Here is a 57,671-nt window from a genome sequence, read left to right as displayed (position 1 = left end):
TGATCGAAATTACAACAGGGTATGTAAAAACAAGTAACGAAGGCTTATTAATGAATGGGACAGAAATTAATACACGAGAAAATGACTTGTTTGGTAGGGTTGAAGAATGGGCTAAAGTCCGCGGCATCGACAGGAATGATCCATCAAAGCAAATGTTAAAAGTTGTTGAAGAAGTTGGTGAGGTTGCCGCAGCATTAGCGCGAGGAGACCAAGAAGAGTTGATGGATGGGATTGGTGACTCAATCGTTACATTGATCATCCTTGCTCAACAAAGTGGAATGGATGCATTAGATTGCTTAAATGCTGCATACAATGTCATTGCAAAACGTAAAGGCAAAGTGGTTAATGGCGTATTTGTTAAAGAGGAAGACTTACAAGAGGATGATCGCACCCTAGAATTGAGTGTCGTAGACAAAACTGAAAAAGAACAAATTAATGATTTAATTGAAGAAGTCTCTATTGATGAGTTAAAAGAGGAGTTAATCTGCAAGGAAGTTGAAAAGCTAAAATCGATTCGATCAAATCACCTTAAATGTGGAAGAGCTGGATTGAAAGCTTTAAGTGAATGGTTTGATACTCCTGCAGATCCAAGATTGTCTGAGTCCGACTATAGTGAAATCGCATATAGATTTACTAAAGAGGTTAAACAATATGAAAAGAACTAGATTTCTAGTTAAGATTCTCATTAATGAAAAGCTACCAGCAAATGATTTTAGGCAAGAAGTTCTTATGTTAGATACAACTTTTACCAGTACAAAGTATCACTGTGACTGTCCAGGACTTAGAAATCAGATTGAAAAAGAGTTTTGGGAGCCATATTACAAGAGATTTTACACTGGCGGAAGATACCTAATGGGTATGCAGGCTGTTATCATGGGTGTTAAGCAGGATAAGACAAGGATTAGATTAGGAAAGAGGTATGGAAATGGTGGATTTCAATCAACTGATGAAGGAGTATAATGTTGGTAGCGTAGAAAAAGTTGAGGATTCTGGATACTTTAGTAGTTTGGCATTTCAAAAACTTTTAGATCAAGAAGATATCGAAATTGCTGCGAGAAGAGCTGCGTTATTTGATCAAAAGGATTTATTAGCCAGAAGATTCAATGGAATCGGTAATCTTTTACAAAATCCTATTTCTTCAAACCAGGACATGGATAACTTCAACCTGGTCTATAGTGAGTTAGTTGGAGATCTGGAAGAGTGGAAGAATAGAGTAGTTCGACTGGTTGAAGATAGTAAGCGCACGTTAAACCATAAGTATTGACATCAAAGGAGAATGATATAAATGAGTATTGTGTTATCTGAGCGTATCGGCTCTATGACCAAAAAGGTTCTTGAGAAGCACGATGGAACTATTGAAGAAGAACACATTCAAACAAAGCGAGGCTGTGCTGTAATTAACGAAAAGTTTACTGTCAAGTTTTTAAATATTAATCGTAACTTGCTGTATGAGGCATCTGGAGACAGTGTTGTTAAAGCTTACCAAAAACTAGAGAATAAGATAGCTGCTAAGTATCACTTCGAGGAGCGATCTCAGTATCCTTACAAGATTCTAAAGAGTGAGATTGAAAACATTACGGCATGTGAGTTTGAAAATAAAGAAGGCAAAAGGAATCAAACCTTTAATGGTTTTGATTGCCGACTAGAGGGCGAACGTGTTGTTATCCAGGTTCACAATGCAGCCAATCCGATTATTATATTCAAATACCTGCAGAACTCACCTGTAGTTAATATGAATATTCTTAACGTTGATTGCTTTAGAGGTAAGTTCAATGGAGGTAGCTACATCAAGATGATTGAAGCAGTTAAATCATACTTAGGCACCGATCTGTCAGTGAGAATAAATGAAATGGAGGGATACCGATGGAAAAAGTAAAACAGTATTTTAGAAAACTATTCATGAGGAACGGCGGTTGGATCACAATTTGAAAAAGTTAAAAATGGCAACGCGTTTTGTATTTAATGGGATACTACTTATGATTGCATCTATTTTCATGTTCTCTGCGTTTGTGGTAGGTGTAGCAGTTGGATCTATCGGTTTTAGTTTTATTATCTCATTTGAGATTGGAAGAATAATAATCGCTGCTATCTTCTCAATACTTGCAATATACTCAATCGGTCGAGTCTTTGATAATTATAACTCAATGTAAAACTCGTCTTCTTGATTAAACACGTAAAAAGGTTTATAATTACACTATAAGATAGGACGAAGGAGGGGTTAATATGGGTAAAGTAATTCAACTAAAACCATCAGTTAATAGAAAAGCGGATGTTTACGCTAAAGCCTTGAAGAGCAGAAGTGATAGAAACGGTGTAAATTACAGCGCTTTATACTCTGGAAATCCAACCGACAAGGAAGCTGCCAAGGAATCATTGGCTAGACTTCATAGAAAGCAATCTTTAGAATCTTGGAGTGTGGAGGGTTAATACTTGGCCAATAGATATACAGAAGAAGAAAATAATGACATGCGCAACTTTAAGAAAGGCGACGTTTTTATGATCGATTTTCCTCAAGGAAAAGGCGGCTTTGTAATGCAGGGTGTTCATAGGGGAGTCGTCCTTTATGACTGTACATTTCCAAGAAAAACAGTAATAGCTGCGCCAATTACATCTTTGTACAATGGCAGTAATGTAAGAAAGAACACAATTAGCACAGATGTTATTCTTCCAGACACGGAGTCATACTTGGACAAAGAATCGATATTAAAAATGGAGCAACTAAATTGTGTAAACAGAAGCGCGCTTGGAGAAAAGAAAGGTAAACTTTCTCCAGAATATATTGCTGAATTAGAACTGTCTTTAATTGAAGTATTACAATTAGAGGATGCTATAGAGGCAATAATTCAAGATCGATTACAACAAATAGTAGAGCAATCAGAAGAAGACCTGGCATAGTGCTAGATCTTCTTTTTATTTTAATGGATAAAACACACATTTTATTTACCATAAGTATTGACAACTAAATTGTTAAGTAGTATATTAGATATATCAAGAAAAACAAATAAAGGAGATCAAATAATGATTATTGAAAAACAAGGCAACTTGCTATATCAAGATTGCGACATTATGATTCACCAGGCCAACTGTTTCGCTAAGATGGGAGCTGGAATTGCTGCACAACTTAAAGCTAGATACCCAGAGGTACTTGTGGCAGATAGGAAGTTTCATATTCCAATCGGATCACCTAAAAGACTGGGTGAGTTTAGCAAGTGCGAAACAAGAAGCAGCCAGGTCATTTATAATTTATATGGACAATATAACTATGGAAGAGGAAAGCAAACAGATTACTCAGCGTTTATGAATAGTTTAAAGAAGATTTTTAGAGACATTAATAAATCTGGTCTCAACAATAAGAAGATTGGAATGCCTCACTTAATTGGTTGTGGCCTTGCTGGCGGAGATTGGAAGATCGTTAAACGTATAATTGAAGTAGAAGCTTTAAAAGCTAATCTGACCATCCACATTTTTAGCTTGTGATTTAACATGAAATGCGCAGTTATAGCTAAGTCAAAGCATATCATAAAGGAGATTTATACAGCAGAGGATGTCAAAGATGCTGAAAGTTACCTATCAAAAATTGGAGCTGTTCCATCTAAAGTGGACGAAGGTGTTTGGATCAAGATTGTTCGCAGAGAGATAAGCGAAGGATTTTATTCAGAATCACCACTAAGACTTACAATACAGGCCGTAGATGGTGAAATAACTAGCGGTGGTGATCTAAAGTGAAAGGCAATAAAGACATATGCCACATTGAATTTAAGAACGGATGGGGTGTTAATGCTGTAGAGACACCCAATTCAGAATATCAATACTCTATACTTACATTCACTCACGTTAACGGAGAGGTTGAGTATGATATCAGATATCTACAAACAGATGACCTGGACGTATTATTAGGTGTCATCGAGAGAGTTTTTAACTATGAACCATAAGTTTATACAACAGGAGGACTTATATGAGAGAGAAATCAGAGGATAGATCGTCTAAGGATTTTACCTGGGCAGCTGGAGCTGGAGTTTCTGCAAAAGAAGCAGCAGAGTCATTCTCCAGGGTAACAGTATGCATGAATGGTCTACACGAACGTAAGAAGGAGATTGTATTAGTACCAGTATCAGACGTAGGCATTGTTAGTGGAGGTATGTCGGACGAAGATATTGAAAAAATGATGGGTGAAATCAGAGTAGATGACGCCGATGAGGAAGTAGTAAAAGTTAACAGACAGACGTCTTTTGGAGGTTTGTTTAATAAGAATGGGAGAAAGAAATGGTAGATTTAGACATTAGATTCAGAGATACATGGTATACAGAGGAACAATACAAGGCAATGACAGACGTGCGAAGCGAATATATTAACGTTGGAGTTCTATTCAGTCCTTACACTATTAAAGTAAAACTTGGTTGTGAAATTGAACAGGCAGAAGAATTATATCAAGCATTGGAGGAAAACAAACATGCAATTTAAAGAAGCTATCGAAACATTCAAACAGGTGGAAGCAGCAAAAGGAAAGATCGAAAAAGAGAATTTAATTCGCGAGAACAAAGACAATAAACTATTTGGTCAAATGTTGTACTTTTTATACAACGATATGATTACAACTGGTATTGCAATTAAGAAGTTCGACAAGGAATCAGATCTTAAACCTAATATCGACTTAGCAAACATTCGTGAAGCAATGAAATATGTAATGGATAACAATACTGGTAGAGAGCAGGTGGTTGTTAATTTAAAACACTTTATTAGCAGCTTCGGAGAAGAAACTCAAACGTTCCTAAAAGCGTTCTTTACAAAAACATACAAATGCGGTGTTACATCTAGCACGATCAACAAGGCTTTTGATAAAAAATTCATTCCAGTCTTTGGTGTAATGTTAGCTCATCCATATGAAAAACATGCAGCAAAATTAAAAGGTAAGAAGTTCTTTTTAACAAGAAAACTTGATGGTCATCGCATGGTTGCAATTGTAAACATGAATAAGTTCAAAGTCTCTTTTTATACAAGAAAAGGCAAGAAGCTTGAAGGTTTTGATGAGTTAGAGACTAACATCTTAAACTTCGTTAATGTAAACAAGCTTGATACTATGGAGCGATTTAAAAATGGAATTGTGATTGATGGGGAGGCTCTTTTAACTGATCGTAAAGATATGGACGAAACTGAGTGGTTCCAGGCAACTGGTAAAGAACTTAAGAAGAAAGGTTTAAAATCTGGGGTATCCCTCCATGCATTCGAAATTATTCCTGCAGACGAGTTTAAAAACGACGAGTCGGAAGATGTTTATGAAGATCGTAGACATTGGTGTGAAGAACTTACATACCCAGACGATCTATCAGTTCAACTGGTTGAAAAAGTATATGAGGGCGGTGATGTTGAGAAGGTAGAAGAATTACTTAATAGTATTGCTATTCCAGGTGGCTGGGAAGGTCTAATGGTAAATATGGCGAGTGCTAAATATGTAACCAAAAGATCTGCAGGATTGCTTAAAGTTAAAAAGTTTAAGTATGCAGATATCGAAGTAATCGATGTATACGAAGGTGAAAAAGGTAAGAAGAACGAGGGATTGATGGGAGGAGTTGTTTGTAGATTTAAAGACTTCACGGTCGATATCGGCAGTGGATGGACTGACAAACAACGAATTGACTTCTGGTCGCAGCCAGAGTTAATCATTGGAAAAATCATTGAGATTCAATATCAAGGTGAAACTACTAATGATGATGGTGGGAAAGGATTGCGATTCCCGACAGTTCAGCGTATTCGAATGGATAAAACAGTCGATGACGTTTCTTACGAAAGCTAAAAGCAAGGAGTGATATTTTGGCAGAGAATTGGGAGTTAATTGATCAAAAGACAATTATCAAAAATCTCAGAGCTAAGTTACTAGAGGAGAATAAAGGGGCGCAAGTTGTTGGATTCTTTCCAGACAAAAACGACCTCGCTGTAATAAGAGTTGTAGACAAGACAACTTATAAGGCAACGGATTATATTTCAGTTTCTATTGACGGGACAATCAAAGAAACTACAGCGCCTATCAAAGATAAAACAGTTGTTAGTCAATATGCTAACCTGGACTCAAAATACTGGGTTTTATCTGAAAAATATGGTGAATGCAGCAAATTGACTAGCAGCCAGAAAGCTAAAAGGCCTAAGAAAAAGGTCAGTGACCTGTATGGAGGCTAATAGAAATCTATCCAACTTCATTGGCAAGTTGGTTGATTCATTTAATAAAGAGGTAGCAAGGGTTAAGAAGGAAATAAAAGAGTGCAACTCAGACGAAGAAAGAGCAGCACTCACCAGGGAGCTTTTAAACTTAACTGGAGGATAACTATGCCATTCGATAACGAACAAGCTCTTAAAAACGCTCTATGGAACATCGAGCCTGTAGAGATTAGAGAAAATCGAGTAGGTGTTTGCGAACATTGTGGTCAAAGTATTTATGAGAGTTATGAATACCTAGAATCAGATGACAATGAAAAGTTCTGTGAAGATTCATGCTTCTTAGAACATGCATTCGAAAACTATCTACACAAAAGAAACTAAAAATAGAAATGGAGATTTGAAATGAAAGTATTATTTTTAATCGCAAGTATGGCGGTTTATTATTTTGGAATTAGAAAAGTAGCAAGGTTTATTCTTGGAGATAAGAAAAAGCTTGAACTGGTAGAAGATTTAACGAAAAGCGTTTCAAAAAGTGGGTATAAAAACCACAGCAATCTTATGATGGCGGCAGTTGCTATCTCGCTAGTATTTGACTTGGCTTACCTATTGCTTTTATCAGCTACAGTTGGTTTTACAATGCCAGTGGTCGCATTTGTTGTATTTACAGTGATTGCATCATTTGTTCAATATAGAAGAGCAATGCAATCTTCTAAAGAGAAAAGTCCGCTTAAACTATCTCTGAAATTAATTGAATCAGAGTATTCGTTGCCAGCCGTGATGGTTAGCATTACCAAAATGATGTTCGTGGCCATTTTTATTAAATCAATTACGCCATAAGTTTTTACAACAAGAGGAGGTATCTGGAGGATATACAATAATGATCGAATCAGCTATAACAAGCAATATATCAAATTATGACATAAATGGTGAATTAGATGTGTCAATCAAAAACTTCAATATCAATGAGATTAAGGTTAAATGCCCGTTATGTGAACACACTGGGAATGTTTTAACCATTGCCCATATAACTATGGAGCATGATCTTTCTATTGACGAGGCAAGAAAAGTTAGAGATTCAGCGCACACTGTTAAGCCATATTTACAGAGGGAAGAGAAACTACGTGAACAAAGAAAACTTATTAGCGAAGACAGAAAAAGAAGCAGCAAAAGTAAAGTTAAATAATGGTTTTGACGTATCTGATTTCATTGTTAAGTCTGGTGTAGATTTTGTCTATGCAAAAAACAATGGAGAATTTACGCTTTTAAACTTAGACACATTGGGGGTTACTCCAGAAAGTATCATTTGCGGCCTTGTAGAAGGCGAAGATAGTGTTGCTATTATTAGCGGACTTGACATGGAAGTATATAACATGTCTGAGTCAACTTTAAAAAATGCAATGATTAATATGTAGCACCTGGGGAGGTATGAACGATTGAATGAATTAGTAGATAGAAACAAAACATATGAGGAGATCGACTGCACTGCAAAATGTGTAGCGATCCTCTATAGTAAGGAAAGCTTTGTGATTGCCAAATTTGAACGAGTAAAAGGCGAGGCACCTAGAACATTTTCTGTTAAAGGTAACTACCTAGTAGAACTCGGCAAAGAGTTTAATATCAAGGGGATAAATGCTGGAGATAAAAACTATCCAGATTCATTTAATCCTATTGCCTTTAGTCAATTTAAGGACTTGATGACGGCTAGTTCAAAAGAACAAGAAGAGTTTCTTGGCATGATCTTATCGAAAGCTAAGATTAAAGCATTGTATGAAGTATCCGACAATCCTATAAAGATGTTGGAAGAGGCTGATATTGAGAAGTTAATGGAGGCTGAGGGTATCGGACTAGCTACGGCAGAAAAGCTTATTGAATCCTACGAGAATCAAAAAGACTTTTCATCAGCATATATTTCTTTTGCAAAATATAAGCTGAGCATGGATCAAGTTAAAAAGATTTGTAAGTCTCTTGGAGGAATCGAGCAAGCTATCATGATGGTAGAGGCCGATCCTTTTGTATTAACACAAATCCCAGGATACGGATTTAAGAGAGCTGACGCTGTATTCTTGAATAATCCAGAAAACAAGCCTAACGACAAAAGACGTATCAAGGCTTATATAAAATATCTATTTGAAGAGCTTCATAGTGAAGGTCATACGTGGATCACGGCAAAAGACTTTGTTGGCAAGGTGAAGGAGAATATTTTCAATGCAGATGTTAAGTGGGCTGTTGAACATGTAAAAACAAACGTTAATTATGTTGTTTATAGACTGGACAAAGAGCTTAGAATTACATCATCTAAGGCTTTGGCAACTGAATTAGCTGTGTGTGATGAAATAAACAGATTATTAAATTCAGAAAACAAGAATCTGAAAAGGCTGATAGACAGTGCAAAGGTCATTAAACATGTACAAAAGGCTCAAGGTTGGAAATTTAGTGAAGAGCAGCAAAAATCAATTAAGATGATGATAGCTAAAAACGTATTCTTGCTTCAAGGGTATGGCGGGACAGGGAAGGCGCAGGATGTGGACATTATCATTCCGACTCCTGGAGGTATGAGGAGGTTTGGAGACTTGAAGCCTGGCGACTATATTTTTGATAGACATGGAAGGCCAACAATGGTAACTCAGATATTCCCTCAAGGTCTTAAGAAGAATTATAAAATTACTCTATCAGACGGAAGAACGACAACTTCTAATGATGAGCATTTATGGAGTACATATACATCCAAAGGAAATCTTAAGACTAGAACACTTAGAGAAATCATTGATTCTGGACTGTATAACTACTCAAATGGCGAACGAAATTGTAAATTTAAAATTCCTACTAATAAAGCTGTAGAATTTAGGGAGCGCGACCTTAGCGTTGATCCATATGTCCTTGGAGCATTTTTGGGTGACGGTAGTTGTACAAGTAAAGCATTAACTCTGTCTAGTAATGACGAAGACGTAGTGGCAGAGGTTTCAAAACTCATAGGATGTAATGACTATAGAAGAAATAGTACAAAAAATTATAATTGGCATTTCTATTTTGATAAGCCCAAATCCGTACTAAGAGAGGATTCATTTGGGCATATGCAGATTAATACGATATACAGATACCAGACAGAAGAGTTGTTTTCCAAATATCCAGAAATATTAAGAACTTCAATTCACAAATCAATACCCATCGAGTATAAAATGGGTAGTATTGATCAAAGATATGCCTTGATACAAGGTTTGTTTGATACAGACGGGAGTATCTCGAAGGCAGAGGGTAGATATAATGTAAGGTATTCGACTAATAGCAGGCAGCTTGCATATGATGTTCAAGAGGTATTGCTGTCTCTCGGAATACAGTCCAACGTTTCTGAAACCAACCGCGCTAATAAGAAGAATATAGAATATAATCTGAATATACTAACAAGTAACGATAAGAAGGAGCTTCTTTTTAGAAATACGCATAAAAAAAGAACGGCGATCGAGGCATTAAATTTTGTCAAGCGAAAAAGATATGATCGCGTAAGCATTGTTGATATAGAGGAAATGGAAGAAGAGGTTGAAATGATGTGTATCATGGTAGACAATGATGAGCATCTATATCTAACAAATGACTATATAGTTACACATAACACATCCACACTAAATGGCTTCATATCTATAGTAAATGAGGCTGGAATGACGTATAAGCAAGGGGCATTATCTGGTAAGGCTGCAAACAATATGTTTTTAATTACTGGAAAAGAAGCTACAACACTGCATTCTATGCTGGTAGTAGATCCAATTACTGGCGGGTTCGTATACAACAAAGACAACAAAATGCTTGTAGATGTTGTAGTAATTGATGAAATGTCGATGGTTGATATCTTCATGTTTTTAGACGTATTAAAAGCTACACCAGATGGGGCAAAACTTATTATGTTAGGAGATATGGGGCAGCTTGAAAGTATTGGAGTTGGGATTATGGCTGGATTAATTAAGACTGGTAAAATGCCTAGTCAATTATTAACTCAGATTCATAGACAGGCTCAGAAGTCTGCAATTATTACTCATTCTATTGCAATCCGTAATGGAGTTAAACCTACGGAGTTAAAGTTTGATATTGGTTCTAAAGTCTATGGAGAAAACCAGGATCTAGAGTATATTTTTGTTGATCCTAAAGACGAAGATCAAATTTCTAGACATGTGATGCTTAATTTTAGAAAGCTAATTGAAGAGCACGACATTAACGATGTTCAAATCCTGTGTTCTACAAAAGCAACTGGTAAAACATCTACGTGGGATCTCAATAAGTTCGCTCAAAGAGTTTTGATTAACAAAGGTGTCCTGGATGGAGAGTATATCACCATCAAGAGGAAAGGTTACAAGAAACCTAAATCTGACTCAGATATTAAATTAAATAGAGACGGAGCAGACGAGGATAGTTGCTATTTTGTTCATGTTGGAGAGAAAGTAATCAACATGAGAAACAATAAGAAGATGTATGATGTTCATGGAAACCCATGTCCAATATTTAATGGAAATACTGGTACCGTTAAGCAAATTATTCATACAGATAAACAAGACATCTTAGTCATTGATTTTGAAGGTATTGGAATTGTTAACGTCCTGGAGTCGCACTTTGAACATATTGAGCTTGGCTATGCTATTACAGTTCATAAATCTCAAGGTTCTACAATCAAATACGTTATATTCGCGCTGCCATTTCATTATCTATTAAATACAAGAGAATTACTATATACTGGAATGACGCGGGCTAGTGAGTATCTGATTCTAATAACTTCACCAAGAAGTTTCAAGAAAGCTGTCAAACAGACTTTTGTCAAAGAGAAGAGAACTAATTTTAGTGACTTGTTCACGAGACTTAAGGACTTCGATCTAAGCAACTCAAGTAATTCAAAGTTTAAAAAACTATCTGATTAATATTAACCATAAGTATTGACAACTAATAAGGCGGATGGTATTCTATTAATGAACAGAGGATATAAAGAAAGGACGCACGAATGGATTTTAAAAATATGGCAACATTCAAAATTTTAGAGTACATCAACGGATGTATTCGAGTTAAAAATAATATCAATTTGAAACATTTTAATTCTGCTGTTGAGGAAGTTGGTAGCCGATCAAAATTGCTAGCACTTCCTTATAAGTAGGATGATAAAACGGAGATTTTATAAATATAAAAGGAGAGAAAAAGATGAGAGAATTAGAAAGAGTAAACGAAGAAATGAAAGATTTATTAATGGAGCATCCACTGGAGTCAGTTGATTTTATGGACGAAGATTCTGCTAAAATGCTTTACAAGTCGTTAATTTCAGACTTGAGAGAAATGGATAAAAAAATCAAAGATGATCTTTGCTTATAAAAAGGAGAAATATAATGGAGAAAATCTTAGAACCAATCTATGGAGTTAAGTTAGATTTTTTAATCGTAGATCAAACTGGAAAAGTTGTTGATGGTGATTATATAAGATACGACGTTCAAAAATGTATGAGAACAACTCTATACTCAGCTAATGTAGAAGACCTAAAAAGAGTTAGAGATAGAAAATTAAATAGAGATCAGATTTTATTAGATCTACCACCATTATGTTTTAGGGATGTTAACGGTAACGATATTGAATTTGACAGCAATCCTAAAACGATGATGCTATTCGCTCAGATTATATCATCTTTTAACAAAGAGTTTGATAAAAATAAAGAGACTGTATTAGACAAGGTTGCAATCGGATTTAAAGATGGTCTGATCATCGAATTACTTCAAGAAGATGATACGTACGTGGTTAGAAGAAAAGCAAATGGCGATGACCTTTTCAGCTCTATTAAAATTGACGATAAGGATAAGGCATTTGCATTTTTTAAAGACTTAACAAGAATGGAAAGAGCGGAATATTTAAAAGTATGCTTTTAGTATGTAGAGGAACTATTAATTGACTGAGAAATTTAAGATGTCGCTTGATGCTCTTCCTATTTCAATAAACAACTATCTCAAGTATAAGGTTGAAACCAAAGGTGGTCATAGCTATCCTAAACAGTATGAGTCACAAGAGTCTAAAGACTTTAAAAAGTATCTTCGCAATAAGCTTAAGAAGGAGATAAAATCTCAAGGGTGGGATATTAATCTAACTTCTGATAAGACTCAACACTGGTATTTAGAGCTTAGGTTTAGACTGGAGCGCGCTGGAGAAGATACGAATAACTATTACAAAGTATTAATGGACGCTCTCAGCGGATACTTATACGAAGACGACTCTAATATTCACGCAAGGACACATCGAGCATGGATCGATAAAGACAATCCAGGGTTCGATTTTGTCTTGAGAAGGGTTCAATACGTTGGCCTCTTCGACAGTAAAAAACAACGAGAAGAGTTTATTAATTCAAATTGTTCATCCTGCAGGTTCTTTAGAGAAGGGAAATGCAAGGTGTTAAAGGATGCGACAGATGGAAGGGCTAATATCGACTTTAACATTGGAAGCAAAACGTGTGAAAAATACACTAAAAAGAAGGGTAAGTAAAAGTATGAAGACAACAAAAGTTTATGGAATCCTGTCATGGGATTGGTTTAAAGACAAGTGTCCAGGTGAAGTTAAAAAACAGAAAGAAATTCCTATGGTTGCTTTTGTATCAGATAACGGAGCGGTTTACGTCGCACCAGGAGATAATCAAGGAATCGAGCATTTTTCAATCTTTGCCGAAAAAGAGTTTAACACATCAAATTATTCAATCAGAAGCGGAGAAACTGGTTTAGATTTTACATTTGAAGATGAAGTTGATCCAACAAGTGACTATCGCAAGATTAAAAACTATATTGATCTTGTCTTACAGGTGGAACCAAACAAAAACAGACCATAAGTATTTACAACTATAGAAAAATGGAGAAATGAGAGGATGGAATGTCAGTGTTAGTATTAGCGGGTAGCATAGGTGCTGGAAAGAGTACATTAGCAGGAATTATGTCGGAGGAGTTAGGTACAAAGGTGTTTTATGAAAGCGTAGATGATAATGAGGTACTACCTTTATTCTATGATGATCCACAAAAATATGCTTTTCTATTACAAATTTACTTCTTAAACAAGAGGTTTGATAGCATTAAAACAGCTTTGGCACACGACAACAATGTATTAGATAGATCAATTTACGAGGACAGTCTTCTATTTCATCTAAATGCCGATCTCGGACGAGCTAATGATATCGAAGTTAAGGTTTATGATGATCTTTTGGCAAATATGCTTGAAGAAATTGACGGCCTTAAATACAAGAAAAAACCAGACTTGCTGGTGCATATCAAAGTATCGTTTGACACAATGTTAAAACGAATTGAAAAACGTGGCCGCGACTTTGAGCAAATCAAAATGATCCTTCATTATACGACTATTACAAAGAATTAAATCATCGTTATGAGAAATGGTTTGAGGATTTTGACGTATGTCCTAAGATTCAAATCGATGGAGATAAATTTGATTTTGTAGAAGATCCTAAAGCTGCAGAAGACGTAATGAATCAAATCAAAGATAAATTAAAAGAAATTGGAAATTTATAATAATTTAAAGGGATGGTAAAAAATGGACAAAAATAAAATTAAGATTTTCACGCACGTCGATTTAGATGGGGTTGCTTCTCCAGAAGTGTTTAAACGATTAATGAATGAGAAGCATTGTCGAGAGTTCGATTATGAGATTGAGTATTGCGACACTGGTAAATATGGAAATATTGATGACAAAATTTATGAATTTCTAGATAGTCTTACAGAAAACCATGAATTTTATGGAATGTACATCATGGATCTTGCTCCAACTAGCAGATCTCTTGCTTTAAAAATCGTAAAAATGGTAGACGCTTATAACATTGACTTTAAATGTTACGATCACCATAAAACTGCAGAGTTTTTAACTGACGTTGATCCTCGATTTATTATTAAGGTGGAGTATGAGGGTTCAAAGATGTCTGGCACATCACTTGTTTATAAGGATTTCTCTAAAGCAGGACTGTTAGACTATTCAGTCTTCATGCTATCAGAAATGGTAAGATCATATGATACTTGGGATTGGCGAAACAATGAACATGATATGTTTAAAGGTCACGCAGGTCAATGGAATGATTTATTCTGGATGATTGGCCGTGATAGATTCATTGAACGCCTATCAAACAATATGGATCTTAATTTTACTGAATCTGAGAAGCTTTTACTCGTTCTCGACCAGGAGAAAAAAGATCGATACATCGACAGTAAAATGAAAATTGCTCATTTTGATACGATGTTCACTGTAGGAAAACCTATGCACTTCGCAATTGTTGACGGAGAGCAATATCACAGTGAACTAGGAAATCATATGTGTTTATATTTAACACATCCATCAACTGGAGAGCTGATTGACTTTGCCGTAATTAGAAATGGTGTAAAGCTATCATTTAGAAGTGTTAAAGAAGATGTTGACTGTAGCGTAATTGCTCAAAACTTTAATGGTGGAGGACACGCAAGAGCTGCAGGCGGAAAAGGTCAACAATGGCCACTAGGATTTTAAAACAATAAAATAATGAAAAGAGGTTTTTATTAATTGGAAAAGATTAAATTTTACACAAAAGACAACTGCCGTCAATGCAAAATGTCTATCATGGTTTTAAAGGGAATGAATTTCGACATGGATAAAATTGATTTTATCTACGTTGATCAAGATGAGAAAGCTTTGAGAATGGTTAAAGAGGTTATGGGGTTCAAAGGAGTTCCTGTAATTGATGCACCTGGCTTTGAGGCATTCCAAGGTTTTAGCCCAGATAAGCTTAGAAAAATAGCTGCTAGCTTTTAATTATTAACTCCCTTTATAGGGAGTTTTTATTTTACCTAAAAGTATATAGGTTTGTTGACAATACTTATGGTTTTTAATATAATTGAATTAAGATATATAACAGGAAAGAGGGATGGTATGAAAAACATTAAAATTAAAGACATTGCATTAATAGTATTAAGTTTGTCATTAATAGCTGTAGTGGCCTTCTCTGCTATTAAAATCAACAAGGTCGAAGCAGCCAGAAAGAGCATTGATGGTAAGTATACAGAGACAATGAATAAGATTAACCAGGAGAAGGCCAATGCAGAAAAAATTGACATAGATAATATGGCTGGGTACTGGATTGGTGCTAGCAAAAGCGATGATGAGGTAAAGATCTACCACATATCTTCTATACTGGAAGATGATATAATTATTAAATCTAGAAGGATTGAATTTAAACCAGACGGAGAGTCAACTATAGCAGATTCTCTAGACGGATCTGGATTCCACGCAGAGTTTACGATTGTAGGATCTGATGAACTAGAGCCTTCTCTGCACGTTATTAAATATGGAGATCTAGTTAAAGATAGAGTTTCTGTTTCCAAAGAGCAGGGATTTGCTAAACTTACAACTGGAGGGAAAAGAGATTATATGCAGCTATACGCTGGAGGAGACAACTTCTACCACATGGCTAGACTTAATCAGAAGGATTTAGATAGAAATAGAGCGTCCTGGACTAAATTAAATAAAGATAACTTCTATAGCAGCTATGTTGTTGACGAACTTGGATTAGATTATGGAGGAAAGTCTGAGGAGGCTTTCGTTGCAGAGCTACAGAAATATAATGATTAATCTAGATTATAAATCGCTCCTAAAGGCATTCTTTGTTATACAGGGTATATTATTCATAGCTCTAATAATAAGTAAGCTGATTAATATTTAATATTTTAGATAAGGTCTTATACACGATGCCTTATCTTTTTATTACTTAATATTATGATATAATATAACTAACGGAGGTATTTAATATAGATATGCTCATTCATAACCGCCTATATTTAGAGGGGAGGCTTTCTGATGCAAAACACATTCAATCGTGTAACCTCTATAAGGAAGTCTGGTTCAAGCTCTATCACAACTATACTTTATCCACTTATTTTATTATTGTGTTGATTTATTCGATATATGATGTTATTCTATCCTTAAAATACAGTTTATTCAAAAGGAGGTGAGAACTTTGTGATAACACTTTTATCAGATGAAAAAAAGAAAAAAATTGTTGTTGTATTCTTGTTATTGCTAATTTCAAATATTTTTTTACTGTCAAGTATTTCTTATGCGCAAACGTCTTTAATCGGTATTGAACTATTTACTAATCAGGTTAGTACAAATAATTCAAATTCTACTTACCAAGCACCACTCATTTTTGATCCAATTTCAAATAAAAAAAATGTTGATTTTAAGGTCACTGGCCAAGCACTTACTGATGTAAATATACTAAACGGACAAAAGCAAGTGATTTTAGTTATTCCCGAAGAATTAATAGGAGAAGTTTCTCCTAATGGACAAGCAAAAATTGAAGTCGATGTCCTATTAAGTGAAAAAGCACCTGTAATTGGTGGTTTATTGGGGACTATTTCAAAATTATTAAAAGATATCCTAGGAATCTTAGGGTTGGTTCTTCCAATCTCTAAACAAATTTCCGCTTTACTTGATAGGCTGTTTAATTTAGGCAGACTTTCATATACAGCTGATATTTTAAATCATGGTTCATATTTATTAATTGACTATGAAACAGGACTTGTATCAGCCATTATTCATAATTTACAAGGTGTTGTAGTTGAGCTACAAAACATTTTAAAAGGACTATCTGGAAATATTTTAATAGGAGCGTTAATTGGCCCCCTTACAACAGCAATAAATAACTTATCAAATGCACTTGCTAATCCATCTGCGGAATTGCTAGATAGCCTAGCTAATGCTTCTATTTTAAGTAATACAGAAGTTGTATTCCCAACAACCATAAATAAACCTCAACATGATATTTATGGAGATATTAACGGTATATCAAAAAAAGACTTCCATATGCATATTGTACAAACTGAAGTCATTGAATTGGATGTTTTTAAAGATTCAAACAGTCTTAGCTCAATATATTTAAAAGCACTTAAACAAGAAAGTTATTCTGACATGGCCTTACCTACTAATTTAAATTTTGGAAAACATACTATTCAAACACTCAATAACGAGGAATGGATAGCAACTAGTACAGGTGAACAAGAAGACGCCCCTACAACAGGAAAAATTTCATTAACAGATACGACGTCTGGGGAAAAGAACTGGCAAATCAAAGTAAAACAAACATCTAATTGGAAAAATCAACAATCTGCTTTACAAAATTCTATTTTAAAATTATATGGGGGTGAGCTAACATATACAGGATTTGAAGACACAGACATTAATTACCCATTTACAAACACTGCGGATTACTTAGAAATTACAGATCAAAACGAAAAAGTACTACTCGAGTTAAACACTTTAGATAGAAGAGGTTCTCTACAATTTGATATTAAAACATTCAAACTATTTATACCTAAAAATCTAAAGAAAGACGAAGGTGTCTATCAAGCACAATTTATTTGGACTGCATCTAATGGACCTTAGGAGGGGAGTTTATGAAGAAAAATTATCTATTTATCATCTTATTAATCTTCTTATTCCCTCTAAAATTAGAAGCAACTACAACTGAAGGGCAAATTCAATTTTTTGAGGGAAATACAGAAGAAAGCAAGCCACTTGTACCACCGGTAGAGGAAAAAGAAGATACTATCTCATCATTTCCAAAAACAATAATTACTTCTGATGTAAATAAAAACAAACAAAGGTTACTTCAAACAAATGACACTATTAATTATAGCATGTCGTTGATTGGCTTTTTACTATTTTTTTATGCTATATACCAATTAAGGAGGAATTTAAAATGAAAAAAAGAATTTTATTAATAACAGGATTATTAAGTGGATGTATCCTATTTAGTTCTACTACATTGGCAGCTCAAAATGCAAATACTGAAGGTAAGATTGAGTACGGAACAGGGGCCTTAACTATCGATCCTAACCCTGTCGACCCAACAGATCCTACAAAACCTATCGATCCTGAGACTGGGCTACCAGAAGTTGAACAACCTGGTGGAAATATGAACAGTCGTTTACCTAAAAATTTAAACTTCGGATATCATATCAATCAAACGACAGCTAAAGAAAAATGGATTGCTAAAAATGTAGATACGACAGGATTAACCGATTTTGATGAGTTGTCAGCTGCTTACAATTCAGCTAGTCAAACAGTGAGCGCTTTACTTGTTGAAGATAATCGTACTGAAGAAGGTAACTGGGAAGTTAAAGTTAAACAAGAGAAACCATTTGCAATAGCTGCTACTCCTACAAAAAATTTAGGTTCTACATTATTATCTATTACTACTGGTGACTTATGGAACAATATTTCTACAACAGGTATTAGTGTTCCTAATTCTATTGTAAATATTGCACCAACTAACCAAGAAGTAAGTCTTTTAACAGCTTCTGCTGGCAATGGTGCAGGAATGACCAAACTCAAACTAGATAAATTTGAGTTGGAAATCCCTGCAAATACTGTAAAAGAAACAGCTTTATATACTGCCGATATTAACTGGGTTGTTTCTGAAACACCTTAATCAACAATTAAAATATAAAAAGGATTTGGTGTAATCTTATGAACATTAAAAAGTGTTACCCATTGATAGGTTTATTATTACTCTTATTTATCCTTCCAATTAATATAGCTTTAGCAGATAATGTTCTTAACAAATTCGATATTAAGAAGGCTCCATCAGAATATCAAATTAATAAAGATGTATCATATTTTGATTTGTTATTAAAACCCGAGCAAGAAGAACATTTAACAGTTATCTTAGAAAATAATTCTAACGAAAAAATCAAATTAAACCTTTCAATAAATAAAGCTATAACTAATCAAAATGGTGTTGTTGAGTATTCTGGAGCTAACAAGGATAATTCAAAAACCGCTCCTTACAACATTGAAGAATTAATCACTCTTAGTGATAAAGAGGTAAATTTAGCCCCCAGCGAAAAAAAGGAAGTAACTTTAACCGTAAAAATGCCTAAAAATGAATTTTCTGGTACTTTAGCTGGCGCCTTATACGTAATAGAAATCCCTCAATCTGAGGCAACAAATACAATTCGTAATATTCTCTCGAGGGAAATTGCTATTTTACTGAGTAATAGTACAAAAGAGATTACACCAAATATTATTTTTAATGATGCTAAAGCTATTCATAATAACGAACGTAATGCGATTGAAGTCAATATGGAAAATGTTACAGCCACATATATAAAAGATGTAACACTCACTTATGATATTAAATATAAAGAACAAACCTTTATGAAAGGAGAGCAAAATTCTATAAAAATTGCTCCCAATAGTTTATTTTCATTTGTTATCCCAATAAATGATAAAAAATTTTTAGCAGGGGACTACAACGCACAAATTAAAGTAAAGTCCGGTAATAATGTTTGGGATGAAACTCTTCAATTTTCTGTAGAAAAAGAAGAAGCAAACAAATTAAATAATTCAAATGTTGCTTCTAAAGAAGAAAAAAGTTTACCGTGGTCTACAATTATACTGTCACTAGTTCTGATTACTTTTATTGGTTTAGTTTTTTATTTAATTTGGAAAAATAAACAGCTAAAACAAAAAATAAAGAAAAAGAAAAGAAGAAAAAAAATCTAATAATCTATTAAAAAATCTCTGGTTCATTATAAAAATGAATCAGAGATTTTTTATATAAATTGACAAACCAAGATTATATCGTTAAAATATAGTTACATTTTTAACGATAGAGGTGTTCTTTTATGTCTTATAATGAAATTTACAAGTCAAAATATACAACTATTGATGTCAAAGAAGAATATCATAAAAGATTTAACTCTTATTCATCAATGAAAACTAATTTTATAATTAGCCCCATGAACAAAAAAATTGGATTTAAGATTAAAGGGACTGAATACAATCTTTTCCTCAATAATCTACCTAAGCTAACATACTTGGTAAGCGAATGTCATAAGGAATCAACGAAGCTATCTGTTCTCTTGGAACATCTTTCTAAGAAGCAAATTGATGATTACTTACACTATTTACTCATAGAAGAAATGCAATCAACGAACGAATACGAAGGTGTTAAAAGTACTCGTAAGGAACTAGGTGAAGCTATTCAAGCCATCAAAAAAAACGATGAAAGTCATCGTTTTTATGGTCTTAGTAAACTTTATTCTGAAATTGCTAATGGTGAGAGTAAATTAATCCAAACTCCAGCTGATATTCGTTTAATTTACGATGACTTAGTATCTCCAGAAGTTGATTCTGATAATCAATTAGATGAGTTTTCACTCTTTAGAACTGATTCTGTTCAAGTTGGTGGAACAAGTGGAGCAGTGCATTTTGGTGAAGATCCTGACAAAATTGAACAGCAACTAGCAACGATGCTTAATTTTATTAATATGCCGGATGAAGAATTTCCCAATATACTAAAAATCATTATTTCTCATTACATGTTTGAATACATTCACCCATTCTTTGATGGTAATGGTCGTGTAGGTCGTGTAGGTCGTTTTATCTTATCTAATTACTTAGCAAAAGAATTGGATATTGTTTCTAGTTTACTTATGTCTCGAGCAGTTAAAACAAATCGTCCTAAATACGAAAAAGCTTTTTTAACCATTTCTGAAGAAGACAATTTTGGTGAAGGAACATTCTTTGTTATAGCGTTATTAGAATTACTTTTAGATATTCAAAAAGAAATAGTTTTTGAATTAAAACAAAATAATCAGTTACGCTATCAAGCTAAAGTTAACTATCAAAAAGAACTATTAGATGTTCCTTTTGCCTTTGAAGTCTTTCAAAAATATTTTGACCATTTACTTTACTATCCTGGAGAAGTATTATCACGAAGAGATATTATTGATTCTGTCGATGAAGATATCTCTCCTTATATGATGAGAAAAATAGAAGCAGTTCTTTTAGAGAAAGGCCTCATTGAACAGATAGGGGAAAAGCCAGTAACTTATAGAGCAGTCTCCTCTATAACAAATCTATTTAATTAATAAGATGGCCTGATACAAAATATAAATAAATTATATTTAAAGTAATATCTAAACTAATAATACTATGCTCTTGGAAATTCATTTTTCTAAGAGCTTTTTTATAATACCAATAGACCATATTTAAACAAAAAATTAGGTGACTGACTTTGATACACTTCGCCAGTAATTACTACAAGAGGATTCTGATTCTTTTTAACACAGAACTACTAACTACTCATCTAAATTTTTTAAATCGGTTAAAAACCTTCTCTGAACACTATATTTTCTAAAATATTAGGTTTTTATTTAGTTGGTTTACATAAGATATATTATACGAAGTAGTTTTAAAAAAATAAAAGAGGGGTAAAACACCTATATAATAAGCATTTTAACCCAATATTTAGATTTTGATATCATACTTGGTTTACATAACACGTTTAAATAATTACTATATATAAGCCAGGTCAGACATTTTGACTATATCCTTTGCAGTTTTTATCACGTCCTCGTCATAATCATCACTTTTTGCTATCTGATCAACTAGAATAATAGCAGCAAAGTTTATATGTGTCATTTGGTGAACCATATAGTTCATCATTTTAAATTCTAAGCTCGCATCAATAGAGTATTTTTCCATTAAAAAACCTCGTTCCTTAAGATATTCAGAAAACTCAACAGACAATCCCAGCCGCAAATTAAATTTTCTATGTTCTCATTTTACGAACAAACGTTCCCTTTGTCAAGAGAACAAAGATAAAAAATGATGTAGATACTTATGTTTCAAAAATATAGAAGGTATAAAAAGGAGGGAGTCAAGGTAAATTGGTACCCACCCCCCTTATAGAAGACTTGCTTTTAACTAGATTGAAACACCAGACACCCAGTAACCGCCAGTTGCAACACCATTTTTAGTATCAGATACTGGCATCCATCCATATCCGCCACTTCTTGGTTGTCTAACCCAAACATGTCCATTTTTTTGAACAAGAATCTTGTCATAAACAACTGAACTACCTTTTGGAAGTAGGGCTAGTTGACCAAGATTAATTGGATTTGCATGATCTCCAGAAGATGTTCCTCGTAATTTAATTCCAACTGGAGTTGTAATTACTGCTGTCCCCTTTTTAGAAATCCAACGATCAGTTACAGCTGGTTTTGGTGCTGGAGTTGACGGTTTGGCTGCAATGTTAATGCCAGATTCAACAAGATCCTGCTCTAATACCCAACTCATAATCCCTGCCATTAGGTAAGCTTTCTTACTTTTAGATTGACTTACATTTTTAGTTTGAATAATATTGTAAGCTTTTCCAATTACAAACGGGCTGATTTTTTGACCAGTTTGATAATGAGTAGCCCATTTAGCAATCGTTCCACGTTTTAATCCAGTAGACGGTGCTACAGGTTTAGGAGCAGTTGGTTTTGGTGCTGGTGTAACAGGTTTTCCGCTCAATCTTTGAGTTTCTGCAACGATTAAAGCACGTACCGTGTTCCATCTTCCTTCATTAAGAATCTTAGAAGGACACCATTTACCGTTCCAGTCATAGTGACGCTTAACGTTATCTGGATGAGCTGCAATTCCTTCTTGAACCATAATTGCTGCAGCAATTTTCACTGCATTTGCTTCTGCTTTTACATACTGAGATTGTTGTCCAGCAAGTAAGTTAGTTGTATTACGGTTTCGGTCATAGTTTTTACAGATTTCAATATGAATCGTGTTTCTATTACCGTACCCATTACCACCATCACCAGAAGCCCAAGCATTACGATTAAAAGGAATAACCTGCACTGCTTGAACGTCATCTACAGCGATATGAAACGATGTTTCATTCCAGTTTCCGTTATGATAATCTGCTTCATTTTGAGCTGTAGCGCTATTATCCGTGTTGTGGATTGTGATTTTCTTTGCGTTTAATGCGTAGGGACATTTTGTACCCCATTTACTTGATGCTACTAGTTGTGCTTTGTAAGGAACTCCATTCCAATTTGCCATTCAATATTACCTCTTTCGAATTTTTATTTGAAAGAAGTTCCCTATTTCACCTTATACCCTTAGACTAATTTTAATTCTTCTGGTTTGTAAACCTGTGTAATACGATCGTCCCCAGCCGTATTGAAATAACTAACATAGATTAAACCATCTTGAATTTGATTAACGACTGCCTTATTGCTGCTTTCTTCGATGATAGCTTTGCTACGAGGTGATAGATACTTGTCATCTAAAACCTTTTGTAAGTCGACAGGTGTTACGATGTCATTAATTTCAAACATATTATGCCACCCCCATTTCGTTTTTATTTAAACCAGCTACGTATCCATTTTTCATTGCCGCAACAGAGTCCTCGATCATAGCGTTAAGCTCTACTTCTGAAATTTTAAGACCATTGGCGCGTAAAATCTCAATAGCTTGATCTTTAGCTTCTTCGAACTTGTTGTCGATTCCTTCATTTTTAGCAATCTGCTCAACCGCGTTAACTGCAATGTCAATTGACGCTCTCTTAGAATTAAGTTTTTTGTCAATTCCTTTAGCGTTAAAATATGATCCTACACGTTGCGCTGCATAGGTGATTACACCTACAACTCCTGCTACTACTAAATTTACTACTGCTTCTTGAATTTGAATCATTTTCAAATTCCTCCTTTGTTTTTATTTTACATAGGTGATTCTTATTTTCGGACGACTAGATCCACCGCCCGCACCATAAAAGTACCCATAATAATCTAGAATAGTTGTTGGCGCATAGAGTATTAACCCTTTCGCCTTGTTGTCTCTTAATAAATTGCCAAGCTCATTCGGCATTACTAACCATTTAGCTTCTCCACGACCTTTGTAGTAATCTTTTCTAACTTGGTTTTTTGTATACTGAAACGTATTAGGCCTACTTGCCGAGTTATGATAACCAAGTACGGAATATCCTCCAGCAAAGTACCAGAAATGTTCATTTCTAAGATATACTTCAACTTTTTCTATCCTGGCACCAGCTAACTCTCTTCTGATTGCCGCATGATCAAATCCAATCATGGATTTTTGAATACCCCAATCATATTCCGCCGTATAAGGAGCTCCATATCGACCTTGGTGACAAATTGTATTGCCACCAAGCCAGTTTGGTTTCTGTGTTCCAGAGCCACCATAACTTTGACTCCAGGTACACTCAAATGTTTTAACGTATCTTTGCTCGCTTATCTTACTAAAACCTTTTCCGTTACTTCTCATAACTTCTGCTTTAATCCACCTTTTACCGTCACTTCTAAAAACGTCGGTGGTTTCATGCCATTTCTTACCATCACTTCTATAAATACCTGCCATTAGTCAACCTCCTTACTTAATCCAGATATCTCCAGCCTTACCGACTGGTGGCTGACCACTTTGTAAATATAGTTTTCTTCCTTGAATAGAAATAGATTGATCGAGATAGAGTCTTTCATCGGTGTCGCTAAAATACGCAAGTCGCTTACCTTTACTCCAATTGTAAACACCAAGATACCTACTTCCACCGTTTCTATAGAATCCCATACCTTTACCAACTTCGTCATTATCTAATGCTAACTTAAAGCCAACTTCGTTGTTCTTGGCATTCATTAGAATATGATTCATTGCTGTCATCTGTCCATTTGTTTCAAACGCCACAGTATTAAGGCCGCCTGTTTTAATTGTGATTCGACCATTGTCATCTGCTGAGATATTAGCCTTTTCTCCAAGCTTAAAATCCTTGGCAATTAAAGACTTCTTAATAGTGATATTTTCCTCAAACGTATTAGAACTATCGAGTATCGGTATTTTTTTATAGCTTACACCACCGATTTTATCGGCATCTAAACCGCTATCTTTTCCATGATTGACCTCAGTCCAAACTTTTTTTCCATTGTATTTAAAGTCTCCATTACCAAGTAAATCAAGTCCAAGCTTCTTATTACCTAAACTAAAAAGATCTGTTGCTGAAACATGTGCTACTCGAACCTCTTCATTTCTAGCATTTTTGGCATTTACATCAACGTTATTATCAATACTTATGGTTCCTTTGATATTACCACCAGATCGCTTTATGTAATGATCATCATGATTGTGCTTTTTAAACTCCGCGTAGTCCTCTTCGTGCTTTTTGAGAGCTTCTTTATTTTTCCTAGAGGCATCATGAACTTCATTTATTGCCGATGCTAAACTATCTTTGTTAGTAGTCTTTAAATCATCGATACTACCAGTTACATTTTTGATTTCTGTCAACGTAGCTTCTAACTCTTTCCCGCCAGATGTCCATCCGACTTCTTTTCCGTCATTCATTACATTGTCAAAAACTCGTCCATCAGATGTGATTAATTTATAGACCACAATTTTTGGATTGTTGATTTCTCCATAAGGAGTGACTGATAAAAGGCTCATTTTATTAACCTCTATTTTCAACCCAGGATCTATACCTTTGATATTAGTAATACCATACAATCCTTTTAGCTTTAAAGTCTTATAATCTACGCCATCTAATGGAATACCCTTCATTAATAGGTCTGATAGATTGCCGACGATTTCATTCTTCTCATCGAGAACTGTTAGCATACCTGCGTTTGTTTGGAAATGATATCTGACGTCTTCTTGTTCAACTTTTCCAGTAACGTCGTATGCTGCATTTTTAATGTTAACCATTTATTACTCTCCTTCTACAGTAAGATTAGCGTCCAGGCGTTTCCCATTTTCAAATGCCCCATCTACACCGCTAACTAACTTTCCAGACTCTTCATTCGAGAAAACTAATGAAGGAGATCTTTGAATAGCTCCAGTTTTGCCAGTTACAACCATTTTTCTACCATCATTATACAAGTCCTGGATGATAACAATGTCATCCTTTTGAATCCATGAGTGCAGATTTTCTGGTAGTAAGCATTCGTGAAGCTGTCCATTAATCTCAACTTTGATATCATAGCCTTTCGGCATTTCAACGACCGCGCCAATAACTGAGTTAGTCGTTGAAACTTTAGAAATTGTTGCATCTACGATATCTTGCATCGCCTGGAGTAACACCTTTTGTGCCTCTGAATTATTCATTTAATTCACTCCTACAATTCTTTGATAAAGTGCAATCCTGCACCTGCTCCTTTTGGCCTACTATCTCCAACATATGTTTCAGAATATAACATCCAACTCTCACCATTAGTTTGAGGGTTTACACCAACGTTATTATCTTTTTTTGAGATATAGACTAGAGGTTTTAACCAGTTCTCTCTCTCATGACTTACTGCATCACCTATTTTATAGGTAGTGGCTTCATTCCAGTCACCTTTGTAGAATGCGTTTAAACCAATCGCTCCAGTATCTCCTTTCGAAGATATTCTAACCCACATATCTGATTTTGTAGGCTTGTTAGAATCATTAGATACATGATCCTTGCTGCATAAAAATAGATCTCCATTATCACCAATTACCATATTTTGGAATTTATAAGACTTTCCTGTAGTCCAAACTCCGACAAATAGAAACTGCTTGATATAAGAGTCCCAGATTTTTTGCTTGTCCTCAATGAACCCTTGAACATTATCATAAAAGAACTGTTCAACTGCCACCAAAGAGTCGGCAAACTTGTTCCACACTTCTGGAGTAATCATATATTCCTCTAATTCTGCAGAAAGTGTAGCTAACTCGTTTTGCTCGTCATTCGTCAACTTAGGTTGAATCTTAAGCTGAGTCAATCTTTGAGCTGACTTTAATTTGTCATAAGGTAGATCGAAAAGCTCTGTAAACTCATCGACACCCTCTGGAAACTTGCTTCTACTTACCATGTTAACTCTCCTTACTTAACTCTCTAATTAATTATATCACCGAATGTTCCTGTTGTAAATACTTATGTCTTAATTATCTTTTTTTATTTTAAATCCGATGGAATCTGTTGTGGCATTAGAATTATTAAACACTGTTTCTGCAGTTAGCGGAACTCCATATAGATTCATAAAATGTACACCCCCAACAGACATAGTATCTTTATCCGACTCATCATCTAGTAGATTCCAAACCTTATCCATTGTTCTTATCTCATTCATAACCAATGATTTAACTTTGTCGTTATCGTCAGCAATCGGTAGAAGCTTATACAAGAAGTTTATTCCTGGATTCTTAATGCCTCTAAGATTAGTAATGATTCCACTCCACATTTTACTATCACACAAATTATAAATTGCGATAGCTATTAGATACGCTGCCACATAATCTTCGCTTGATCCCTCAAACAATCCATTCAATTGTTTTTCAGCTAATTCGATTAGTTGACTTTTTTTCTTGGACTTTTCGACCTTTGGATATGCTAATTTATATCGATCTTTTCCACCATGTAAAAACTCTGCAAACCCTTCTTTAAACCATATAGGTATATCTAACATCGTATCATGGCCAAGGTAATCGTTCGTAACGGCATGAAACATTTCATGTCCTAAAACTCTGTCTGCATAATCAGCCTCACTTCTTCCGTTTGCTCCACTTTCGCTTTCAAAGTCAAGCTTGCTAAAGTCTGCTAAATCTATTTGAAGTGTTTGATTTTTAGTTGTTCCGTAAGAAGTAACACTGGCTTGCTCTCCTCCAAGCTCCATATCCACAAACCTAACTACAATAGTAGCATTCCCACTTCCGCTAATATTAAACACATCTTTAATTCTCTCTTCCGCAAGAGATAACCAGCCATAATTATTAATACCTACCATAAAGGCATTGACAAGAGGTTTGAACGCTTCTCCGTACTCTACGCCAGTATAATATAGTTTATGAGCTGAGATACTCATTTTTCCATCTACTTTTAGATCTAGTGAAAAGCTGTCTATTAAATACCTTGATTTAACACCAGTTATAGGGTTTGGAACCTCTATAATATCGTTAACATCTAATAGATATATAGGAACGGCAGATATTTCACATTTCTCCTGGAAGTTAGATACTTTCCATATTTCAAATTTTGCTCTAGAGTAACACTGATCATCTGTGACATACTTAGACTCTGTGATAACCTTAGTTCTTGTTCCTATAGCATCAACATTAAACGGATTCTTCGCATCAGTTATCCTCACTTCTCCATTGGCTGTAATGCCAGTTTTATCGCTCATTTCACCGACAACAAGAACTCTGTTCCTTATGTCTTTTAATACGTAATCCTCTTTGAACTCTATCATCAAGTCTTTTCCATCTATCGCATCATTCGAAAATGACCATTTTGGATGCTCAAACTCAGTTTCCTTTTGTACAGATATTTTGTAAAACTCAAATTCTCCTTTTGTATTATAGCCACATGTATAGTCCATATACATATCTCTTAGCTTGCTAATTATCTCGATCTTTTCTTCCCCTATACCAAATTCCATAGTATAAGGAACCGTTTCAGATGGCAGGCTTTCCTGGATATACCCAAATTTTGTTTCGCCAAGATCCTCCATTACTTTTCTAATGGTTTCTGATATAGGCGTTCCTGGAGAGATTTTAATCATGTTCTCAAGCTCGTCGCTCTCGAATCTTCCCATTTTATCCTCAAGTCCAATTGTTATACTCGATGTAGCAGCATCTACAGACACTCCAGCTTTATCAGCATAAAACGTACCAAGCAAGAAGTTAACTGTATGATCAATCATACTTAGATCTTTTATACCTACATATACTCTAAAAATCCTTCCAAACCATACTAGGCTGCTTGCAGAAGGAAAGAAGTCTGGATCAAATTGAACCTCTAAACTTCCAGTTCTCCTAATTAATGAAGAGCTCTCTACTCTTATGTTTCCACTTTCACACCTTCCAGATACCGTCTCCAATACAGTGTCGGTGGCCTCATCTAAAACCTGGATTGTAACATCCAGGTTTCTGATAGGCTGAGAGTGCACGCTATATGCATTAAAAGGAAGGTCTTCATACCTAAGACTGTCAACAGCGTTAGGTATTGTATGATCCTTATATTGTTTTGTTAATAGTACAGGTTCGTCGTGACTCATGCTCATGTATTATCCTCCATTGTTCCAAATTATTTCCCCATCTTCATCGAATGTATACTTAGACTTACCAGCTGATCCAATTAATCCACCTTTGGACATTGTTTCATATTCCAGTTCTCCGATTTCTACATAGTTAAAAGAAATATCAGAAAGATCTTCTAGATTTCCCTCTCTTGGTGTTTCGGTAACAGAATGCACAGCAGCAACTGTCATATCACCATTGCTATTTCTGATAACCTTAGCTCCACCTTTTTGAAGGAAATTAACTATACTCTCTCTCAACTCTCTTTCACTTCTACCGTTTATCTTTGTTCCTCTTGAGTTAATCTGCTCATCAGTTAATGGTAAGAAGCTCATACTGCTAGTTCTATAGTTTTGGTTTCCAGATACAACAATAGGGTATCTTCCATTTAAAGTTTGCATTTCTGAATAATTCTTAACATGTGTCACAGTGTCTTTCTTGAGATCGTACTCAACTTTGAAGTTATTTTGAAGATCTGATATAAACACCCCATCATACTCTACGCGTACAGACTTGTTAGTCTGAGTCAAATCTCCAAGTATTTTGTCAGCTACTGGCAAGATCGCGTACTCGTAGTTTGCTTGATTCTCGGCCAATCTATCCACGAATGAGTAGACGTTAAAGTCTTCATCATAATCCCACATACCAACGAGAAGCCACTCGTTCGTCTTGTTTATATCCCTTCTATATAACTGTATCTTAGTTACGACATGTCCATCTGCTCCAAGTGATCCAGCCTCCAAACTTCCTTTGAATTTAGCATCCATGATAGTTTTTAGCTGCCAATGCTTAGGTTTTAGCATTTCTTGACCTATCTTAGTGTCAACACTGATAAATAACTCGTCCCATAGACCAGCTCCCATCGTGACTTCGTCAAGCTCAGCTGTAGAAATTGCCGTATCAAATACATTTCCATGAAGTCCTACCCCGAAATAATTGTAATCTATAATCATATTTCATCCACCTCATAAGGTACTATTGTCATCTGAACTCTGTACTCAATTACCTTTATATAAAGGTAGAATTTTCCAAGCTTAAGATTTTTGATAGTATTTGATTTTGTTCGAGACTTAATTCCTCCAAGCTCCTTCTCACAAGTAATATAGTCATCATGCTTTATGAATTTTATATGAGGATGACCATTGTCTTCTTTTGCGAAGTCTAACATTACTCCATTAGGGATATTTTCGCACCAAACCTTTGCCACCCAGTCACTGGCCTTTGCCATTCCTAACCTTGTATACATCAAAGGTTTTTCTTTTGGAATTATAATCCATTCATCTTTCCAGTAACTGTAAGCCACGTCATTCGCTATATCCATTCCAGGAACAGATGGCTTAACCTGCGTTCCAAGAAGTTGTTTCAAGTAAGACTGAACTAAAACCTGTCCATTTTCTGGCTGCGCCTCAGCTACGACAATACCCTCAAGTGCTGGTGTTATAAACTGTGGTATAAACTCATGATCTTCATAATGGTTGATTCCATTTTTGGTTCTAAGTCTGATACCTACGTAGTACAGCCTACCTTTTACTAGGTTGGTCATTCTTTCTTGTAAAACATTTGGTGTGGTAGTATCTGGAATCCTAACTGGATACTTCGTTATAGCCTGTTTGTTTTGATCTAGTAATGTAAATTGAAATGTTTCGATGCGTTCGCCTTGCTCCTGGCGATATATGACCTGCATCATAATATCATCATTAAAAATATAGTTCTCATTGTCTAAACTATCAAACTTCAATGATGGAGTGGCTAAACATAAAAACGAAACCTCTGGAGACCATTCCGTAAACTCACCATCTACTTCTACTCTAATACTAGCCCAATACGTTTTCCCGTTCTCCAAAGATCCCTTTGGAACGATGTGACTTTTGTCAAACTTAGTCGATATGCGACTATATATTGGATCAGAGCCATCCTTAGCTTCCCTAATCTTTACTTCGTTTTTTAATACCCGACTAGATCCAAGATACAAATACGTAAATTGATAATCGTTTTTAGCATCAAAATTAGCTATTGGATTTAGATATGGTTGCATTGATTATTCTCCTTTCAATTAAATACCCAGAAGAGACTAACTCTTCTGGAGTATAATTATTCCTTGCCATGAATCTTCTGCTTAGTTGCAGCTGGTAATGTTTCAAGAACTTCTCTAAACCCATCAGTATCTTTAACATTAGGAAATTCCAGTATCTGACGTTCGATTAAATAGCTTCCATTTCCTTCGCTGACTACAGCCGACTGTAAAGCTGATTTAAGAGATTCTGATATGATATTGCCAAGTTCATCTGCAATATTTCTGAATCCTTCCTCAAATCTAAGGCCAACCTTGTCAACAAGTGCTTCATATTCTTTACTTATTTCACCGTCACCCATTCCAGAAATAATGTCCTTATTACTGTTTAGGTACTCTCCGTAAATTCTAAGAATTTCATCGAAGTCTCCAGTGTCAATTCCAGGGATATCATCTAATACAAAGCCGTATGCTTTTTTCAAGTCATTTAAGGCATTCATTAAATCATCCTCAGAGCTAAATTCTCCATCCCTTGCTTGATCCAAGATATCAGAAAGATCTTTGAAGTAGTCTTTTCTTTGATCGTTTTTAAAGTCAATCAAATCTAATTCTGCTTTTTCTAAGTCCTCTTTTACCTTGTCGATTTCTGTCTGATTAGCAACATATTGCCAGTCCCACGTACCATCGTCATTTCTAACAAGTGTCTGAACGTCTCGCTCATTATTAAGGTTATCCAGCTTTTCTTGAAGCTCTAATACAGTCAATTGTTTATCTAGATACTCTAGATCTTTCTTAGAAACAGCTTCCTGTCTGTCTAGCGCCTCAAGCTTTTTATCATAGAGATCACTCTCTAAATCAATTGCTCTTCTTCTAACCTTGTCGAGCTCTAACTCTTTTTCAATCCCTGTAACCCATTTATCTTTGAAGTTTTCCCATTGTTTTAATGTTTTTCCATCAAACATGCCTTTTGCAATGTCGTCCTGTAGAACATCTAAACGATTTTCCATCAAGTCCTTATTAGCTTCTAAAATATCAACTGTTAGGTCTTTCAAGCTTCCTCTAACATCATCAATTCTATCTTGAAGAATCTTCCATTCATAGCTGCCTTCTCCAACCTTCTTTTGCTCCTCAAGCAATTTAGCTAGACTAGATCTGGCAGAGCCGTACTCATTTATTTTAGATTCGTAAATTGCCTCTAGAAGACCAGTTTTACCGCTGTTGTCTTTACTTATGGCTTCTTGTATAGATAACAGGTATTCAATCTCTTCCGTGTAATCTGAGGCCTTTTCAGCAAGCTTGTCCATTAAATCGAACTCTAATTCATATCTGCTTTTTACTGCTTCCTTGATTGAGTTTTGGGCTTCTGTTATCGCATCCTGGTAATCGGCTAATGATCCCTCAAGTGACTCTCTTTGAGAGGTTGTCAATCCTGTATCATTTAACATTTCATTGGCTTGCTCTGCAGCTTCCTTGTTAACTTGAATTATCTTACGATACATATCCTCTTGAAGTTTTAGTTGCTCTACGATGAAGCCATGAGTAATTGAGTCCTTCTCCGCCTGTGTTTTGGCGTTCTTAATAGCTTCATCGTATCTTTTAGACATTTGACTATATGCCTTCGTATAATCATTGTTTACCTTCTCTAATGATTTAGTCCATGCGGTATAACTTCCGTCTTTCTCTACGCTTGTTTTTCCTAAGACATCAGAAGGTTTTATGGAATTTACCTTTGATACTTTGCCATTAGAGAAGTCTGACTGCATTTTCAACAATTGATCATATTTATTCTTCTCAATTGTAAGTACTTGATTAGATACCTTTGCAGTTCTATCGATGTTCTTTTTAGAATATCCATCGAGGGCTTCATTCAATCTAGCTTCCAGTGCGAGTCTTTCTTCAAACTGCTTCTCAAGTTTTGTCTTTCTACTTAAGTCAAGCTTGTCAAAACTTGCTGTTCCAAGGTCACCAAATGATGTGTCGCTCATCAAGCCTTCTTTGAGGTTTTCGATGTTTGATTTTACTTTACCTAAATTTCTCTCCATGATGCTTGAGAATTTATCTAGGTCGCTGTTTAATCTATCCATCTGTATATCTTTTATTCTAGAGTTATATTCTATAATAGCATCTGCATTATTTAATATCTCTGTCTTAAGATCCTCTAGCTTGCCTTTGACATTTTCCGCATTTTCATCGTGCTTAACATACATTTTAGATAAAGAATTAAACTCATCAGTAAGAAGAGATATACTATTCTTACTCATATTTAATCCTTCTTCGTTCATTGTAAGTTTAAGCTCGAAATCAGCGTCATCAATTAGAGATATCTTTTTGTTTGATATATCCGTATTGTTCTTAATCGCCGTTAGTAATGCATCAGTTTTCTTAAATCTACCGTCTAGAGCTTTTGCCTCTTTAGATTTCTCAGCTGACTTAATGTCATCGTTTATCTTAGTCTTGTCGTGTTGAAGGCTAAGTATCTTACTATTTAGGTCGTTGATTTGATTATAAAGATCTTTGTACTTATTAAGGTTTTCATTAGCCAATGTAACAGCATCTTCGCCCTTTATACTCTTCGCATGACCTAGGTTTGTCACCTTGTTGCCGCTAGTTTTGAATCCTTGCTTTCTCAAGTCTGAAAGAATTGCATTCATTTCATCCTGTTTGGCTCTCTTCATATCTTCGTTATGTCTAATTTGTTGCTGTGTCAACGAAATTTGTTGCTTATAAAGGGAGATAAGTTTAGTTTCATTATCTTTTGCGGCATCTATTGAATGTTTTAGTTTCTCCATAGAATTTTCGATTGGAAGTCCGTTAAATAGCTCTTTGCTCCAATATCTCCAAACGTCTTGACTAATCTTGTCGTTTGCATATCTAGGATTACCTTTAGATCCAGATCCTTTGGACATTGACTTGTTAGCACCTTCGACAGCTTGACCTACAGCCTGTGCACCAGTAGAGAATGATGATGCAATGCTTTGACCTATGGAGGCAGCAATTGATTTACTTCCTTTGCCTTTTACTGTAACGCCAGAAGCAGCTAGTGCTTTTAACGATGTTAACGAAGCATCTTCGACACCCTTAAATGTTATATTAACAACCTTTCCGTCCAGTGTTGATACTTGCGTTTGAACATTTGATGCGACTGTGTAAAACTTACTTCCATCCGCCATGATAAGCACATTTGGATCTGACTCATCAACTGTGACGGCTTTTTTTTCTATGTTAGCAAGCGTGCTTTCTGCTGTTTGCCCGTCTGCTGTAACCACAACTTCAACTTCGCCAGCTGAGCTCTCCATAACTCCGACAACACCCTGTAATTCACTTGCGGCTTGATCTCCGTCAACTCCAACTGGAATTTTTATTGGTGGCGGAGGTGTGGCAGCAATATTCAATTTGCTTGCAAAGTCTAAGGCAAATTTAGCCTCTGGTTCGACTGGAATTTTAACAGACGTATCCATTAGGGCTGCCGTAATTTGTGTTGACAAACCACTTGTTGTTCGACTGTCAATCTCCGCATTCACTTTTGCTGTAGCCTCAGTGTTCTCTGCGGCCGATATGATGTCGTTCTTAATACCAGATGTATCTCCGACAACCTTCGGATTAAGTTCCATCCCTGTAATTTCCTGTATAATAGATAATGCATCAGTTTCATCTACTTCCAGTTTCATCATTAGGCTCATGATCTCGTTAGCGCTCAGTTTATCCATATTTTGAACCAATTCGTCAATTGTTAATATTCCATCTGACGCACCGTCAACCTCTATGTCTATTTTCTTGAATAAATCTGCGTCGTCTATAGCTGCTAGCTTTTGACTAAAGTCTAAGGCCTTTTCTATATCAACTTCGCCAGTTCCTTCAACAACCAACTCAAACTGTTTGGCAACGGACTCTGGAAGGTTATAGAAGTTATCAAGTTCTTCTATGTTTACAAAGCCGTCTTCCTTAACTAGGTTGAATTTTATCGCCAGCTCCTTATCAGCTGTAGATAGACCATCTATGTCGGCTTGCATATCTGCAAGAACCTTCCCCCAGTTATTTCCAGTCTCTTCGGCGAATCTCTGAGTTACACCAAGTATAGACTTTCCTTCGTCACCCCATGTGGCTAGCTCTGCAACATATGCGGCTTTTGCACCTCGCATACTGTTTACTAAATTATTTATCTCTTCATCGGTATATCCGAGACTTTCTTTTGCGTATTTTCTTACGCTATTCTCGACGGCTCCACCAGTCTTGTCTAGTTCGGCGTTCAATCCCTCTAGTGACTTCTTGACATTTTCTGTATTCTCACCCCATGCCGCAGTGTCATTTGAAATTGACAAGAATTTACCTCCAGGATCTAGTGTTTTAATCAATTCGTGCTGTTCTTTTGATAGAACTCCACCATTTTCAATTACTTTATTTACACCTTCTAAAGCAGTTTTTCTAGTATCAATACTTCTAAGTTCTGTTGCCATTAGTCTAACAGACTCTTTGTTTAAAGCAGGAGGAAGCACATTATCTTTTGCGCTTGCGACTAAATCGCTCCTCTGACCAAGTAGGTCGTTCATCCTTTTAGTATTCTCTTCGGCAACCTTTGCTGCTTCTGGAGACATCCACTTCTGCTGCTCTGGCGTAAATAGATTTTGCTGCATCATCTGAGTTACATTCTTGGCCATTTCGCCATAAGTCATAGTACCTTCATTTACAGCTTGACTCCAGCCCTGGATAATCTTCTTCTGTTCTTCGGCAGCCCCAATTGGTAGCTCATGTTTTTCGTCAAGTTCAGAAAGTATATCATTACCAGTATACTTCGTACTCTTCTTAACAGCTTTATTTAATTCTTTACCTTTTTCAGCATTAATTCTCTTAGCTGATCGCTCAACTTCCGCCATTTTTTCAAGAATCTCGTCAATATTATTACTATCAACTTTGATATCAAGTCCGTACTCACCAGCAAGATCTTCGATTTGTTTCTTGTATCCTTCAAACTCACCTTCTGTGAAGCTGATTCTTTGAACTGGCTTATCTCTTCCTTCTTGCTCTGCAAGCTTAGTTTCCTCTTCCAGTTTTTTACGCTTGTCTTTAATGGTCTTATCTAGATTAGTTTTAGTATCTTCAACCTTTTTGTATGTTCTAGCAGAATCAAGTCCATCCTTAACGACCTCGTTAAGCTTTTCTTGCTCTTTTCTATACTCGGAAACTTTTCGTTTTGTCTTGGCCATGCTGCCGCCCATATCATTTATGGCACGTCCAATACCTCCAAATACATCAACGCCAGCCATTTGAAGTGCAGTCATTCCAATTAATGCAATATTTAGGAAAGGTATAAATTTACCGAACAGTCCGATTACTGATCCAAGACCAGTCGCCATACCGCCGAACATTTTTCCTCCGCCTTTGCTGAACGCTCCTAATAGCTTGCCGCCTTTTCCTCCACCTATAATTCCAGAAATTACGCTTAGGTTTCCAACGACTCCGCCCATAGTGTCTCCAATTGCTCCAAATCCCTTGTTAACCATCTTCAATCCAAGATAGGCTCCACCAAGTTTTAAAGCATTTTTAACAAATCCCATAAACTGGTCATTAGATGCTAATTCATTGGCTTTTGCCAAGCCGTCAGTAAGGATTCCTAAAACCCCATTAACGCCCTCTCTACCACCAGCTATTGTATGCAAGAACTTCTGCCATTCTGCTGTTAGTTGAGCCGTTTTGTACTGAATAGAATCTTGTTGACTCTCGAACTCTTTGAAGGCAGATCCACCCTCTTTATTTGCCAGATTGATTTGATCTTGAGCCTCGGCAGTTGCTTTCTGTGCTGCATCCCAGTTCTTAACAATACCTTGTAGGATCGCTGCGTGGTTTTTACCTGCCGCATACGTTGTGGCTGTTGTTCTATCATCGCCATCAAGCTCTCCCCATTTAGAAGACAAGTCGCTTAAGATGTCATATGTTGATCTTAATTCGTTATTCTCATCTTTTAATGCAATACCCTTGCTAGCAAACCAGGCACTTCTTTCTTTGTCGGCCTTTGTCATACCAGAAGACATTTTACCGAAGTTGATATCGATTGCTCTTAGGGCAGTACCGATTTTTTCTCCTCCAGCTCTTGTTGACTCTTGACCTGCCGTAATCATACCAGTAAGTTGTGCAAATGAAGTTCCAGCGGTCGATGCTGTTGCTGCCGCTCTTGAGTATGCAGCTCCAAGATGTTCCATTTCTATGGCGTTATTATTAGAAACTTCGTTCATTGCATTGATAACATCTGTGGCTTCCAGGGCACTATCCTTATAAGCATTAAGTGGAACGGCCATATAATTAACCATGTCTTCTTCATCAATATTACCTACAAATGAACCCATTACCGAAACTTTGGCAAGCTCGTTAGACTCTGAAAGTGTCTTACCAGTCGTTAACCATCTTGCTACCGATCCAGCATATTCATCAGCTGACTTACCGACAGCTGCGGCTTGATCATACAACCCAGCATTAAAGTCATTTAACACTTTTGTAGGAACATCAGCAACCTTTTGAATATTAACTACCTGCTCGTCAACTTTCGCTAAGCTGTCATAGACAGTCATAAATGCTCTTTTGGCCGTTTGAGCCACTCGAATTGGATCAATGTTTACAACAGAGTTAAATTTCTTCTTACCCTGCTTACTATCTTGTCCACTAAGTTGACTTCTTGTAGCCGACTGTTCAGCTTCTTCATAAGAGGCTTTTCTTGTTGCTTGTACCTCTTCCAGTTTAGCCTTGTTGAACTTTTTCTGAGCAGTAATAGATTTCTCTATTGCAGCCTGTTTAGCTTCTTCGCCTTTGATAACCTCATTTATATAGCTAGACTCTTTAGTTCCAGCTTTACCTAAATCCTTTTTAAGACTAGACACTTTTTTAATACTTGCTTCAAGTGACTTAAATGCATTTTGTTCTTTTCGAATAGAGGCTTCTTCTGACGCTCTAGCTTGAGTTATTTTCTTGGTAGCATCATACTTTTTCTCTAGAGACTTAAGTTCCGCGTCTCCAGATTTTGTGATGTTACCCTTTTTATTATGCGATTTTAGCTCTTGATCGTATATCTTTTTGCGAACAGCCAACTCAGATTCAAGCATTCTGAGGTTGTCATTTTCTTTTACCGTTGCTCCACCAACTGTTTTCTTTGCACGAATATCGTCGGCTTTTTGTTCAAGTTTTTGAATTTCTTTTAAATCCCTCTTCATATCTTGAAGTGCAGCCTTTTGAGCGTTCACTCTTGCTTTATCTGCACTCTTGGCATTCATTAGAGATTTATTGAAGTCCAGTGTCGACTTATTATCAGCACGAAGAGAGTCATAAGCAGCTCTTTGTTCTTTGGTAAGATTTTTCATAATACCAGTTTGCATTTTTAGAGCATTGCTCTTTTCCCGAACTTTTGCAATCTGTTTATCATAAGCAGCGCTCTCATCTGAACCAGCGCTCTGCTGTTTCTTTGCAAGTCCGTAAATTTCATTTTCAAGCTTAACAACTTCACTTAATGTCGCCTGTCTCTGCTTATCTATGGCTGCCTGTTGCTCTTTCTGGATTAAAGCCTTTTGAATAGCTATATTAGATTGAGCTGATGCCTCAGCTTTTGCAACTTCCATATTTTTAGTAATGTCTTCGCCGAATGTATTCTTATAATCCTGTTTTAATCCATTAATGGCGCGCTTGTTAAGTTCGATGATTTTATTATTTGCTGCGACTACCTCTTTAGAAGCAGTTAGGTTATCTCTTTCAAGCCTTCCAACCTCTTTAGTGTAATCAATTACAGCTTTGATACCAGCAATCTTATCTGTATATGTGTCGGTTTTTACAACTTCTCCATCTACAGAACTCTTAACTTCCTTTTTAAATGCATTTACTTGAGTAGTTACCTTTTCAAGATTATGTAATGCATCATCTGCCGTCTTGATTTGTTCTTTAATTGTCTGCTGAGTCACTTTACTCATTGAGCCAGAATCTTTCATTAAAGCTTTGATATAATCTCCGTTTTTCTGCTGCGATTCATGAAGCTTTTGAGATTTCCCAGAAACAAGTTCTTGAAAACTTTTATCTAAAGTCTTACTTGGATTGAATTTCATTTCTAAGCCTTTTTCAAACTCTTTTCTGAAATCCTTGTACATAGTCGTAAACTCTTGAAGTTTCTTTTGACCATTCTTTAAGTCTACTTTAATATCTACTCCAAACTCTCGTCCTTTAAAGTAGTTATTTATCTGTGAACCCATTTTGGCAAGACTGTTTTTATCAGCTTGAACATTGATTTTTAGGTCAATGTCATTCTTCATGCCACTCCATTTTTTCTTAAGATCGGCCTCCAATTTTGATTTTGAAGGCAGGTCAATTTTTACATCAATTCCAACGGTTTTTGCCATTTAGTGAATCACACCACCTTTTAATTAGTGTGTTTCGCTATTTTTCTTACTCCCTTTTCTCTCTAATTCGATTATCGAATCGAGTGTTTCGGACTGGTCTTTCTTCTCTGTATAGAATCTAGATGTCGTGTCCAGCGACTCATGGTTAGCTAATGTCTTCGCCAAGTTAATATCGAATTTAGCAACTTGGTTAATACGGCTTTTTCTAATACAGTGTGGGCGGAAATCTCCTAGCCCGACAATATGACCAATCTTAACTACTCTGTTATAAATCGATTGCGTAGACATTCCTTTCCATTCGCCACCTAATTGTACAAAGAATAGCTCGTCACAATCGACTCCCTTAGCTTCTCTGTACTCAACGAATTGTTCTAGTAATGCCCTGGTTTCATCCGTAAATGGAACACTTACAATCTTCCCACGCTTCTCACGAACTCCAACAAATCTATTGCCTTCAAGGTCTAGATTACTAATCTTTAACCCTTTTAATGCACCGATTCGACAAGCTGAGTCGTAAGCAACATGCCACATGATCTGATCTTGCTTATCATAGTCCGTCGCACCTTCTTCATCTACAAGTGACAGCTCTTGGCTAATCTCTTCTATTTCTTCAAGTGACAGGAAATACTCTGCAATGATCTTTTCATCATTGGCACCCTTCATTCGATCAAGTTTATTTTCGAATGGATGGCTTTTAATTTTTCTACGTTTCGCAGCCCACATATAAAATGAAGATACTGCGGCGATTTTATTATTAATTGTCTTTTTGTTGTTTCCAAGTTCCTCCTGGAGAAATACAATATAATCCTCCATTACATCAATCATGTTTTCATCTAGGAACTCTTCATCTAAAATATCAAAGTTATCCCAACGCTCCATAATAAAGCAAAGGAAGATGTTGAAATTACTCTCGTATACTTTATATGTAGTTTTAGCAACGTCTCTATTTTTAACAATGCTAGTTTTTAAATATCTTTGATACTCTTTAATGTTGCCTGGATTGATTTGCTCCATCCTTGCCTTTGTAGCATATCGAATCCTTTTTCTTGTAGCCTTGCTTTTGTAGGTTAGTTCTTTTTCTTCACTCAATGTAATCGCTCCTTATATTAAATTACACGAGCTTCCCAACCTCTTGCCCTCAAAGCACCAGCAAGTTTTCCAGCTAGTGATCCATCTAATTCAGATGTAGCACTCTCAAAGAATCTTGCAGCTTTTCTCCGTGGTACAATCCTACTTGTAATACCGTCGTTTAACACTTCGGCCAAACCATCAGTCATATTTGCTCCCATTCCTCCACCTCTTGATGGAAAACCCATATGCACGTTAAATCCTTTACCTAACGAGCTGGCTATCCCCATCTTTGACGAGTTTATGGTTATTTTAAAGCTCACCGATGATCCACTCTTATGGACGTCAGTAACCTCTACCGCATTTAAGAACTGATATGTACGATTGTAATACTGAGATCCGCCACCGCTATATACACTTCTCATTATGTGTTTTCTTAAAACCTGTTCACAGTAAGCCTTAACTTCACCCTCAACCGCCGATGCAATATCACCAGCTAATTGAGCATGAAGTTCGCCGACCGACATTACATTCATTAGTCGTTATTCACGTTGATATCAAACGTTTTGTTCATTCGTTTGATAACGTCCTCTGGAGTTTCATCACCAGGACTTAATGGTGCTGTCATTGGTACGCTTGAAGTGATTTTCTTTTCTGTCGTTGTCCCCTCCGACTTTTTAGCGGCATTTGATGCTTCTTCAATTTCTAAAAATCCCTGTGTCTCTTCAAAGATTTTTGCCATTTCTTTTTCGTGACGTCGAGCTGATAATTCATCTAACTCCTTTTCTGCTTCTTTCGTTCGCTTCTCGATTCCATCAATTCCGTCGAGAGCTGAAACAGTTGTCATAATTTTTTGTGCTGCATGTTGATTGAAACGGAATGTCTCAAATTCGAAATCCTGTTCTACCATTTGTTGACGAACTGATAAAATCGTTATTTTATAAACTTCCAGAATAATCTGAGTAATTACAGATGTCGCCTGGATTAAAGCAATTGATGGATTATCTGTGATGTCCTCAATCTCCTCATCAGTCAAGTCTTCAAATCCTTCTAAATCTGTTAAAAGTGGATAGATTTCTCGAATCATTTGTGACTCACCAACCTTGATTTTAACCTCACCACTAGAATCTGTTTCGATCATATCCTCCTGCATACGTAAAAGTGTATTCACATCTTCTTTGCTCGGCTCATAAACAATGACCGACATATTTCCAGATGAGCACACCTCACGAACTCGTCTTTCCTCCCCTTCGCCATTGCGAAGTGTTTTAAATTGTACCATTCTTCTCTCACTCCTATGTTGTAATTAGTTATGGCTTTTAGAAAAAGAAGAAAGACGCAATATCTCTCTTCTTTATCGCCCATAACATAATACTATACCAAAAATATTATGTTGTCAATACTTATGCTAATTTATTTTGTATCCGAATCTTTTTCATTAGGATTCTTGCCATTATCTAACTGGCTCTTGGCACTGTCTAGGTATTTTGTGATAAATTTTGGTGCTCCTGGTGCCCCAAGCTCTTCTGCATTCTCAACAATACTCATTAATTCCATAACAATTAAGTATGATACAACGAATGTTTTTGCAACTGGGGTGCCGAATGTTAGAAGGCCGTCTATTGCATTACCTACTATAATATATAGCCATCCTCCGAACTTAGACTTAGCACCTTTTTTTAACTCACTTGAAGACAGCTTTCTTCCTCTCTTACCCTTTGTTAACCCAGTTGCAACATCTATCAATTGTAACAAAATTAACAGGCTCATAGCATCAGTCCAACTTCCTATTAATAGACTTGATATACTTATACCAAAAACAATTAAATGGTCAAAAAATGTCAATGTAGACATCTTTTGGATAGTTCCAATTATTAATTTACTAACCATTCCGTACATTTCTATCTCCCTTAGAAGATCCCTTTTACTAAAATACTTTTCGCTATATACTAAAAGACTAAATCATAAATGTAATTCCTGTAATTAAACCTATAGCGAAAGTTATTGCATATACTAAAACTCGCTTGCTTGCTTTTTTGTTGCCTCTTCGACAACAAAAGATACGTCTTCTCTAATCTTTTCTGGTACGCTATCTATAGATCTTGTCCCCCTCATTACGTGGTCTGCGTACATCATTATAAGATTTGGAAATCTTTCCATGTTTCCTTTTCTATCCATTTATTTCACCTCCTCGTATAGTATTATTAGAATCATTTTTTGATTCTATGTATATTCAAATCACTTTGTGTTTTAGAATTGTATTAAGCAGATAGAGGTCATCCGTCACCTCCTTGAAGCCCTGTCTTCCTTCGAAAGATTGATGCCTCTACTCTTGAGACTAGTACATGTATGAGCTAGATAGAACAACGTTTCTGAATATCTAACGAGGCTATGTCGTCCAAGAGTCATAGAGGGTAGCTTACTATCTGACAAATCCTAATGAAAGGAATTGATTTTTATGTTCTTTGTTGGTATTGACATTGGTAAAAGAAATCATGAAGTTGCTTTAGTTGATGAAAAAGGATCCCCTATTGGTAAAACATTAAGAATTACAAATACTAAAAAAGGGAGTCTGGAACTTCTTAATTTCTTTAATAAACACGATGTTAATGTTGATAATGCAATGATTGGAATGGAAGCCACAGGTCATTATTGGTTAGCTATTTATTCTTTTTTAAATGACTTAGATTTTTCAGTAACTGCTTTTAATCCTATTCAATCAGATGTTCTTCGAGATTTTTATATCAGAAAAACTAAAACTGATGCCATTGATGCTGTACTGATTGCTCAAGTAATTAGAATGGATTTGCCTGAGAAAACGTCTTTACCTACGGAAGACATCTTTCGTTTAAAACAACTGGAGCGTTTCCGATATAGTTTGGTAGATAGTTCATCTGACTTAAAGAGAAAAATTATTACTTGCTTAGATCAAGTTTTTCCAGAATATGAAAAGATTTTTTCTGATATTTTTGGTTCGTCTTCCACTGAAATCCTTCTAAATTCGCCATTACCTGAAGATATTCTTCAACTAGATACTGAGTTGTTAATTGAAACAATTCATCTAGCGAGTAAAAAGAGGTTTGGCATAGAGCGTTCTGAAAAGAAAGTAATGAAACTTAAAGAACTTGCTTCTAATTCCTTTGGAATTTCAATTGCTGCAGACGTCTTTAAACTTGAGATTCAGATAATGCTGGAACAGATTAGATTAATTGAACGGCAAATTATCCAAATTGAATCTGAAATCCATGAAATTATTGCAACACAGGACAATTACTTAACTACAATTACTGGAATTGGTGACATTACAGCTGCAGTGATTATGGGCGAAATTGGAGATATCAATCGTTTCAAAAAACCTAGTCAATTACTTGCTTTTGCCGGTTTAGACGCCTCAGTTCATCAATCTGGTGATTTCACAGGAACTAAAAACAAACTGTCTAAACGTGGGTCTCCCTATCTTAGGCGAGCCATTTGGCAAGCTGCTTTTATTGCAGCGTTTCATGACCCTGCTTTATCCATCTATTACCAAAAATTAAAACAACGTGGTAAATCACATGGTACTGCAGTTGGTGCTGTTTCAAGAAAAATGGTTAACATCATTTTTGCTGTTTGGACTCAAAACAAGCCTTATGAAGTTCATTTACCTAAAAATATAGATGTAAATTAATTTTTTTCTATTATTTTTAGGTTTATTTAAGTTGCTTAAAAATAAATATCAAAATCAAAAAGTATTTAATAACTTTCACTTGACTATTTAATAGCTAGCTTTGTTTTATGATAATATCAAATCAATTGCTTCCATTACTAGCTCTTGAGATTGCTTGACTTGATTCTCCAAATCTTTATTTTCTATTGACGCCACTCTCAATCTTTCTTTTAAGTTTTCTATTTCATCTAAAACATTTACGCTTTCTTCTTTTTTGATATATTTTTCAACGTTTATCTCTTTACCAAGCAAGAAGTCTGCTATAAAAACCTCATAAGAGTCTTTGTCGTCAATTTCTGAAAGATGACTTGATATTTCAATTATTTTATCAAATTCAATATGGCTATCATCTATAATATTTTTTAAAAATGCTATTCTGTTTACTAGGACAAACTCGCTTAACGCTCCATTTTTTTGAGATTCGTACATTTCTTCAAGAAATATTCTAGTAAAGTCATCCCCTTTAATTTCGATCAGTCCATTCATATAAACACTCCCTTTTCTAATAACTATCAGAATTTTCTACAAGATACATCATATCTATGGTTAAATAAGATCCAACATTCGCATTAGTCCACTGGCCAGAAGAACCATGCCTCGAAGTGCTAATAGTTCCATCAGATCCGACAGCTACCCAATGGCTGTTGCCTCCAGACGCCTGGTTTTTGCTTCTGGCAATTATATTTCCATCTGGGCGAGCCCATTTCGGTATTGTCCCCATTTTTATAGTGTTATTCCCATTTATTACGGATGTATTTGAAAAGGCTCCAGTTAACATTACAACACTCCCCATTCTAATCACCAAAGGAGTGTTGCTAGATCCACTTCCAGTGCCGTATTTCGTGAATCCAGACGCTGGCTCTATCTCTTCCTGTTTGTAAAATCCTCCAAGATGTCTCCATTTCCCCCAGACACCTTCGTAGAAATTTCTAACATAAGTTCTTGGAAACTCATCATGATAAATAGAAAGTGTTTGCCTTACCCCAGCATGTTTTTCTACTAGCAGTGAGAATGACCAATTTTCTGGAGTATTTTTTATAGTTTTAGCCTCCGCATTTGATGGATTATAGTAAAAACCTACATTGTTATAGTTATCCAAATCTGAATTTGATGGAATGTATACTGACTCGAATCCATTTGACAGATTTAATTTTCCATCAATATAAACATCGCCAGACACATCTAGTATCCCGTTCTCTCTATACTTTCCGATCCCTATCCCATTATCTCGATCAATATGCATTAGTTGTTTATCAGTTCCGACAATGACAATTCCAGACGCGCTATTTAACTTATCGGATATCTCCATTGTAATCTCATATGATTTATCTACTGCATATCCACCAAATGTATATGTATTTGTATCATGTGTTATATCTCCTACGCTGCCAGTCGCCCCACCAGTTCTTGTTAGCGAGTAAGAAATGGTATTTGATCCAACTTCAGAGTATGTACATGACTTAGTAACTACTATATTTGTACCTTTTCTCTCTGCGTTGAAGCTGTTAATCTTAGGTGGCTCATATGCATGAATTGTAATTTCCTTACTAGATTCAGCTGTTCTCCCCCTTGAGTCTGTTACAGTTAGCTTGGCTGTTTTTGCACCAACTTGTCCAGTCATTCCAGCTAAGTTCACTACTGTATTCCCACTGTTAATACTAGAAAAACCAGTTATATCGATTGTAGATTTAACAATAGACGCTCCATATTGAGAGGAGGCGCTACTAGTGCATTCTATCTGAGAGTTACCCTGTAGAAAATTGTTAGCAGCTAATCCAAGTGTTGAAATTTTTGTATTCTTCTCAACTGTAGAGAATAGAGAGATTGTTGGAGTAACAGATGCTGGAATATTTACTTTTACAGAGTATTGTTTAACACCTATCTTTGAGTTTCCGTTATATGTATCTAGCCACAGCGTTACGTTTATAGATGTTGCTGTGGTGCAATGCTTCATCAAGTCTAGCGGTATAGTCCATGTTGGAGTCGTGCTATTCGTTTTGGCTACTGCATTACCACTAGTACCGTTGATATTATAATTAATTAAGTGGGTGAACGATCCACTTGCTCTAGAAATATTGAATTTAACAGTCTCACCAAAATTAAGAGAGGTTGGTGAGACAGACATACTAGAACTTCTGGGGATAGTATTTAGAGTAATACTTCCATTTACATTGTAACTCCCAAGGTTGATACCAGTTGAGCCAGACCCACCAATATTCAAGCTTTTTGTTCCGTCCGCATTATGGGGGACTGTAACAGTTCTGCTCCATATTACTTGTCTACTTGTATTTCTCATATCAATAGCTCTACTAGATGTTGCGTTATTACCATTTATAGTAATAGCGACATTATGTCCTCCTAAGTTGTATGGATACCAGTAGCTATTTGATTTTATAAAAACTAAAGAGACTGTTACGGCAGATGTATTATTGGAAATATTTTGCGTTGCCTTCCACTCTAATACTGGTTTCACATTAGTAGCTGCCGTTCCACTAAATGTTCCATTTATAACTCCACTTAAAGCCAAATTATATCTCTCCTTTTATTTTATCTAAATTCTAATTAATCTATTCAGAGAATGTTAAAACTGTACTTCCGTTACCTTTGTTTTCGAATATGTGAGATCCAACCTGGAACGAGTCTGTCATAATACCTTTTTTGATATACAACTGTTGTTTTGAGAAGTAAGCAACTTCTACACCACCATCAAAGAATGATATTTTACCTCTACCAATTCTTACCTCCATTGAGTCAGCGCTTGATCCTATACTCATAAAAGCGTCATTAGGTTTCTCTCCACGTTTAAATGTCATGAAATGAAGCATGTCTTCAATCTCTTTATTATTGCTTCCGACCTGCTGAACAATATCACCAAGGGTAACTCCAAATTCATTCGTCGTTTGTTCAAACTTACCGAACCTTGTTACTAGGCCATTTTCTCCGTCCATAACATCATGTAGTTTATCTAATTCCGACCTGGCTTCATCGAACTCTTCGCTGGTGGCCATGTCACTCATGTATTCCTGGTATTCAGATGAGCTAGAAACCATACCGTAAATTTCATCTGGTGTTAGCTTAAATTCGACATCTTTTCTTAAAACGTCTATTTCATTTAACACGTCCTCTGGTGCTGGATGCCAGTCAGAAACAACTGTCCCCTCTGCAATCATTGGCTTGAAATAAACAAAGTCAATCTCATCCCCTGCCTTGTCAGTCATAAAGTTTAACTGCAGATGAGCTCCACCAGTACCTGTCCCATAGATAACAACTCTTTTTATTTCCTTTGGTTTAACCCAAACATTGTTTCCCATGTTATTTGAAAGGATGAGGTTGTTTTTTTCATGATTGTTCTTGATGTATATGGAATGTACATAGGAAACACCATTCTTTGTAACTTTTTCAGGATCACCCTTGTTTGTGTTAAAAGTTGCAAAAATTTGTTTAGTTGATCCCTTACCTTTAAAGCCATGGGCTTTTTTAGTTTTCCACTCATCAACAGTAACATTCTCAGTTTTATCCCATCCACCATTGAACCCATATAAACCAATATGTCTGCCCGTTGAGTCTAGTATTAAGTTTGTAGCACCAATTTCAATACCATCGACTTTCTTCTCGACACTTGAAAGTTTGCTTGTAACTTCTTTGGCCGTTTGTTCAATTTGAGTTTTATTTGCTTGATTATCTTTTTTTACCTGTTCAACTTCTTGCTTAAAACCGTTAGCAGTCTGTTCTAATGATGATATCTTTTTATTCGATTCAGATAGAGAATTTTGCGTTGCCATGTCATCAATGGCTGGCGTCCAGTCTGTCGATTTTGTACCTATTTCTAGCTTTATGTTCTTTACAACAGGCATATTTCCAGTATCATATGTACCGTAGAATGCAAGTAGAGCTTTCGTTTCATCTTTTTTGCTAATTAATGGCTTTAACGATTCAAACTTATATCGCTTGTAACTTTCAGTTACTGAAACTGTTTTATTTACAAAGCTATATTTGGTTCCACTTCCATTTTGCATGTATACTTGAATTACATTCGTCTTTGATGTATTTTTCGATTTAAGATCCAAAGACAACGAGTACGTTTTGTCTAATCCATATTTTTCAAAAATAGGAGCTAAGTCAAAAGTTGTAAAAAACTCTCTACTATAACCTGTCCATTCCTTATCGCTATCTGAAATTAGGTTGACTGAACCTATCTCCATACCGTCAACTTTGCTTGAAACCTCTGCGACTGTTTGCTTGAAACCTGTTGAGTCTTGCTCCAATTTACTGATTTTTGTAGATGTGTCTTTAAAATCGTCATTGGTTGCCATATCCTCTGGTGCAGGAGACCAATCGGTAGGAACATTACCTTTCTCAAATTTAAACTTTCCATTTTTTAAGTATCTTGATCCAATTCTTATATACTTCGCATTTTCTGGAGTTTTTATTACAATCGAATCATATGTCTCACTATCTTTAGGAGTATTTCCATAGTATTTAGAATTTCTAGCACCTATTGGTTTTTTATCCTTGTCATAGAAAGTCCATGCGCTCCAGTTTTGAAGTAGTTTGCCATCTATCTTCGTCCATATCTGATAGATATAACTGGTCGATTCGTCAACTTGTATAAAGTCAGATAGAAGATTTTGCTCATCACCTGTTCCTGGAATGTTATTTGTATTCAAAAACTGCTCAGTAGCTGTTGATCTTATAAAAAGGTTTCTTCCCCCGACAACAACATTATCGAATAAAGGAGTCCAATCATAGTCCTTTGGATTGTTGCTTTGTTTTTCATTGTCACTAACATATGTACCAATAAAACGCATATCTTCAACAAACTTTGTTGTAAAGTCCAATCCTCCATCACTAGAATTAGACCACGCTCTATGTAGATAAGAGTCACGACCATCGCTAATATTTGCAATGGTCATTTCTCCTCTAGATATTACTCTAGTCATATTAGTCTACAACTTCCTCAATGTAGTCAATATAGCTATCCATACCATATCTACCCCATAGGTATTCTATTGGATTTTCGCTTGTTTCGTATGTGATGGTTTTAAGTTCGTTTTCAATCATGATTCTCGCTTTATATTCTTTCATTACGCCTCTACCTCCACCTTAAAGTTTGCTTTTGAGTTAACGTCAGCATTACCTACCGTTAGACTCTTGCCTAACTTGTGGGCTGTGCCAGCTCCTCCAAATGTTGGAATCATTTTTCCATCTTCCCATTTAGTCCATTTGTAAGTGTATTTTTTACCATCTGAGTCTATCTCTTCTCCGTTTTGAAACAGCCTTGCAGTTAAGATTGTTGATCCAGAACCATTCTTTAAAATGTTTCCATTAGTCGACTCTACCGTTGTCATAATAGGATCGTCCATGTCTTTTAAAGTTATATATTGCTTAACTTTTTGTCCGCTTGTGCCTCCCGCAGAGTCGGTTAAAACTACCAGATATGTTTGAGAGTTGATGACCGCATCTGGGAATACTGTGAGAACTCCTTGTGACGTCGTTGAAACATCGAATCCAGTATTGACAGTCTCTCCAGATGTTCCAGTTATTGCTGTGATTTTTCTCCAACCAACACCAGCGTCGGCATCTTGGGATATTACTACTTTTGAGTCTGCTGCAAACCATTTAAACTTCTTGTTCCCAGATGAGATAGATCCATCTTTGTATAAATCACAGTTAACTTTTAAACTTGATGGTGTATTATTTCTAAAGAAATCTCCATTCGGTGCGTAAACGTTTGGAATGATAGAAGCTTTGGCCAACTGAACTAGAGTCAAGTCAATAGTTGCTTGGAAGCTAATCGGCAATGATGTATTAGGATCAGTCCAAATACCCTCTACTTTCCAAATAATTGCATTATTTGCTGTCGGAACATTTGTTTTAGTTGTTAATACGCTATTGTTTGTCGATCCTTTGAACTCAATGTCTTCTTCTGTCGTCGATGTAATCTCCGTAGATTTATCGCCAACAATTTTAGTCCACTTAACTCCAGACACATCTTCTCCAAGTAGTGACCCCGTGCCACCTGCCCTCGTTAGGTTTAAAGTTAATTTTTGTGGCGTTGTAGCATAGTTTGGTGAATATGTTAGTGTTGTATTGTTATATGTTTGTCTCGTCGTCTGCGAAGAGCTGATCCATGCATTTAGCGCTGGTGCATCGTATAAATCTACGATCGTTATCTGTCCTGTTGATATTACTTGTGCCATATTATTATTGCTCCTTAGTTTTTAGTATTTTTTCCGATAGTTCCATGTCTATTGAGCAGCTAAATGTTGCCCTCTTATAAACATCTTCGTTCGTTATCTCTATGCTTTTTCTTCCGCCAGCATACTTGTCGTTCCAAATCTTGTCTGAATCTTTATCTTGTGATGCTCTATTCCATATAAAACATGCCGAGTTTAAATCCTCTGTAATGTCCTTTGACCCCTTATAAACAAAGGCAAATAACTTTGTTCTACCATTTCCATTTCTGAAAATTGAACCCTGTGATGATATAATTTGAATGTTATATGCATCTTCTCCAGGTGTTAACTCTATCTCTTTAATTCGCCTCTCTACAGCTGTCGCTACCTCTGAAATTTCTTTTTTAAACCCCTTAGAGGTATTCTCTAATTCGGATTTTGAGACGGTGTCTCCTTCCACTTTCTCTATCTTCTGAGAAATTTTTCCAGCCTCTAATTTCCACTGAGTATCCATAAGCTTGACGCTACTGTTTGTTTTGTCTAATTCTTCTTTGACGTTTTTTATCTCAACACCATCTGCTTTTTGAGAGATTGCTGTTTCTAGCTTGGCTATTATTACTCCGCTATCTCCAGGTGACGGCATCCAAGACTTATCTGTGATTGATCCAATTTTTACAGATACATTAGTAAATCCAATTCCGCCGTTTCTTTGAAGGGATAGTCTAATTCTAGCTTTTGCCACATCTTTTCTATCTGCCACAAGTATTCCACCAAGTCTTGAATTATGACCATTAACAGATACGCTTATCAACTCGCTTAATTGATAATCTTTGAAGTGCAACCTATTATTCGACTTGTCGTATAACTCAATTCTAACTGGCTTTTTAACGTCGTACTTACTGATGTCATCAATGAACATGTCTAAGCCAAAACTCATCTTCGCATCTTGTTTTACTGGAATATATTCGCTAAATACAGATAACTCCATATCAGCAGTTAAACCGCTTCTACTAGTGTAAATATAGTTTCTACCAGCTTTACCTACTACATTCCACTCTTTTCCTGCAGTCCAGTTAGCTTTGTCATTAAAAAAATTACTATTAGATATTAAGTTAACATTGCCGTTTTCCATGCCGTCAAAAATCTCTGTCATATCTTCTCTGGTGATTTTTGACTCTAGGGATTCGGCTGTCTTAACTAACTCATTGCTTAATCTCTTAGTTTCTCCGTCAACATCCTCTACCTTTTTGATTGTTTCCTTTTGAGAGTCTGACAACGTTTCTATCTCATGAGTGTTTTTCTCTATACCCTTTTTGGTTTCAGATACACTCTCAGTAACACTTTTTACACCATCGGCATTTTCTTTTACTGTATGGCTCAATTTCTTAACTGATTCATAGCTATCATTTAGATGAACATTCCATCCAGTCGCATTTGATCCATCCTCTAGTTTTGATCCAGCTAGGAACATTTTGTGTGATGTCGACAGCCCACTTGACTGGAAACTAATTGTACAAGTTCCATTGTCTGGAGCTACGATAGCTACACTGTATCGTCTCCATGTTTCACTTACATCCTTGTTGTCGTCAACGCTTAGTGTCTCTGTGACTGAAACTTTGTTAGAGCCAGAAATTGTAACTGCAACGTTAGACTTTCCGCCTTTAGTAATCTTAGCCCACACGCTAGCTTGATACGTTCTTCCCTGCACCAAATCGCTTACAGCGGAGATCATTTTTGCAGAGCTGTTAATAGAAGCAACCGTGCAATGCTGATATGTTTCTTGAAGAATTTCCACTCCAGATGAAGAATCTTGATTCCATCCAGTCCAGTCTAAAGTCCCCATGATTAAGTTAGGTCGATATGTATCAATAAGATTGATTTCTTTTCGAACCTCTTCTTTAGTCATCGTCTTCTTTAAACCTTCTGCTGTTTTTTCAACAGAATTTTCCAAAGTAGTTACGCGATCTTGTGCTATATCCCATTCTTTTCTCTTGATTGAATCCTTTACACCGTCTACTGTTTCTTTAAGAGTCTTCTCGTTTTCGGAAACTTGTGTTTCTAATAGGTCAAATTGACTACTTTTTACGGTCTTTTCAAGCTCTCCAGTTACCTCGTTGTACTTTTCAGTAACCTCATTATAGTTAAGTTTAACTTCTGAAAGATCTTTCCTTGCCTCGTCCAGACCTGCTTTTGTATCGGATATTTGCTCCTTAGCTGCAGAAACTTCATTTTTAATAAACTCAGTTGTTTGAGCTATCTCCTGCTTAGTTTCCTCCATTCGCTTCTCTATCTCGGCATTAATTTTTTCATAGTCTACTTGAGGTATCTCTTTTAAAAGGCCTTCTATCTGCTCTTTTTGCTTTTCGTTTAATCCTCCGCTGCCGATTTCTACTTTTAGATCTCCCAATCCGTTTTCGATCTCAACAAGCTTATCATTTAGATCCTTTATAACTTCACTGTTCCCGCCACCAATCGCTAACTCATTTATGGCTGAAACGATATCAGTTTTAACTTTTGTTTTTAACTTCTCTATATCGCCAATGTCCTTAACTGTAGCGTAGTGGTATTCGCCGTTTAATAAGTATTTAACTACTGGTTTCATAAACAGTCCTCCTTATCTTTCGATAAAAAGGACTCTCAAACATTACTTCGAGAGTCCAGGTTGTTCTTCTTAGTCGATCACTTTCATGTCAGCTAAGATGTTTTCGTTGTCTGGGAACAAGTCAAACGTGATAGACAAGCTTGTTGGCTCTGTCGAACTTTGCGTTAACGTAAAGTTAGGTTGTGGTTTAGCATTTTTGAAGTGCATTTGAACCAAGTTGTCAATTCCTGTTTCTTGCTCACGGATTTGAGCGTCTGCAATGATTCCGTAGTTACCAGGGAATTTATCTGCAGCAATTGTTAACTTGCGCACTCCAGGAACCATTTCTTCAAAGTAGATAGCATAATGCTCTCCAGGGAATGCGTTTTTATCAAAGATTACTTTCCCCTCTTCGAAAGTAAATGTCGCTAATCCTTCTCCAACATCATGTAACTTACCTTCTACAGCTAAAGCTTTCTCGATGTCTTCTTCTGTAGCACGAACTGGCTTACCAGTTGAAGTTCCTTCTGCAGCAGTTGTAGCTTTTACTTGAGCAGATGGTGCAGAAACACCAATTGTGTTTACAGCTTTGATTACATAAGTGTATTCAGTTTCTGGATCTAATCCACTATCAGTAAATGATGTAGCCTCCACGTTACCAACTTTTTCGTCGTTACGGAAAATATCATAAGAATCAGCTAACTTAGAAGTAGCCCAAGTGATTTTTGCCGACTTGTCAATTGCAGTAACAACAACGTTGTTGGTAATTGCTGGCACTTTAGAAATATCAGAAGTGCGGTTTTGTAATGGTTGACCAATGTGATCAACGTAGTCAGCGTCAACTGGTACAACTGATACTGAACTTCCTACAATGTTTTTTCCTTCACCTAAATTGAATTGACGAGTTGAATCTAATGTAATTGGTTTACGTTGGATAACTCCAGAAGTTCCGTTCTCAACGTCAGAACCCATTACTAAAGCTAATAATTCTAATGAGAATAATTCTGTCTCAACTGTTAAAACACCTTCACGAGCAGCATCCCAACGAATAGCTTTTGTACCTTTCTTAGTAGCGTATACTGCCTCAGCAGACCACTCACTTGAAGTCGCGTTAGCGTAGTTAATAAACATTGCTGGGCGACCAGTCTTTTTATCAAACAAGATCATGTTTGATGCATCTTTCATACCGTAAATTGCCATTTTTCCTTCACCTCTATAGTGTATTTTTTAAATTATGGTTTCCTTCCAATGTGCTATCTTAGTATCCGTCTCAAAGTTTGGAGAAGCATTTAACATCCATCTGAGTTCATAACCTTCTTTCTCCGAAAGCAAGATACTTAGTTTACAAAAATGAAAGTACGTCATTTTTCTTATCTCATTAATTGGCAGATAACTATTATTACTGATTGATAAAACCAGTATTTTATCTGCCAGTGTTCCTTTGCTTCTTTTCAGTCTCTTTAGCCTACCCTTATACATATTCATCCATACCTTGTGTCTGGTTGGAGTCATATTAAGAGGTGCTATAAAATCACTGTTAGGTTCGTATGATGTAATCATAGAAACTAATTCTGCTATATTCTTAAACTCTTCTTCGTCTATAATCCACTCTGGCGAAGTGCAGATGATTTTTCCATTTGCTAAGAGTTTAAATTTCTCTTTTTTTATTCCAGTCCAATACTCAAGTGATTCAAAAAGTAGCTCTTTACCAGTTACCTTTCCTTCACCAAAATACATTCCTAGAAAGTTATTATCCTGCATTTCCTTGTCAATCAAGATACTTCTAATCGTTGGATATCGCAGTTCTAACTCATCTACCTCTGGGAACTGAGAAAACATTTCCCTTGTACTCGTTACAAATATGCTGCTATATTTAGTAAAATTTGATCCCTTAGCAACCTCTTCTACAGTTGGATTTTTAAATGAAATATAATCGCTGATTGGTATGCTTGTTTGGAATAGCAGGTCATATTTATCAATTTCATAACTCACTTGAAGTCCACCACCTTGAATGACAAAGTGTATCCTCCAAATTTATTATTCTGAGTCCATAACTCCAGGGCTGTGTCTAATCTCAATGTACCCATCCCATATTCTGAACTCTCTTGGAACAAGTCATAAACCCTGGCAGCCAAAAGGTCGTTCCTATATCCGTCTTCTGTATTCATAATTGCCATGTCGCAAAGAATATAAAATGTGATATAACCCATAACGTAGTCATCACTAAATTGCCTAAATGACTCCTGGGGTTCGAAATGTGATATGCCGATTGAAATATAGCTGCCAGTCTTTTCAACAACCTCTGGTACATATCTGTAGCCAATTAATTTTGAGTTAACCAAATCGACTTGCTGATCATCTGTTAAAGTTTTTCTACTCAAAGCATCTTCTGAGTCATAGAAAAGCAGTTTCGAAATTTCGTCATCTTTTCTAAGCGTGTCTAGGATATCCATTTTCCATCTTGTGATATTCATCAACGCTCCAGACCGTTTACCTCTCTTCGGCACGTTCATTTTTTCAATTCGTCCCATTCTTATCTCACCATCCTTTAAAACCGACTAATTATTTTAAGATTCTTACTTACGATTCCGCTATTCTTAGTTTTGACAATTAAATTTGCTATTGTTCCAACTAACCTAGCGTCATCTTTGACTCTTAGAGTCATAGTTGTGCTGTCTTTTTCTTGAATAGTAAAAGGTGATGTGGTACCTCCAAGTGATTCAATAATCCACTCTTCAACTTGATCATCTTTACTAGATTTAAAGACATATGTTCTACCGATCCTTAGTTTTTCGTCGCCAATTATTGCTATCTCTTCTCCAGACGGATCTTCTTTTTCTTGATCATCCTTTTTCTTTCGATAGTAATCAGCAATTCTAAGCTCTGTATTATCGTATGTTTCCGATATCGTATCCTGTTCCAATAAGTAGTTTATTAGACCTTTTCTAGATACGTTATCCATGAACATTACGTTATAGACGTTATCTCCAATGAAAACTCTGTCTTGAACTTTCAATGTCTTAGTTTGCTCATTGTCTTGCATATACATCATCATTTTGGCATTTACTACAGCGATATTATTCCCAGTAAAACTAACACCAAGCGTATATAGCGTCTGGTTTTGAACATAAGCTCCCCAGCCATTTCCGTTATTTACAATTTTTCCATTATCATCAATCCATCTAATCTCTTCGTTAACTTCTTTGATTTTCAGCTGTTGATGAGTTGGAATTGTTTTAAACTCTTCTGTAAACACCAACCATTTAGAGTCTCTCCATACAATGTAACTACCTACATTACACACTGTTGAGTTTGGCAAGATTACATACTTATCATCGGACAAGTCTTTATTGTTGGACTGTGAGTGATCCTGGAATACAGCAAATGTACTATCTCCATCTATTTCGCACTCCTCTTTGTTCAAGGCATTCTTGAAATATGTTTCAAAACCTCTAGACTTTCTAAGGAGTGTTCTATCATAGTGATTATCGCCATAGCCTTTGATTCTACTCTTATACTTTTGAATTGAATTAACCATTAGTTAAGCAGCTCCTTAAACATGTCTTCATTGTTATACGTGTAATCAATCTTGGATCTACTTAACTCTTCGCTGTGTGCTGCATACAGTCCTCTTAGCTCTTTTATATAAGCCACACCTTGAACTGCATGATAATCTCGATCTCCGATCTCTTTGCGCATAAGCTCTTCACTATTAAGCTTCTCTCCAACCCATTCTAATTTCATCGCCTTGGCGAATAGCAGCTTCTCAATCATTGTCAACTCTCTTGAAAATGCCTTGCTTTCTGTAGAAAGGTTTACATCACCAAGAACTGAATATATGTGAAGATATCCATTTAATAGATATTTTTGTAAGACATCCTCCACAACGCTCTCTTCGGATTGCGCCAATCCATAATCATCTATTTGTGATAGAAATAGATCATAAACACCCTCAAATTTGGTTGCTGTCATTTTGTCACCTCCTTCTTACTTAGAAGATGCAACGTCAGCCCAGAATGATGAAACGTCATCAGACTTAATACCAGCCGCCTCCGCAACAATATTCATTTTATTAAAATCATTTAAAATACCTTCTTTATGAAGATAAACAGCTTCTCTAATTAAAAACTTACCGATTTTGCTTTTCTTGCTATTCATAATCTTTTCCAAGTCTTCTGATTCACATTCCACTAGGAATTTCTCAACATTCTCTTGTTCAATTAGCATATCTTTTGATCCAGTAATAGAGGCCAATTCCTTGTAACCATCATCCAATCTAAGCTCTCTAACAACATCTTCGATCGTTAGGTCATCATCTTCTACTCCAGTAATTAATAACTCAAAGTCGCCTAATATAGACTTACTACGTGATGACATTTGTTTCAGTGATGCAAAGTCAATGAAGTCATCGTCTCCGTTTTCTTGTAAATCAATCACAACTGTTCCTGTTTTATTACTGTAATGAAAGCTTCCGTTTCTAACTGTGCTCATTACCGTAATTTCCGTATCTTTATCAATTCTTTTTCTTGTCATTTTAATTCCTCGCCCTCTCTTTTTTCGATAATATCTAGGGAAATTAATCCCTAGATGTAAATACTTATGGCTTATTTAGTGATTTTGTACATTCCATAAACAGATACTTGACCAACTTGGATACCCATTTTTTTCAATGTAACAAACTCATTTTGTAAGTCAGTACGTGCTAATGCATCAGTGTCATTGACAATTGCTTGACCTTCTAAGACAACAGCAACGATTTTTT

60 protein-coding genes and 2 pseudogenes (1 of these 62 running past the window's edge) are annotated in these 57,671 nt (G+C 36.0%); 33 read left to right on the top strand and 29 right to left on the bottom strand.

The window, feature by feature from the left end; all coding sequences use genetic code 11:
- The 32 genes and pseudogenes from CBF29_RS06435 to CBF29_RS06285 form a co-directional block, all read left to right on the top strand.
- A protein-coding gene (locus tag CBF29_RS06435; RefSeq protein ID WP_126808636.1) for a hypothetical protein crosses the window boundary here: on the top strand, positions 1 to 3 show its end. 312 nt of this gene lie to the left of the window's left edge; 3 of the gene's 315 nt are visible here — the last part of the coding sequence; its start codon lies off the left edge, out of view; its stop codon occupies positions 1 to 3.
- Positions 4 to 50: 47 nt separating this feature from the next.
- Positions 51 to 380 (top strand): annotated as a pseudogene (locus CBF29_RS13985) (MazG-like family protein); the annotation flags it as partial.
- A gap of 271 nt (positions 381 to 651) precedes the next feature.
- Entirely contained in the window at positions 652 to 960 is a 309-nt protein-coding gene (locus CBF29_RS06425) for a hypothetical protein (protein WP_126808633.1), read from the top strand.
- Positions 926 to 1,264, top strand: coding sequence for a hypothetical protein (locus CBF29_RS06420; protein WP_126808630.1), 339 nt, complete (start codon positions 926 to 928; stop codon positions 1,262 to 1,264). Before CBF29_RS06425 ends, CBF29_RS06420 begins: the two co-directional genes overlap by 35 nt.
- Before the next feature lie 21 nt (positions 1,265 to 1,285).
- Positions 1,286 to 1,876 carry a hypothetical protein gene (locus CBF29_RS06415; RefSeq protein ID WP_126808627.1) on the top strand — a complete coding sequence of 197 codons (591 nt, stop codon included), beginning with the start codon at positions 1,286 to 1,288 and terminating at the stop codon, positions 1,874 to 1,876.
- A gap of 37 nt (positions 1,877 to 1,913) precedes the next feature.
- Complete coding sequence (locus CBF29_RS06410; protein ID WP_126808624.1) at positions 1,914 to 2,150, top strand: hypothetical protein; 237 nt, start codon at positions 1,914 to 1,916, stop codon at positions 2,148 to 2,150.
- Between the two features lie 73 nt (positions 2,151 to 2,223).
- Positions 2,224 to 2,427, top strand: a complete 204-nt coding sequence (locus tag CBF29_RS06405) for a hypothetical protein (RefSeq protein WP_126808621.1) — start codon at positions 2,224 to 2,226, stop codon at positions 2,425 to 2,427.
- A 3-nt stretch (positions 2,428 to 2,430) separates the two neighbouring features.
- Entirely contained in the window at positions 2,431 to 2,895 is a 465-nt protein-coding gene (locus CBF29_RS06400; protein WP_126808619.1) for a type II toxin-antitoxin system PemK/MazF family toxin, read from the top strand.
- 123 nt (positions 2,896 to 3,018) lie between these two features.
- Entirely contained in the window at positions 3,019 to 3,477 is a 459-nt protein-coding gene (locus CBF29_RS06395) for a macro domain-containing protein (RefSeq protein ID WP_126808616.1), read from the top strand.
- A gap of 6 nt (positions 3,478 to 3,483) precedes the next feature.
- Complete coding sequence (locus CBF29_RS06390; RefSeq protein ID WP_126808613.1) at positions 3,484 to 3,726, top strand: hypothetical protein; 243 nt, start codon at positions 3,484 to 3,486, stop codon at positions 3,724 to 3,726.
- Between the two features lie 229 nt (positions 3,727 to 3,955).
- Positions 3,956 to 4,270: a hypothetical protein gene (locus tag CBF29_RS06385; RefSeq protein WP_126808611.1), complete on the top strand. Its 315-nt coding sequence runs from the start codon at positions 3,956 to 3,958 to the stop codon at positions 4,268 to 4,270.
- Complete coding sequence (locus CBF29_RS06380) at positions 4,264 to 4,461, top strand: hypothetical protein (RefSeq protein WP_126808609.1); 198 nt, start codon at positions 4,264 to 4,266, stop codon at positions 4,459 to 4,461. Before CBF29_RS06385 ends, CBF29_RS06380 begins: the two co-directional genes overlap by 7 nt.
- Entirely contained in the window at positions 4,451 to 5,791 is a 1,341-nt protein-coding gene (locus tag CBF29_RS06375; RefSeq protein ID WP_126808607.1) for an ATP-dependent DNA ligase, read from the top strand. The genes CBF29_RS06380 and CBF29_RS06375 overlap by 11 nt, the downstream gene beginning before the upstream one ends.
- Positions 5,792 to 5,808: 17 nt before the next feature.
- On the top strand, positions 5,809 to 6,171 hold the full coding sequence (locus CBF29_RS06370) for a hypothetical protein (RefSeq protein WP_126808604.1): 363 nt from the start codon (positions 5,809 to 5,811) through the stop codon (positions 6,169 to 6,171).
- On the top strand, positions 6,161 to 6,316 hold the full coding sequence (locus CBF29_RS13735) for a hypothetical protein (RefSeq protein ID WP_170170011.1): 156 nt from the start codon (positions 6,161 to 6,163) through the stop codon (positions 6,314 to 6,316). The genes CBF29_RS06370 and CBF29_RS13735 overlap by 11 nt, the downstream gene beginning before the upstream one ends.
- Before the next feature lie 2 nt (positions 6,317 to 6,318).
- Positions 6,319 to 6,531 carry a hypothetical protein gene (locus CBF29_RS06365; RefSeq protein WP_126808601.1) on the top strand — a complete coding sequence of 71 codons (213 nt, stop codon included), beginning with the start codon at positions 6,319 to 6,321 and terminating at the stop codon, positions 6,529 to 6,531.
- A gap of 21 nt (positions 6,532 to 6,552) precedes the next feature.
- Positions 6,553 to 6,987 (top strand): hypothetical protein, encoded by a 435-nt coding sequence (locus tag CBF29_RS06360; protein WP_126808599.1) that lies wholly within the window; start codon positions 6,553 to 6,555, stop codon positions 6,985 to 6,987.
- Positions 6,988 to 7,271: 284 nt separating this feature from the next.
- Positions 7,272 to 7,562 carry a hypothetical protein gene (locus CBF29_RS06350; RefSeq protein ID WP_126808595.1) on the top strand — a complete coding sequence of 97 codons (291 nt, stop codon included), beginning with the start codon at positions 7,272 to 7,274 and terminating at the stop codon, positions 7,560 to 7,562.
- Between the two features lie 21 nt (positions 7,563 to 7,583).
- On the top strand, positions 7,584 to 11,048 hold the full coding sequence (locus tag CBF29_RS06345; protein WP_126808593.1) for an AAA family ATPase: 3,465 nt from the start codon (positions 7,584 to 7,586) through the stop codon (positions 11,046 to 11,048).
- Between the two features lie 274 nt (positions 11,049 to 11,322).
- Positions 11,323 to 11,490 (top strand): hypothetical protein, encoded by a 168-nt coding sequence (locus CBF29_RS13730; RefSeq protein WP_170170010.1) that lies wholly within the window; start codon positions 11,323 to 11,325, stop codon positions 11,488 to 11,490.
- Between the two features lie 14 nt (positions 11,491 to 11,504).
- Positions 11,505 to 12,035 carry a hypothetical protein gene (locus CBF29_RS06340; RefSeq protein ID WP_126808591.1) on the top strand — a complete coding sequence of 177 codons (531 nt, stop codon included), beginning with the start codon at positions 11,505 to 11,507 and terminating at the stop codon, positions 12,033 to 12,035.
- 19 nt (positions 12,036 to 12,054) lie between these two features.
- Positions 12,055 to 12,642 (top strand): RusA family crossover junction endodeoxyribonuclease, encoded by a 588-nt coding sequence (locus CBF29_RS06335; protein WP_126808590.1) that lies wholly within the window; start codon positions 12,055 to 12,057, stop codon positions 12,640 to 12,642.
- 4 nt (positions 12,643 to 12,646) lie between these two features.
- A complete protein-coding gene (locus CBF29_RS06330) occupies positions 12,647 to 12,979 on the top strand; it encodes a hypothetical protein (protein ID WP_126808589.1) in 333 nt (110 codons plus the stop codon).
- A 41-nt stretch (positions 12,980 to 13,020) separates the two neighbouring features.
- Positions 13,021 to 13,667, top strand: a pseudogene (locus CBF29_RS06325) (deoxynucleoside kinase).
- A gap of 22 nt (positions 13,668 to 13,689) precedes the next feature.
- Positions 13,690 to 14,649 (top strand): DHHA1 domain-containing protein, encoded by a 960-nt coding sequence (locus tag CBF29_RS06320; RefSeq protein ID WP_126808588.1) that lies wholly within the window; start codon positions 13,690 to 13,692, stop codon positions 14,647 to 14,649.
- 33 nt (positions 14,650 to 14,682) lie between these two features.
- Entirely contained in the window at positions 14,683 to 14,931 is a 249-nt protein-coding gene (locus CBF29_RS06315; protein ID WP_126808587.1) for a glutaredoxin domain-containing protein, read from the top strand.
- A 117-nt stretch (positions 14,932 to 15,048) separates the two neighbouring features.
- Positions 15,049 to 15,747 carry a hypothetical protein gene (locus tag CBF29_RS06310; RefSeq protein WP_126808586.1) on the top strand — a complete coding sequence of 233 codons (699 nt, stop codon included), beginning with the start codon at positions 15,049 to 15,051 and terminating at the stop codon, positions 15,745 to 15,747.
- A gap of 387 nt (positions 15,748 to 16,134) precedes the next feature.
- Positions 16,135 to 17,559 carry an adhesive domain-containing protein gene (locus tag CBF29_RS06305; RefSeq protein WP_126808585.1) on the top strand — a complete coding sequence of 475 codons (1,425 nt, stop codon included), beginning with the start codon at positions 16,135 to 16,137 and terminating at the stop codon, positions 17,557 to 17,559.
- An 11-nt stretch (positions 17,560 to 17,570) separates the two neighbouring features.
- Positions 17,571 to 17,879 carry a hypothetical protein gene (locus tag CBF29_RS06300; RefSeq protein WP_126808584.1) on the top strand — a complete coding sequence of 103 codons (309 nt, stop codon included), beginning with the start codon at positions 17,571 to 17,573 and terminating at the stop codon, positions 17,877 to 17,879.
- Positions 17,876 to 18,607 (top strand): WxL domain-containing protein, encoded by a 732-nt coding sequence (locus CBF29_RS06295; RefSeq protein ID WP_126808583.1) that lies wholly within the window; start codon positions 17,876 to 17,878, stop codon positions 18,605 to 18,607. The genes CBF29_RS06300 and CBF29_RS06295 overlap by 4 nt, the downstream gene beginning before the upstream one ends.
- Before the next feature lie 38 nt (positions 18,608 to 18,645).
- Positions 18,646 to 19,683, top strand: coding sequence for a WxLIP family cell surface protein (locus CBF29_RS06290; RefSeq protein WP_126808581.1), 1,038 nt, complete (start codon positions 18,646 to 18,648; stop codon positions 19,681 to 19,683).
- A 122-nt stretch (positions 19,684 to 19,805) separates the two neighbouring features.
- The gene (locus tag CBF29_RS06285) at positions 19,806 to 21,053 is read left to right on the top strand and encodes a Fic family protein (protein ID WP_126808579.1); all 1,248 of its coding nucleotides are present in this window, start codon (positions 19,806 to 19,808) and stop codon (positions 21,051 to 21,053) included.
- A gap of 427 nt (positions 21,054 to 21,480) precedes the next feature.
- Here the strand turns inward: CBF29_RS06285 and CBF29_RS06280 are convergent, their stop codons facing one another.
- The 17 genes from CBF29_RS06280 to CBF29_RS13725 form a co-directional block, all read right to left on the bottom strand.
- Positions 21,481 to 21,669, bottom strand: coding sequence for a hypothetical protein (locus CBF29_RS06280; RefSeq protein WP_126808577.1), 189 nt, complete (start codon positions 21,667 to 21,669; stop codon positions 21,481 to 21,483).
- Positions 21,670 to 21,891: 222 nt separating this feature from the next.
- A complete protein-coding gene (locus CBF29_RS06275; RefSeq protein ID WP_126808575.1) occupies positions 21,892 to 23,022 on the bottom strand; it encodes a peptidoglycan recognition protein family protein in 1,131 nt (376 codons plus the stop codon).
- Positions 23,023 to 23,081: 59 nt separating this feature from the next.
- Positions 23,082 to 23,300 carry a hypothetical protein gene (locus CBF29_RS06270; RefSeq protein ID WP_126808573.1) on the bottom strand — a complete coding sequence of 73 codons (219 nt, stop codon included), beginning with the start codon at positions 23,298 to 23,300 and terminating at the stop codon, positions 23,082 to 23,084.
- Between the two features lies 1 nt (position 23,301).
- Positions 23,302 to 23,655 carry a phage holin, LLH family gene (locus tag CBF29_RS06265; RefSeq protein ID WP_126808570.1) on the bottom strand — a complete coding sequence of 118 codons (354 nt, stop codon included), beginning with the start codon at positions 23,653 to 23,655 and terminating at the stop codon, positions 23,302 to 23,304.
- 21 nt (positions 23,656 to 23,676) lie between these two features.
- The gene (locus CBF29_RS06260; protein WP_126808568.1) at positions 23,677 to 24,339 is read right to left on the bottom strand and encodes a hypothetical protein; all 663 of its coding nucleotides are present in this window, start codon (positions 24,337 to 24,339) and stop codon (positions 23,677 to 23,679) included.
- A gap of 12 nt (positions 24,340 to 24,351) precedes the next feature.
- The gene (locus CBF29_RS06255; RefSeq protein WP_126808566.1) at positions 24,352 to 25,668 is read right to left on the bottom strand and encodes a hypothetical protein; all 1,317 of its coding nucleotides are present in this window, start codon (positions 25,666 to 25,668) and stop codon (positions 24,352 to 24,354) included.
- Positions 25,669 to 25,671: 3 nt separating this feature from the next.
- A complete protein-coding gene (locus CBF29_RS06250; protein WP_126808564.1) occupies positions 25,672 to 26,067 on the bottom strand; it encodes a hypothetical protein in 396 nt (131 codons plus the stop codon).
- 11 nt (positions 26,068 to 26,078) lie between these two features.
- Positions 26,079 to 26,798 carry a hypothetical protein gene (locus CBF29_RS06245; RefSeq protein ID WP_126808561.1) on the bottom strand — a complete coding sequence of 240 codons (720 nt, stop codon included), beginning with the start codon at positions 26,796 to 26,798 and terminating at the stop codon, positions 26,079 to 26,081.
- 69 nt (positions 26,799 to 26,867) lie between these two features.
- Entirely contained in the window at positions 26,868 to 28,985 is a 2,118-nt protein-coding gene (locus CBF29_RS06240) for a DUF5048 domain-containing protein (RefSeq protein ID WP_245987289.1), read from the bottom strand.
- Positions 28,986 to 28,988: 3 nt separating this feature from the next.
- The gene (locus CBF29_RS06235) at positions 28,989 to 29,954 is read right to left on the bottom strand and encodes a hypothetical protein (protein WP_126808559.1); all 966 of its coding nucleotides are present in this window, start codon (positions 29,952 to 29,954) and stop codon (positions 28,989 to 28,991) included.
- Positions 29,951 to 31,036, bottom strand: a complete 1,086-nt coding sequence (locus CBF29_RS06230) for a hypothetical protein (protein ID WP_126808556.1) — start codon at positions 31,034 to 31,036, stop codon at positions 29,951 to 29,953. The genes CBF29_RS06235 and CBF29_RS06230 overlap by 4 nt, the downstream gene beginning before the upstream one ends.
- Before the next feature lie 56 nt (positions 31,037 to 31,092).
- On the bottom strand, positions 31,093 to 39,378 hold the full coding sequence (locus CBF29_RS06225; protein ID WP_126808554.1) for a phage tail tape measure protein: 8,286 nt from the start codon (positions 39,376 to 39,378) through the stop codon (positions 31,093 to 31,095).
- Between the two features lie 24 nt (positions 39,379 to 39,402).
- The gene (locus CBF29_RS06220) at positions 39,403 to 40,467 is read right to left on the bottom strand and encodes a tyrosine-type recombinase/integrase (protein WP_126808552.1); all 1,065 of its coding nucleotides are present in this window, start codon (positions 40,465 to 40,467) and stop codon (positions 39,403 to 39,405) included.
- A 17-nt stretch (positions 40,468 to 40,484) separates the two neighbouring features.
- A complete protein-coding gene (locus CBF29_RS06215) occupies positions 40,485 to 40,871 on the bottom strand; it encodes a hypothetical protein (RefSeq protein ID WP_126808550.1) in 387 nt (128 codons plus the stop codon).
- Between the two features lie 110 nt (positions 40,872 to 40,981).
- On the bottom strand, positions 40,982 to 41,728 hold the full coding sequence (locus tag CBF29_RS06210) for a hypothetical protein (protein WP_126808547.1): 747 nt from the start codon (positions 41,726 to 41,728) through the stop codon (positions 40,982 to 40,984).
- A 131-nt stretch (positions 41,729 to 41,859) separates the two neighbouring features.
- Complete coding sequence (locus tag CBF29_RS06205) at positions 41,860 to 42,345, bottom strand: phage holin family protein (RefSeq protein ID WP_126808545.1); 486 nt, start codon at positions 42,343 to 42,345, stop codon at positions 41,860 to 41,862.
- 114 nt (positions 42,346 to 42,459) lie between these two features.
- Positions 42,460 to 42,624, bottom strand: a complete 165-nt coding sequence (locus tag CBF29_RS13725) for a CD1375 family protein (protein WP_170170009.1) — start codon at positions 42,622 to 42,624, stop codon at positions 42,460 to 42,462.
- A 280-nt stretch (positions 42,625 to 42,904) separates the two neighbouring features.
- On the opposite strand from CBF29_RS13725, the gene CBF29_RS06200 reads away from it, so the two are divergent.
- Positions 42,905 to 44,113, top strand: coding sequence for an IS110 family RNA-guided transposase (locus tag CBF29_RS06200; RefSeq protein ID WP_114290583.1), 1,209 nt, complete (start codon positions 42,905 to 42,907; stop codon positions 44,111 to 44,113).
- A gap of 105 nt (positions 44,114 to 44,218) precedes the next feature.
- Here the strand turns inward: CBF29_RS06200 and CBF29_RS06195 are convergent, their stop codons facing one another.
- The 12 genes from CBF29_RS06195 to CBF29_RS06145 all read right to left on the bottom strand — a co-directional run bounded on the left by CBF29_RS06195 (position 44,219) and on the right by CBF29_RS06145 (position 57,442).
- Positions 44,219 to 44,638 (bottom strand): hypothetical protein, encoded by a 420-nt coding sequence (locus CBF29_RS06195; protein WP_126808542.1) that lies wholly within the window; start codon positions 44,636 to 44,638, stop codon positions 44,219 to 44,221.
- A gap of 16 nt (positions 44,639 to 44,654) precedes the next feature.
- Entirely contained in the window at positions 44,655 to 46,679 is a 2,025-nt protein-coding gene (locus tag CBF29_RS06190) for a DUF859 family phage minor structural protein (protein ID WP_126808540.1), read from the bottom strand.
- Positions 46,680 to 46,719: 40 nt separating this feature from the next.
- A complete protein-coding gene (locus CBF29_RS06185) occupies positions 46,720 to 49,092 on the bottom strand; it encodes a hypothetical protein (protein ID WP_126808538.1) in 2,373 nt (790 codons plus the stop codon).
- A 1-nt stretch (position 49,093) separates the two neighbouring features.
- Positions 49,094 to 49,237: a hypothetical protein gene (locus CBF29_RS13720; protein ID WP_170170008.1), complete on the bottom strand. Its 144-nt coding sequence runs from the start codon at positions 49,235 to 49,237 to the stop codon at positions 49,094 to 49,096.
- The gene (locus tag CBF29_RS06180) at positions 49,237 to 50,352 is read right to left on the bottom strand and encodes a hypothetical protein (protein ID WP_126808536.1); all 1,116 of its coding nucleotides are present in this window, start codon (positions 50,350 to 50,352) and stop codon (positions 49,237 to 49,239) included. Before CBF29_RS06180 ends, CBF29_RS13720 begins: the two co-directional genes overlap by 1 nt.
- Before the next feature lie 4 nt (positions 50,353 to 50,356).
- On the bottom strand, positions 50,357 to 52,930 hold the full coding sequence (locus tag CBF29_RS06175; RefSeq protein WP_126808533.1) for a carbohydrate binding domain-containing protein: 2,574 nt from the start codon (positions 52,928 to 52,930) through the stop codon (positions 50,357 to 50,359).
- Positions 52,931 to 52,999: 69 nt separating this feature from the next.
- The gene (locus CBF29_RS06170; RefSeq protein ID WP_126808531.1) at positions 53,000 to 54,109 is read right to left on the bottom strand and encodes a fibronectin type III domain-containing protein; all 1,110 of its coding nucleotides are present in this window, start codon (positions 54,107 to 54,109) and stop codon (positions 53,000 to 53,002) included.
- Positions 54,110 to 54,136: 27 nt separating this feature from the next.
- The gene (locus tag CBF29_RS06165) at positions 54,137 to 54,901 is read right to left on the bottom strand and encodes a hypothetical protein (RefSeq protein ID WP_126808529.1); all 765 of its coding nucleotides are present in this window, start codon (positions 54,899 to 54,901) and stop codon (positions 54,137 to 54,139) included.
- Positions 54,898 to 55,440 (bottom strand): hypothetical protein, encoded by a 543-nt coding sequence (locus tag CBF29_RS06160; RefSeq protein ID WP_245987287.1) that lies wholly within the window; start codon positions 55,438 to 55,440, stop codon positions 54,898 to 54,900. Before CBF29_RS06160 ends, CBF29_RS06165 begins: the two co-directional genes overlap by 4 nt.
- A gap of 17 nt (positions 55,441 to 55,457) precedes the next feature.
- Complete coding sequence (locus CBF29_RS06155) at positions 55,458 to 56,447, bottom strand: hypothetical protein (protein WP_126808527.1); 990 nt, start codon at positions 56,445 to 56,447, stop codon at positions 55,458 to 55,460.
- A complete protein-coding gene (locus tag CBF29_RS06150) occupies positions 56,447 to 56,881 on the bottom strand; it encodes a hypothetical protein (protein ID WP_126808525.1) in 435 nt (144 codons plus the stop codon). Before CBF29_RS06150 ends, CBF29_RS06155 begins: the two co-directional genes overlap by 1 nt.
- 15 nt (positions 56,882 to 56,896) lie before the next feature.
- A complete protein-coding gene (locus CBF29_RS06145; RefSeq protein WP_126808523.1) occupies positions 56,897 to 57,442 on the bottom strand; it encodes a hypothetical protein in 546 nt (181 codons plus the stop codon).
- Between the last annotated feature and the right edge of the window lie 229 nt (positions 57,443 to 57,671).

Origin of the sequence: Vagococcus elongatus (assembly GCF_003987645.1) — a bacterium.
GTDB classification, from domain to species: domain Bacteria; phylum Bacillota; class Bacilli; order Lactobacillales; family Vagococcaceae; genus Vagococcus_A; species Vagococcus_A elongatus.
Note: the sequence above shows the minus strand (reverse complement) of the source record. Positions and strands in the feature narration are given on the sequence as shown.

Excerpts from the sequence above, each read along its gene's own strand:
- CBF29_RS06175 (WP_126808533.1), bottom strand. The coding sequence starts at position 52,930 with ATGAAACCAGTAGTTAAATACTTATTAAACGGCGAATACCACTACGCT.
- CBF29_RS06195 (WP_126808542.1), bottom strand. The coding sequence starts at position 44,638 with ATGAATGGACTGATCGAAATTAAAGGGGATGACTTTACTAGAATATTT.
- CBF29_RS06320 (WP_126808588.1), top strand. The coding sequence starts at position 13,690 with ATGGACAAAAATAAAATTAAGATTTTCACGCACGTCGATTTAGATGGG.
- CBF29_RS13730 (WP_170170010.1), top strand. The coding sequence starts at position 11,323 with ATGAGAGAATTAGAAAGAGTAAACGAAGAAATGAAAGATTTATTAATG.
- CBF29_RS06375 (WP_126808607.1), top strand. The coding sequence starts at position 4,451 with ATGCAATTTAAAGAAGCTATCGAAACATTCAAACAGGTGGAAGCAGCA.
- CBF29_RS06210 (WP_126808547.1), bottom strand. The coding sequence starts at position 41,728 with ATGGTACAATTTAAAACACTTCGCAATGGCGAAGGGGAGGAAAGACGA.
- CBF29_RS06200 (WP_114290583.1), top strand. The coding sequence starts at position 42,905 with ATGTTCTTTGTTGGTATTGACATTGGTAAAAGAAATCATGAAGTTGCT.
- CBF29_RS13735 (WP_170170011.1), top strand. The coding sequence starts at position 6,161 with ATGGAGGCTAATAGAAATCTATCCAACTTCATTGGCAAGTTGGTTGAT.
- CBF29_RS06180 (WP_126808536.1), bottom strand. The coding sequence starts at position 50,352 with ATGGCACAAGTAATATCAACAGGACAGATAACGATCGTAGATTTATAC.
- CBF29_RS06240 (WP_245987289.1), bottom strand. The coding sequence starts at position 28,985 with ATGAGCATGAGTCACGACGAACCTGTACTATTAACAAAACAATATAAG.
- CBF29_RS06245 (WP_126808561.1), bottom strand. The coding sequence starts at position 26,798 with ATGGTAAGTAGAAGCAAGTTTCCAGAGGGTGTCGATGAGTTTACAGAG.
- CBF29_RS06255 (WP_126808566.1), bottom strand. The coding sequence starts at position 25,668 with ATGGTTAACATTAAAAATGCAGCATACGACGTTACTGGAAAAGTTGAA.
- CBF29_RS06295 (WP_126808583.1), top strand. The coding sequence starts at position 17,876 with ATGAAAAAAAGAATTTTATTAATAACAGGATTATTAAGTGGATGTATC.
- CBF29_RS06185 (WP_126808538.1), bottom strand. The coding sequence starts at position 49,092 with ATGACTAGAGTAATATCTAGAGGAGAAATGACCATTGCAAATATTAGC.
- CBF29_RS06340 (WP_126808591.1), top strand. The coding sequence starts at position 11,505 with ATGGAGAAAATCTTAGAACCAATCTATGGAGTTAAGTTAGATTTTTTA.
- CBF29_RS06390 (WP_126808613.1), top strand. The coding sequence starts at position 3,484 with ATGAAATGCGCAGTTATAGCTAAGTCAAAGCATATCATAAAGGAGATT.
- CBF29_RS06225 (WP_126808554.1), bottom strand. The coding sequence starts at position 39,378 with ATGGCAAAAACCGTTGGAATTGATGTAAAAATTGACCTGCCTTCAAAA.
- CBF29_RS06395 (WP_126808616.1), top strand. The coding sequence starts at position 3,019 with ATGATTATTGAAAAACAAGGCAACTTGCTATATCAAGATTGCGACATT.
- CBF29_RS06250 (WP_126808564.1), bottom strand. The coding sequence starts at position 26,067 with ATGAATAATTCAGAGGCACAAAAGGTGTTACTCCAGGCGATGCAAGAT.
- CBF29_RS06150 (WP_126808525.1), bottom strand. The coding sequence starts at position 56,881 with ATGACAGCAACCAAATTTGAGGGTGTTTATGATCTATTTCTATCACAA.
- CBF29_RS06415 (WP_126808627.1), top strand. The coding sequence starts at position 1,286 with ATGAGTATTGTGTTATCTGAGCGTATCGGCTCTATGACCAAAAAGGTT.
- CBF29_RS06300 (WP_126808584.1), top strand. The coding sequence starts at position 17,571 with ATGAAGAAAAATTATCTATTTATCATCTTATTAATCTTCTTATTCCCT.
- CBF29_RS06170 (WP_126808531.1), bottom strand. The coding sequence starts at position 54,109 with ATGGCAATTTACGGTATGAAAGATGCATCAAACATGATCTTGTTTGAT.
- CBF29_RS06290 (WP_126808581.1), top strand. The coding sequence starts at position 18,646 with ATGAACATTAAAAAGTGTTACCCATTGATAGGTTTATTATTACTCTTA.
- CBF29_RS06230 (WP_126808556.1), bottom strand. The coding sequence starts at position 31,036 with ATGCAACCATATCTAAATCCAATAGCTAATTTTGATGCTAAAAACGAT.
- CBF29_RS06160 (WP_245987287.1), bottom strand. The coding sequence starts at position 55,440 with ATGGGACGAATTGAAAAAATGAACGTGCCGAAGAGAGGTAAACGGTCT.
- CBF29_RS06385 (WP_126808611.1), top strand. The coding sequence starts at position 3,956 with ATGAGAGAGAAATCAGAGGATAGATCGTCTAAGGATTTTACCTGGGCA.
- CBF29_RS06420 (WP_126808630.1), top strand. The coding sequence starts at position 926 with ATGGTGGATTTCAATCAACTGATGAAGGAGTATAATGTTGGTAGCGTA.
- CBF29_RS06330 (WP_126808589.1), top strand. The coding sequence starts at position 12,647 with ATGAAGACAACAAAAGTTTATGGAATCCTGTCATGGGATTGGTTTAAA.
- CBF29_RS06155 (WP_126808527.1), bottom strand. The coding sequence starts at position 56,447 with ATGGTTAATTCAATTCAAAAGTATAAGAGTAGAATCAAAGGCTATGGC.
- CBF29_RS06145 (WP_126808523.1), bottom strand. The coding sequence starts at position 57,442 with ATGACAAGAAAAAGAATTGATAAAGATACGGAAATTACGGTAATGAGC.
- CBF29_RS06405 (WP_126808621.1), top strand. The coding sequence starts at position 2,224 with ATGGGTAAAGTAATTCAACTAAAACCATCAGTTAATAGAAAAGCGGAT.
- CBF29_RS06270 (WP_126808573.1), bottom strand. The coding sequence starts at position 23,300 with ATGTTTGAAATTAATGACATCGTAACACCTGTCGACTTACAAAAGGTT.
- CBF29_RS06285 (WP_126808579.1), top strand. The coding sequence starts at position 19,806 with ATGTCTTATAATGAAATTTACAAGTCAAAATATACAACTATTGATGTC.
- CBF29_RS06425 (WP_126808633.1), top strand. The coding sequence starts at position 652 with ATGAAAAGAACTAGATTTCTAGTTAAGATTCTCATTAATGAAAAGCTA.
- CBF29_RS06275 (WP_126808575.1), bottom strand. The coding sequence starts at position 23,022 with ATGGCAAATTGGAATGGAGTTCCTTACAAAGCACAACTAGTAGCATCA.
- CBF29_RS06205 (WP_126808545.1), bottom strand. The coding sequence starts at position 42,345 with ATGTACGGAATGGTTAGTAAATTAATAATTGGAACTATCCAAAAGATG.
- CBF29_RS06215 (WP_126808550.1), bottom strand. The coding sequence starts at position 40,871 with ATGAGAAGTGTATATAGCGGTGGCGGATCTCAGTATTACAATCGTACA.
- CBF29_RS06260 (WP_126808568.1), bottom strand. The coding sequence starts at position 24,339 with ATGGCAGGTATTTATAGAAGTGATGGTAAGAAATGGCATGAAACCACC.
- CBF29_RS06360 (WP_126808599.1), top strand. The coding sequence starts at position 6,553 with ATGAAAGTATTATTTTTAATCGCAAGTATGGCGGTTTATTATTTTGGA.
- CBF29_RS06365 (WP_126808601.1), top strand. The coding sequence starts at position 6,319 with ATGCCATTCGATAACGAACAAGCTCTTAAAAACGCTCTATGGAACATC.
- CBF29_RS06380 (WP_126808609.1), top strand. The coding sequence starts at position 4,264 with ATGGTAGATTTAGACATTAGATTCAGAGATACATGGTATACAGAGGAA.
- CBF29_RS06310 (WP_126808586.1), top strand. The coding sequence starts at position 15,049 with ATGAAAAACATTAAAATTAAAGACATTGCATTAATAGTATTAAGTTTG.
- CBF29_RS13725 (WP_170170009.1), bottom strand. The coding sequence starts at position 42,624 with ATGGATAGAAAAGGAAACATGGAAAGATTTCCAAATCTTATAATGATG.
- CBF29_RS06235 (WP_126808559.1), bottom strand. The coding sequence starts at position 29,954 with ATGATTATAGATTACAATTATTTCGGGGTAGGACTTCATGGAAATGTA.
- CBF29_RS06265 (WP_126808570.1), bottom strand. The coding sequence starts at position 23,655 with ATGATTCAAATTCAAGAAGCAGTAGTAAATTTAGTAGTAGCAGGAGTT.
- CBF29_RS13720 (WP_170170008.1), bottom strand. The coding sequence starts at position 49,237 with ATGAAAGAATATAAAGCGAGAATCATGATTGAAAACGAACTTAAAACC.
- CBF29_RS06280 (WP_126808577.1), bottom strand. The coding sequence starts at position 21,669 with ATGGAAAAATACTCTATTGATGCGAGCTTAGAATTTAAAATGATGAAC.